This is a genomic window from Sanguibacter sp. 25GB23B1 (assembly GCF_040012415.1).
Taxonomy (GTDB): domain Bacteria; phylum Actinomycetota; class Actinomycetes; order Actinomycetales; family Cellulomonadaceae; genus Sanguibacter.
Map to the genome: position 1 here is coordinate 1 of NZ_JBDYKL010000016.1, position 57,671 is coordinate 57,671.

Below are 57,671 nucleotides of genomic sequence, written 5' to 3' on the forward strand. Positions count from 1 at the left end.
CCCCCCCCCCCCCCCCCCCCCCCCCCCCCCCCAGCGGTGTCTCCAGGGAGTGCAGGGAGACGCCCGAGCGGACCGACGGTGGTCGTGCCGGCAGGCAAGTGGTGGCAGAGTATGCGGGTGACCCTTGACGACGCGCCCGACGAGACAGTGACGCCCGCCGCGAGGCCCAAGCCACGAAAGGGCTCGCTCCTTCGCGAGGCGGTGATCATCCTCGTCAGCGCGCTCGTCCTGTCGTGGGTCATCAAGTCCTTCTTCGTGCAGGCCTTCTTCATCCCGAGCGGCTCGATGGAAGACACGCTGATCAACGACGATCGCGTGCTCGTGTCGAAGATGGTGCCCGGGATCTTCGACGTGCACCGTGGGGACATCGTGGTGTTCAAGGACCCGGGCACCTGGCTCGACGGCACGGACAAGCCCGAACGCACCGCGGTCCAGCAGAAGGTCACCGACGTGCTGACCTTCGTGGGTCTCTTGCCGCACGACTCCGGTGAGCACCTCATCAAGCGGGTCGTCGCGATCGGCGGGGACCACGTCGTGTGCTGCGACGCGCAAGGTCTCGTCACCGTCAACGGACAGGCGATCGTCGAGCCGTACCTCAAGCCCGGCACCGCGCCCTCCGCCCTGGAGTTCGACAAGGTCGTCCCTGACGACGCCCTGTGGGTCATGGGGGACAACCGCTCGAACTCGACGGACTCCCGCTACAACGGCGGTGGCCCCGGTGGTGGCTTCGTCCCGCTGGACAACGTCGTCGGGACTGCGTTCGTCACGGTATGGCCGCTCGACCGGGCCGGTTGGCTGAAGAACCCCGGTGAGACGTTCGACGACGTCCCCGAACCGTGAGCAAGCGTGTGAGCGTCCCCCCGGTGTTCGCCGACCTGTCGCACGAGCAGGAGCTGCTCGGCTCGGGCGCGCGGCTCGTCGCGGGCATGGACGAGGTCGGCCGAGGTGCGCTCGCCGGCCCGGTGAGCGTGGGTGTGTGCGTCGTCGACAGCGGCACCGGTCCGTGCCCTGTGGGGCTGACCGACTCCAAGGTGCTCACCGCGCGGGCCCGGGACGACTATGTGCCGCTCATCGCCCGGTGGTCGGTCACGTACGCCGTGGGTTCGGCCTCGTCGCAGGAGATCGACGAGCTCGGCATCATCAAGGCGCTGCGGCTCTCGGGGCAGCGAGCGCTCGTCGCGGTGGCCGCGCAGGTGGGACCGGTGGACGTCGTCCTGCTGGACGGGTCCCACGACTGGCTCACGCAGCCGCAGCCTGACCTCTTCGACCTGCTCGACGGTCCTGAGGCGCCGGTTCCCGACGGCTACGTCGAACCCGTCGTCCACACCCGGGTCAAGGCTGATCTCACGTGCGCGTCCGTCGCTGCGGCGAGCGTCGTGGCCAAGTGCTCGCGTGACGGAGAGATGACGGAGCACGCGCGAGCGCGGCCGGAGTACGGCTGGAACCGCAACAAGGGCTACGGGTCGGCACAGCACGTCGCGGCGCTCGTCGAGCACGGCCCGAGCCCGCTGCACCGGGTCAGCTGGCGGTTGCCCGGGAGCCCGCTCGCCGCGACAACCTCGGTCGATGGTCCATGATGGTTCAGTGAGCGCTGAGGATCTGGAGAACTACGAGACCGAGATGGAGCTCGCGCTCTATCGCGAGTACCGAGACGTGGTGCGTCTCTTCGCGTACGTCGTGGAGACAGAGAGGCGCTTCTACCTGGCGAACACGGTGGAGCTGCAGGTCCGTTCCGCCGCGGGCGAGGTGTACTTCGAGGTGAGCCTCAGCGACGCCTGGGTGTGGGACGTCTACCGGTCCAAGCGTTTCGTGAAGTCGGTCCGTGTGGTGACCTTCAAGGACGTCAACGTCGAGGAGCTGGCACAGGCCGAGCTCGAGCTCTGATCTGATGGCCGTGCGCTAGCCCGGCCGATCATGTCGCCCACACCCTGACGCGCGGCTCGGCCCTCCACAGCGAAGGCCCTACAGCGCCGTGTGGTGCCGACCCCTCGCGGAGAGTGTGCCGCGGAGGTGGGACATGGACAACGCACGGATCGCGGTCGGGCGCCACGGTGAGAACGTCGCAGCACGGTTCCTCACGGAGGCCGGCTATCAGGTGGTGGACCGGAACTGGCGGGGCGTCAGGGGAGAGCTCGACATCGTCGCTCTGGACGGAGACGAGCTGGTCGTCGTCGAGGTCAAGACCCGGCGAGGCACCGGTTTCGGCCACCCGGCGGAGGCCGTCACCCCGCTGAAGGTCGCCCGGTTGAGGCGACTCGCGGGCCAGTGGTTGCACGAGCACGAGACGCGCGCGGCCTCCGTCCGGATCGACGTGGTCGCGATCGTCCTCGGCCGCTCGGGCGCGGCTCAGGTCGAGCACCTCAGGGCGGTCTGCTGATGTCCCTCGGACGCACGCTGGCTGTGTGCCTCGTGGGTCTGCGCGGGCATCTCATCGAGGTCGAGGCGCACCTCGCTGCGTCGGTGCCGGGCTTCACGCTCGTCGGTCTGCCCGACGCGGCGCTGGCCGAGTCGCGCGACCGGGTGCGTGCCGCGATCTCGTCCTCGGGTCTCGTCCTGCCGCAGCGCAAGGTGACCGTCAACCTGTCACCGGCCTCGCTGCCCAAGGCCGGGTCGGGTTTCGACCTCGCGATCGCCGTCGCGATCCTCGCGGGCGCCGGTCTCATCGAGCCCGGCGCACCGGCTCGGGCCGCGCACATCGGGGAGCTCGGTCTCGACGGCCGGGTGCATGCCGTGCGTGGCGTCCTCCCGGCGATCGTCGCCGCGCGGCAGGAAGGCGTGGAGACCGTGGTGGTGCCGGCGGCCGACGAGGCGGAGGCGAGGCTCGTGCCGGGCGTCCGGGTCGTGGCGGTGCACTCGCTCGGCGAGCTGGCCGGTCTGTACGGCGCTGATGTGGCCCCTGGCGACGGACAACCGGTCACCCGGCGCCGGGAGGCTGTGCGAGACGCCCCCGGCGAGCCTGCGGAGCTGAGCGACGTCGTGGGGCAGCTGCCGGCCAGGGCTGCGCTCGAGGTCGCTGCAGCGGGAGGTCACCACCTGCTCATGGTCGGTCCGCCAGGCACGGGCAAGACGATGCTCGCGTCTCGCTTGCCCGGTCTCCTGCCCGACCTCACGGAAGAGGAGGCCGTCGAGGTGACGTCTGTCCACTCGGTCGCCGGGACGTTCGATCCCGCGGCGGGCCTGCTCGTCCGGCCGCCGTTCGAGGACCCGCACCACACGGCTACGCCGGCGGCGATCGTCGGCGGTGGTTCGGGGATGCCCAGGCCCGGTGCGGCTTCTCGGGCACACCGAGGTGTGCTGTTCATGGACGAGGCGCCCGAGTTCTCCCCGCGGGTGCTCCAGACCCTCCGCCAGCCGCTCGAGCACGGCGAGCTCGTCATCCAGCGTGCGGCGGGGAGCGCCCGGTACCCGGCACGCTTCCAGCTCGTGCTCGCGGCCAACCCGTGCCCGTGCGGGCTCGCGATCGGGAAGGGGCTCGACTGCAGCTGCAGCGCCATGGCGCGTCGGCGCTACTTCGCGAGACTCTCGGGGCCGCTCCTCGACCGCGTCGATCTCCAGGTGGAGGTGCACCAGGTGACTCGGCTCGACGTGGTCGGCGCGAGCCGGCCGGAGAGCACGGCTGTCGTCGCGCTCCGGGTCGCCGGTGCGCGGGACACGGCTCGCGAGCGTCTGGCGGGAACGCGGTGGGTGAGCAACGGAGAGGTCCCGGGGACATGGCTCAGGGACAGGTTGGGAGCGGACCGCTCGCTCCTCGCCGAGCTCGACCGTGCCCTGGACCGGGGGACGCTGAGCCTGCGGGGGGCGGACCGTGTCCTGCGCGTGGCGTGGACGCTCGCCGACCTGGCGGGTCGGGCGGCGCCTGCCCCCGACGACATCGGCAAGGCGCTGCTCCTGCGGACGAGGGGGCAGGGGCTGTGACGCTCCGTGCGGAGACGTCCGAGACGGCTCTCGCCCGGGCGGCGTGGAGCCGCGTCGTCGAGCCGGCGGACGAGGTCGCGGGGATGCTCGTCGGCGCGGTCGGTCCCGTCGCCGGTCTGAGGTGGCTGTGTGCGCTGGGCACCGACGCGGACCTCGTGACGCGGGGCGTCTCGCAGCTCATGGATCGACTCGAGGTCGACGACCCGCGGGTGCGTCAGCGCCTTGTCCGTGCGGTCGGTCGATGGTCCCCTCGGCTGCGGGGGCTGGATCCCCGTCGGGACGTCGTGGCGCTCCATGAGCTGGGGGGCAGGCTCGTGACCCCGGAGGACGAGGAGTGGCCGTCGAGCCTGGACGACCTCGGTGCGGGGGCGCCGTTGTGCCTGTGGGTCCGCGGTGAGGGGCGCGTCGACACGACGCTCGCCCGCTCGGTCTCTCTCGTCGGCGCTCGGGCGAGCACCGACTACGGCGACCGGGTGGCGGGCGAGATGGCTGCGGCTCTGGCCGACCACGGTTTCGGAGCGGTCTCCGGCGGTGCGTACGGCATCGACGCCGCGGCCCACCGGGGCTCGCTCGCCGCAGGCGGGACGACCGTCGCGTTCCTCGCCGGCGGCGTCGACCGCCTGTACCCGGCGGGGAACGCGCAGCTGTTGAGGGCGGTCGCGGAGCGGGGCGGCCTGCTCGTCAGCGAGGTCCCGCCCGGTGGTGTGCCGAGCAGGGTCCGTTTCCTCAAGCGCAACCGCCTCATCGCCGCGGCGAGCTCGGCGACCGTCGTGGTCGAGGCCGCCTGGCGGTCAGGTTCCTTGGCGACGGCGGGTCGCGCGTTCGAGCTCCTCCGTCCGGTGGGTGCCGTTCCTGGGCCAGTGACCTCCATGGCGTCAGCCGGCTGTCACCGCTTGCTGCGTGATGGGCGTGCGGTCTGCGTCACGGATGCTGACGACGTGCGGGAGCTCGCGGGTTCCGCGGGGGCCGACCGTGCAGGCGCTGCCGATCGTGACGGACGGCGGGACTCGGCGGTGCGACGGCCGCACGACGGCCTCGAGCTGTCGGACCAGCAGGTCTTCGACGCGCTGCCAGTGGGACACGGGACCGACCTGACCGTCATCGTCCGTGAAGCAGGAGTGAGCGTGGACGAGGCGATGGCGTCGCTCGGCCGGCTCGAGATGCGCGGCCTGGCTCGGCGCGATCCGTCGGGCTGGAGCAGGGCCATGTCATGAAACCGCAGATCAGGGCCGTGGAGAAGGGGTGAAGTTTGTACGGAGGCCTGATGATCCCCAGGCCGAATCAACATGAAACCCCGAGAAACGGACAGCCAGATCCGGTGCACGAAGACCTCAGCCTTGAATCCGACGCGTGCCTCCGTCACCGTATTGGCATGCATCCGCCGCAAGGGGCTGACGAGCCCCGCGAAGTGCCAGGAGTCCTGGCCGACTTCGCGATGCATCTGACCGCTCAGCGCGGACTCTCCGCCCACACCGTCCGGGCGTACTCCTCCGACCTCGAGCAGCTCTTCGCGTTCGCGCGAGGACGCGACGTCCACGCGTTCGAGGAGATCGATCTCGCGATGCTCCGCGCCTGGCTCGCGGAGATGGCAGGTCGACAGCTCTCTCGCTCGACGGTCGCGCGGCGCGGCGCCGCGATCCGCACCTTCTTCGACTGGGCCGCCCGGACAGGACGCATCGACGACGACCCGTCGGCCCGCCTCGCGAGCCCACGCCTCCACAAGTCCCTCCCGACCGTGCTCGCCGTGGACAGTGCTGCGACGCTCATGGACGCGGCCCGTGACATCGCCGCCGACGGCACACCGTCGGACCTGCGGACCTGGGCGTGCGTCGAGCTGCTCTACGCGACCGGCGCGCGTGTCGGGGAGATCGTCGAGCTCGACCTCTCCGACGTCGACGTCTCGGAACGGACCGCCCGGGTGATCGGCAAGGGCGACAAGGAACGCGTCGTCCCCTTCGGGGTGCCGGCAGCGCGTGCGATCGAGGCATGGTGCGAGTCTGGCCGGCCGAAGCTCATCGGCCAGAGCCGCACAGAGGCGCTGTTCGTCGGACAGCGCGGGCAGCGTTGGGGACAGCGCCAGGTGCGCGAGGCGGTGCACCGTCTCGCGGCGGTCGCGGGGGTCGACGACGTCGCCCCGCACGACCTGCGCCACAGCGCGGCGACCCACCTCCTGCAGGGCGGCTCCGACCTCCGGACCGTCCAGGAGGTCCTCGGTCACGCGACGCTGGCGACGACCCAGCGCTACACGCACGTCTCTGCAGAGCGCCTGCGGACCTCGTACCAGTTGGCGCACCCCCGCGCATGAGAGATTTCGAGAGCCAGATGCCTGCTCGTCCTGCCGCTGTCCCTGCCGGAGCGTCGGCGTCGTCCACCCTCCGGAGGCCCGCACGGTCAGGACTCCTGCACGCACGCCTCGACAGCGCTGCCCGGATCGAGGCGCCGACCGCGGAAGGGACGGACGGAGCGCACCGTCTCGGCGGGGCGGCCGAGGTCGAGATCCTCGTCGTCTGGGAGCAGTACAAGCTCTGTCGCACGGCCCCGCTCCGCGAGAGGCTCATCCTCCACTACGCACCGCTCGTCGCGATGGTCGCGTCCCGGGTCGGCATGCGCCTGCCGAGCTCGGTCGAGCACGCGGACCTCGTCTCGTACGGGATGTTCGGTCTCATCGATGCGATCGAGAAGTTCGAGATCGGCCGGGACGTCAAGTTCGAGACCTACGCCAACTCACGCATCCGCGGCGCCATCCTCGACGAGCTGCGTGCTGTCGACTGGATCCCACGGTCGGTCCGGAGCAAGGCGCGGGCGATCGACCGTGCGCACGCCGAGCTCGAGGGCGAGCTGCACCGCGCCCCGACCAACACCGAGATCGCCGCACGCATGGAGATCACCGAGTCCGAGCTGCGGGGGATCCAGGGTCAGGTGGCGAACGTCAACCTCGTCGCGCTCGACGAGGTCCTCGGGGCCGGCGACCGCATCGAGCAGGTGAGCGCCCTCGACGCCGTCCAGCGCGCACGGAGCCACGACCCGGCCCGGACGTTCGAGGCGAAGGAGACGAAGTTCCTGCTCTCCCAGGCGATGGAGCAGCTCGGCGAGCGGGAGAAGATCATGCTGGTGCTCTACTACTACGAGGGCATGACGCTCGCGGAGATCGGCCGAGTCCTCGGGGTGACCGAGTCACGGATCTCGCAGATGCACACGGCCGCGATGACGCGGCTCCGGACGAAGCTCACCACGAGCGAAGGTCTCTGAGGCTCGAGCCGCGCTCGGCCCCCACCCGGTCCTCACCGGGGAACGAGGGGGAGTAGGATCACCGCCTCGTTCTCGACGACGAGCGTCAGGGGGTCGATGTACTCCTCGCCGCGCCGCACGCCCCAGTGCAGGCACGTCGCCGGAGCGCAGTGCGTCGCGACGCCCGGCGCGAGGACTCCGACGACGTCACCACGAGCGACGGCGGTGCCGGTGGTGAGGTCGCTCGCCACCGGTTCCAGCGTCGACCGCAGCCCGTCGGCGTGGCTGATGACGACGAGCGGCCGGTCGACGACGACGCCGACGAACGCGACGGTCCCCGCCTGTGGCGCGAGAACCGGGGCCTCGTTCGCGGATCGCAGGTCGACCCCGCGGTGGCCCGGTCCCCAGCGCGCGGTGGGGGGATCGAACTCACGGACGAGGACCCCGGAGGATCGCAGCTCGGCGCGGGTCGCGCCGACGGTAGAACCGCCGGAGGGGACGAGGTGGTGCTCAGGCTGCACCGACACCGGACGGGCCCCGGCGGGTGGGACCGGGACGCCGGCGGCGAGGATCCCCGAGAACGCCAGCACGAGGAGGACAGATCGCGCAGGCCTGGCGGAGCGACGGAGTGAGGTCATGCCTCCATCGTGGGGCGGTCGGACGACCGACGGGGGAGCGCGCGACGGAGTGTGGACCATCACGGCAGTCCACAGGCTGGACGTCAGGTAGACTGCTAGACGCGATCGGCACGTTCGTGCTGTCCACACGACCCAGGACGAGGTCCTCGACCTCGCGCCAGGAGACTGTGCGACGACCGGACGCGATCGACTTCACGCACCAGACGGCCGGCTCAGTCCGGCTCGAGCCGACGACAGCGGTCCGGGGACACCCGGCGTCGTCGCTCGTGGTGCAGAGACCTGCTCCATCCGGAGCCTGTCAGCAACCGGAACGCGGTCCGTGAGGGCCGCCAACAAGCGTGCGATGCCCGAGGATCTCGGGGCGCACCGAAAGGAAGTGCCATGGCCGTCGTGACCATGCGCCAGCTCCTCGAGAGCGGTGTCCACTTCGGACACCAGACCCGTCGTTGGAACCCGAAGATGAAGCGATTCATCTTCACGGAGCGCAACGGCATCTACATCGTCGACCTCCAGCAGTCCCTCACGTACATCGACACGGCGTACGAGTTCGTCAAGGAGACGGTGGCCCACGGTGGGTCCATCCTCTTCGTCGGTACGAAGAAGCAGGCGCAGGAGCCCGTCGCGGAGCAGGCCGTGCGCGTCGGCATGCCGTACGTCAACCACCGCTGGCTCGGTGGCATGCTCACCAACTTCCAGACGGTGAACAAGCGCCTGCAGCGCCTCAAGGAGCTCGAGCAGATCGACTTCGACGACGTCGCCGGGAGCGCCTTCACGAAGAAGGAGCTGCTCATCATGCGTCGCGAGCGCGACAAGCTCGCCCGCACCCTCGGTGGTATCCGCGACATGGCTCGCGTGCCGTCCGCCGTGTGGATCGTCGACACGAACAAGGAGCACCTCGCTGTCGACGAGGCGCGCAAGCTGCACATCCCGATCGTCGCGATCCTCGACACCAACTGCGACCCCGACGTCGTGGACTACAAGATCCCCGGCAACGACGACGCGATCCGCGCCGTCGCGCTGCTGACGCGAGTCATCGCCGACGCGGTCGCCGAGGGCCTCATCCAGCGTCACGCCGGCAAGTCCGGTGCGGCAGCGGAGACCGGCACCGAGACGGAGCCCCTCGCTGAGTGGGAGCGCGAGCTCCTCACCTCCTCCGAGGCGGTCGCCGAGGCCCCGGCAGCGACCACCGACGCCGCCGAGCCGGCGAAGGCCGACGCTGCAGCTGCCGTCGAGGCTCCTGCTGCTGAGGCTCCTGTCACCGAGGCGCCGGCTGCGGACGCTCCGGCTGCCGAGACCGCCGCGCCCGCCGCTCCGGTTCCTGCGGCCCCCGCCGCAGAGGCTGCTGCTCCCGAGGCCGCGGCCGAGGCGCCTGTCGTCGCGGAGTCCGCTCCCGAGGCCGAGTCCAAGTAAGCAGGGTGTACCTGGTGGGGGGGGGGGGGGGGGGGGGGGGGGGGGGGACTCGTCCGCCGGCCACCCAGCTCCCGCTCAACCGCTTCTTCACTCAAAGGACACAGATATGGCGAACTACACCGCCGCAGACATCAAGGCGCTGCGCGAGCGCACGGGTGCGGGCATGCTCGACGTCAAGAAGGCTCTCGACGAGGCTGACGGCAACGCCGAGAAGGCTCTCGAGATCATCCGTATCAAGGGGCTCAAGGGCGTCAGCAAGCGTGAGGGGAACACGACCTCGGAGGGCCTCGTCGCTCTCGTCGTCACCCCGACCGACGCCGGCGAGGTCGGCACCATGATCGAGATCAACTCGGAGACGGACTTCGTCGCGAAGAGCGACAGCTTCGTCGCGCTCGCCGAGCGTGTGCTCGCTGCGGTCGTCGCCAGCGGAGCGACCGAGGTCGACGCGGCCCTGGCCGCCGAGGCTGACGGTCAGACCCTCTCGGAGCTCGTCTCGACCACCGCTGCGACGCTCGGCGAGAAGATCGTCCTGCGTCGCGTCGTGAGCGTCGCCGCTCCGAAGGTCACCAGCTACCTGCACCGCACGAGCAAGGACCTCCCCCCGTCGATCGGCGTGCTCGTCGGCACGGACGAGGCCGGCTCCGCAGTCGCGAAGGACATCGCCCAGCACATCGCGGCGATGTCCCCGACCTTCCTGTCCCGTGAGGACGTCCCCGCCGAGACGGTCGCCAGCGAGCGCCGCATCGCCGAGGAGACCTCGCGCAACGAGGGCAAGCCCGAGGCCGCGCTGCCGAAGATCATCGAGGGTCGCCTCGGTGGGTTCTTCAAGGACGTCGTGCTCCTCGACCAGCCGCTCGCGAAGGACCCGAAGAAGACCGTCACGCAGGTCCTCGCCGAGGCGAAGGGCTCCGTCACGGAGTTCGTCCGCTTCCGCGTCGGTTCCTGACCTCAGCACCATCGGCAGCCCGGTCCGCTCTTCTGCGGGCCGGGCTTCCGTACACACCGACTGATCGGTCGACGGCAGGAAGACAGGTGGCTCGAACCTTGACAGACCACAGCACGCACGAGAAGGCACATGTCGACCCGGGAGCCAGGCGCGTCCTGCTCAAGCTCTCCGGCGAGGCGTTCGGGGGCGGCCAGATCGGGCTCGCGTCGGCGGTCGTCCGCCGGGTGGCAGCAGAGATCGCCGAGGCTGTCGCTGCGGGTGTCCAGGTCGCGATCGTCGTCGGGGGAGGCAACTTCTTCCGCGGAGCCGAGCTCTCCCAGCAGGGTCTCGACCGTGCTCGGGCCGACTACATGGGGATGCTCGGGACAGTGATGAACTGCTTGGCGCTCCAGGACTTCCTCGAGCAGGCCGGCGTGAGCACACGGGTGCAGACCGCCATCGCCATGGGGCAGGTCGCGGAACCGTACATCCCGCTGCGCGCGATCCGGCACCTCGAGAAGGGACGGGTCGTCATCTTCGGTGCGGGGGCGGGCATGCCTTACTTCTCCACTGACACCGTCGCGGCCCAGCGCGCGCTCGAGACGCACTGCCACGAGGTCCTCATGGGCAAGAACGGTGTCGACGGCGTCTACACGGCCGACCCACGCAAGGATGCGTCTGCGACGAAGCTCGACCACGTCACCTACACGGACGCGCTCGTCAAGGACCTTGCTGTGATGGACGCGACCGCGCTGAGCCTGTGCCGCGACAACGACGTGCGGATGCGCGTGTTCGGCATGGACGAGGCAGGGAACGTCACCCGGGCTCTGCTGGGTGAGAAGATCGGCACGCTGGTCACTGCAGGATGACAGCGGACGGCGTGCCGCCGTCCGAGGAACGACCGTGCCATGCTGCTCGCGTGGCTGTCCCATGACGATGAAGGAGTACCGGTGATCGACGAGACGCTGCTCGAGGCAGAAGACAAGATGGACAAGGCGATCCAGGTCGCCAAGGACGACTTCGCGACCATTCGCACCGGTCGGGCGAACGCCTCGATGTTCTCGAGGATCGTCGTCGAGTACTACGGCACGCCGACGCCGCTGCAGCAGCTCGCGTCCTTCAACACCCCGGAGGCGCGGACCATCCTCCTCACGCCGTTCGACAAGACGGCGCTGCCGGCGATGGAGCGCGCGCTGCGCGACTCGGACCTCGGGGTCAACCCGAGCAACGACGGCAACGTCATCCGCATCGTCCTGCCTGTGCTCACCGAGGACCGCCGCAAGGAGTACGTCAAGCTGGCCAAGACGAAGGCGGAGGACTCGCGCGTCTCGGTGCGCAGCATCCGTCGCAAGGCCAAGGAGACCCTCGACCGGCTGGTCAAGGACGGAGAGGCCGGCGAGGACGAGGGGACTCGCGCGGAGAAGGAGCTCGAGGCGATCACGAAGCGCCACGTCGAGGCCATCGACGCGCTCCTCTCGAACAAGGAAGCCGAGCTCCTCGAAGTCTGATGGTGGACTCCGGACACTCTGAACAGGTTCCGCGCACCCTTCGCACCGGGCGGAACCTGCCGATGGCGATCCTCGTCGGTGTCGCGCTCCTCGCGGCCGTCGGCGGGTCGTTGTACTTCCGCAAGGAGTACTTCATCGGTTTCGCGATCCTGGCGATCGGCGCCGCGCTCTGGGAGCTCTCCAGAGCGCTCGGCCGTCGCGGCGTGCACATCCCTCTGCTGCCGCTCTGGGTCGGCACGACGGGGATGCTCGTGTCCACCTACACGGCGGGTTCCGAGGCTCTCATGGTCTCGTTCATCCTCACCGTCGCCGGTGTCGTCGTGTGGCGGGTGGTCGACGGCGGAGGCATCGCCGCGGTGAAGGACGCCGCAGCGGGTGTCTTCGCCGCGTCCTACCTGCCGCTCATGGGCGGTTTCGTCATGCTCATGCTCGCGGCGGACAACGGTCGCGAGCAGGTCCTCATCTTCATCCTGCTCGCGGTGGCGAACGACGTCGGCGGTTACTTCGCCGGAGTGCTCTTCGGTCGGCACCCTCTCGCGCCCTCGGTGAGTCCGAAGAAGAGCTGGGAGGGGCTCGCAGGCTCGTTCGTCCTCTGCCTCGCGATCGGGCTGGTCGGCTCGGTCCTCGTCCTCCAGATCAACCCGATCGTCGGACTCATGCTCGGCTTCCTCACGCCGCTCACCGCGACCCTCGGCGACCTCTCGGAGTCCCTCATCAAGCGGGACCTAGAATTGAAGGACATGGGCTCGTTGTTGCCCGGTCACGGGGGAGTGCTCGACCGCCTCGACTCTCTGCTGCTGACCGCGCCGTTCGTCTATCTCCTGCTCTCCGTGGCGCCCGAGCTCCCCGCCTGACGCTGCACCACCACCGCAACGACTGGATCTCACCATGGCTGCACAACCGACGCCGCTCACCTTGACGATGACGGCCCCGCGCCGCGGAAAGCCGCCACGCCACTTCGCGGACATGTCCCCCGAGGAACGCGTCGTGGCGGTCACGGAGCTCGGCGAGAAGCCGTTCCGGGCCAAGCAGCTCGCGACGCACTACTTCACGCACCTCACGCGTGACGCGGACGCGATGACCGACCTCCCCAAGGCCACACGTGAGCGCCTCGTCGCCGAGCTCTTCCCAGCGCTGCTGACGCAGTCGAGAGCGATGCAGGCCGACGGCGGCACGACCGTCAAGACCCTGTGGCACCTCTTCGACCAGGTCAAGGTCGAGTCCGTGCTCATGCGGTACACGAACCGGACCACGCTGTGCGTGTCGAGCCAGGCCGGCTGCGGGATGGCGTGCCCGTTCTGCGCCACCGGCCAGCTCGGGCTGACGCGCAACCTCTCGACGGCGGAGATCGTGGAGCAGGTCCGTTCTGCGGCGCGCTCGCTCGCCGACGGCGAGATCCCGGGTGGTCCCACCCGGCTGAACAACCTCGTGTTCATGGGCATGGGGGAGCCGCTGGCGAACTACAAGGCCGTCATGGGGACCGTTCGTCAGTGCGTCGCGCCGACCCCGGACGGTCTCGGGATGTCTGCGCGCAACATCACTGTCTCGACGGTCGGTCTCGTCCCGGCGATGAACAAGCTCTCGAAAGAGGGCATCCCCGTCACGCTCGCGCTCTCCCTCCACGCGCCGGACGACGAGCTGCGCAGCACGCTCGTCCCGGTGAACACCCGCTGGTCCGTCGACGAGGTGCTCGACGCGGCCCGCAACTACTTCGTCGTGACGGGCCGTCGCGTGAGCATCGAGTACGCGCTCATCCGGGACATGAACGACCACGCCTGGCGCGCCGACATGCTCGGCGAGAAGCTCAACGCTCGTGGCAAGGGATGGGTCCACGTCAACCCGATCCCGCTCAACCCGACGCCCGGGTCGATCTGGACCGCGAGCGATCCTGCCGTCGAGGCGGAGTTCGTGGCACGATTGCGTGCGCACGGGATCCCGACCACGATCCGTGACACGCGCGGCAGCGATATCGATGGTGCGTGCGGGCAGCTGGCTGCAGAGGAAGAGTGATGACGAAGGTCTTCTCGTCGGTGTCGAGGTTCAGGCTCGGGTACGACCAGGACGAGGTCGACGACTTCTTCGACCACGCCCGCGAGGTCTACGAGGGGGCGGCGACCGAGCCGCTCACGAGCGGCGACATCCAGGCGTGCACGTTCGAGCTGACCCGCGGCGGGTACACGACGAGCGAGGTCGACGCTGCGCTGGACCGGCTCGAGAGCGCGTTCGTCGCCCGCCAGCGGCACGAGGTCATCCTCTCGCGCGGGCAGAGCGTGTGGATGGCCGAGCTGGCTGACCGCGCCCGTTCGTTGTACGGCCGGCTCGGGCGCCCCGACGGCGAGCGCTTCGAGAGCGCCGCGCGCGGCAAGCCCGGCTACGACAAGGACGACGTCGACGACCTCTGCGAGCGGCTCGTGGCGTACTTCGACCACACCGAGGCGCTCACGGCTGCCGAGGTGCGTGGAGCGGTCTTCCGCTCTCGCAAGGGGCGCGACGGCTACGCCGAGGCGCCGGTCGACGCCTTCCTGGCACGCGCCGTGGAGGTGCTGCTCGGTGTCGAGTAGCCCTCGCACCGTCTCGATCCTCGGCTCGACGGGATCGATCGGGACACAGGCTGTCGACGTCATCACGCGACACGCCGACAGGTTCCGCGTCGAGGCGCTCTCCGCCGGCGGTCGGGATGTCGACCTCCTCGCGGAGCAGGCGGTTGCTCTGCGCGTAGGCACGGTCGCCGTCGCGGACGAGAACCGGCACGGACCGGCACTCGACGCGATCGAGGAGCGGCTCCGCCGCGCCGGCCGGCCCGCGGGCTCCATCGAGGTCGTCGCCGGCCCGGACGCGGCGACGCACGTCGCAGGCGCGGGGTCGGACGTCGTGCTCAACGGCATCACGGGATCGGTCGGGCTCGCGCCGACGCTCGCCGCCCTGCGTGCGGGCTCGACGCTGGCGCTGGCGAACAAGGAGTCGCTCGTCGTCGGTGGGTCGCTCGTCGGTGGAGCCCAGGTGCGCTCCGACCAGATCGTCCCGGTGGACTCCGAGCACTCGGCGATCGCGCAGTGCCTGCGCTCGGGGGAGCGCGCCGAGGTGCGCCGGCTCATCCTCACCGCGTCGGGCGGCCCGTTCCGTGGTCTCGCGCGTGACGAGCTCAAGCCGGTCACGCCGCCCGAGGCACTGGCCCATCCCACGTGGTCGATGGGGCCGGTCGTGACGATCAACTCCGCGACCCTCATGAACAAGGGCCTCGAGCTCATCGAGGCGCACCTGCTCTTCGACGTCCCGGTGGAGGACATCACGGTCGTCGTGCACCCGCAGTCGGTCGTGCACTCGATGGTCGAGTTCGTCGACGGCTCGACGATCGCCCAGGCGTCCCCGCCGGACATGCGTCTGCCGATCGCGCTCGGGCTCAGCTGGCCCGAGCGGCTCGACGAGGTGGCCAGCCCGTGCAGCTGGACGGACCCCACGTCGTGGACCTTCGAGCCCCTCGACGAGACGGTCTTCGGCGCTGTCCGCCTCGCCCGGTACGTCGCGGGACTCTCCGGTACGCACCCGGCCGTCTACAACGCCGCGAACGAGGAGTGCGTGGCAGCGTTCCTCGAGGGACGGATCGGTTTCCTCGACATCGTCGACACGGTGGAGAAGGTTCTCGACGAGCACGTGCGTCACGACGGAGAGCTCACTCTCGACGCCGTTCTCGAGGCCGAGAGCTGGGCCCGCGCCCGAGCACGGGAGATCCTCGCACGGCGGTAGGCTCGCTCCTCGCCCGCATTCCCTGCCAACACCCAGGGTCGCGCGGCATGATCAACGATGACCGGTCCCGTGCGTCACGGTTCCGGAGGGACGACCGGTGACCGCGTCCGCGGTGCCGTGTGCAAGGAGATGTGATGGCTTACCTCGTCGGTGTGCTGGTGATCCTCGTCGGGGTCCTCGTGTCGATCGGTCTCCACGAGATCGGGCACATGGTCCCCGCGAAGCGGTTCGGTGTGCGCGTCAGCCAGTACATGGTGGGCTTCGGGCCGACCCTCTGGTCGACGACGCGGGGCGAGACCGAGTACGGCCTCAAGGCGATCCCCCTCGGCGGCTACGTGCGCCTCGTGGGTATGTACCCTCCGGGCGACCCGCGCCGTGCCACGAAGAAGGGCAGGATCGCCGAGCTCATCCAGTCTGCCCGCGACGCGAGCGCCGAGGAGATCCACCCGGGGGAGGAGCACCGGGCGTTCTACAACCTCTCCGCCCCGAAGAAGCTCGTCGTGATGCTCGGGGGACCGGTGATGAACCTCGTCATCGCGGTCGTCCTCATGACTGTCGTGGTGGTCGGCTTCGGTCAGCTTCAGCCCACGACCACTCTCGAGCGGGTCTCCCAGTGTGTCTTGCCCCTCGACGCGCCCGCTGACGCCACCTGCTCGGAGTCCGACGTCGAGGCGCCCGCAGCAGCGGCAGGTCTGCTTCCCGGCGACACGATCGTCGAGTTCGGCGGCGACGACATCACGGGCTGGGACCAGCTCGCCGGGCTCATCGCGCAGACCGGTGGCGAGGCGACGAGCATCGTGGTCGAGCGCGACGGGGAGCGCGTCGAGAGCGAGATCACCCCGGTCGTCACCGACCGTCCCACCTACGAGGAGGACGGTTCGCTGCGGCTCGACGCGTCGGGCGAGCCGATCACGGAGCCTGCGGGGTTCCTCGGCATCGGCCCCACGGAGGAGCTCGAGGGGCAGTCGATCACGCTCGTGCCCGAGATGATCGGGGAGAGGCTCTCGCAGACTGCGAGCGTCATCGCGACGCTTCCACAGCGGCTCGTCGATGTCGCACAGGCCGCTTTCGGCGACGAGGAGCGCGACGTGAACTCCGTGATCGGAGTCGTCGGCATCGGCCGTTTCGCCGGGGAGATCACCTCGTCGGAGATCGACGGGTACGGGGCCGACCTCATGACCGCCGACCTCGTCATGATGGTCGCCGGTCTGAACATCGCCCTGTTCGCGTTCAACCTCATCCCGCTCCTGCCGCTCGACGGCGGGCACGTCGTCGGGGCGCTCTACGAGGGCGCGCGACGCCAGGTGGCGCGCGTGCGGGGTCGTGACCGGCCGCTGCCTGCGGACACCGCGCGGATGATGCCGCTCGCCTACGGCGTCTTCGTCGTCCTTGCCGCGATGGGGCTCCTGCTCGTGTACGCCGACATCGTCAAGCCCATCAGGTTGATGTGAAGACTGTGCGGCGTTGTCGCGCCGGATCCCGCCCACGTCGCGTCGGCCCTCCGTCGCAGGGGATACTGGTCCGGTGAGCGTTCCTATCAGTCTTGGTATGCCAGAAGCCCCTGCGCCCGTGCTGGCGCCCCGTCGTCGGACGCGGAAGATCAAGGTCGGGAAGGTCGAGGTCGGTGGTGACGCTCCGGTGAGCGTCCAGTCGATGACGACCACGCCGACGACCGACATCAACGGGACCCTCCAACAGATCGCGGCGCTGACCGCGGCAGGCTGCGACATCGTGCGTGTCGCCGTCCCCAGCTCGGACGACGCGCTCGCGCTGCCTGCCATCGCGAAGAAGTCGCAGATCCCGGTCATCGCCGACATCCACTTCCAGCCGAAGTACGTCTTCGCCGCGATCGATGCCGGTTGCGCCGCAGTGCGTGTCAACCCGGGGAACATCCGCAAGTTCGACGACCAGATCAAGGAGATCGCGCGGGCTGCGAGCGACGCAGGCGTGTCCATCCGCATCGGCGTCAACGCAGGCTCGCTCGACCCCCGCCTGCTCGCGAAGTACGGCAAGGCGACGCCCGAGGCACTCGTCGAGTCGGCCGTGTGGGAGGCGTCGCTCTTCGAGGAGCACGGTTTCCACGACTTCAAGATCTCCGTGAAGCACAACGACCCCGTCATCATGGTCCGCGCCTACGAGCTGCTCTCCGAGCGCGGCGACTGGCCCCTGCACCTCGGCGTGACCGAGGCGGGGCCGGCCTTCCAGGGGACGATCAAGTCGGCGACAGCGTTCGGTGCGCTCCTGTCGAAGGGGATCGGCGACACGATCCGGGTGTCGCTCTCCGCGCCGCCCGTCGAAGAGGTCAAGGTCGGCATCCAGATCCTCCAGTCGCTCAACCTGCGCCCGCGCAAGCTCGAGATCGTGTCCTGCCCGTCGTGCGGTCGTGCTCAAGTTGACGTCTACACGCTGGCCGAGAAGGTCACCGCGGGTCTGGAGGGCCTCGACGTGCCCCTGCGCGTCGCCGTCATGGGATGCGTCGTCAACGGCCCGGGAGAGGCGCGCGAGGCCGATCTCGGTGTCGCGTCCGGCAACGGCAAGGGACAGATCTTCGTCCGCGGAGAGGTTGTCAAGACCGTCCCCGAGGCGCTCATCGTCGAGACGCTCATCGAAGAGGCGATGCGGATCGCCGAGACCATGGAGCGCGCACCGGGCGAGGGCGGCGCGGCAGTCGTCACGGTGAGCTGACGCTGCCCGTGGAGGCGCCGGGCGAGCGCGCCTGAGGCACGATGTCGTCATGGCACTGATGACCGAGCGGCTGCTCCCGCGACGCCCACCGCAGGCCCGCGTCCTCACCGACGCAGACCTCGTGCAGGCGCTGGCACTCTGCGCGCTCGACCCGGTCGCCTCGGTCCTGGCAGCCACGCGGATCGAGACCGCGATCCTCCTCGGGCTCGCGCGCACGACCGGCCAGGTGTGGGGTTACCCCGCCGAGGGTCCGCTCGAGGCCGTGTGCTGGTCGGGTGCGAACCTCGTCCCGGTCGTCCCCGACGACGTCCCCGACGCGATCGACGCGTTCGCCAACCTCGCACGCAGCCGCGGACGGAGGTGCTCGTCGATCGTCGGACAGGCCGGGCACGTGCTCGCCCTGTGGGACCGGCTCCAGGACGGGTGGTCCCGTCCGCGCGACGTGCGGACCGAGCAGCCGTCGATGGTGCTCGACAGCGACCCTCTCGTCGAGCCGGACGACGCGGTGCGCTACTCGACGCTCGACGACTACCCGGCGCTGCTCCCGGCGTGCGTCGAGATGTTCATCGAAGAGGTCGGCTACTCGCCGCTCGCGTTCGCGGGCAGCGCCTACGAGGACCGGGTCCGCTCGCTCGTCATCGACCGTCACTCGCTGATACGCACGACGGACGCACTGCACGGCCGGGCGAGAGACGTCGTCTTCAAGGCGGAGCTGGGCGCCGTGACCCGGAGGGTCGCGCAGGTGCAGGGCGTGTGGGTGGCGCCGGCGTACCGTGGCCGAGGGCTGGCCGCCTCGGGGATGGCCGCCGTGGTGCGGGCGACCCGGAAGGACGTCGCCCCCGTCGTCTCCCTCTACGTCAACAGCTACAACACCCGGGCCCTCGCGACATACCGTCGGGTCGGGTTCGAGCAGGTCGGCACGTTCGCGACGGTGCTGTTCTAGCGGCGGTCCGGCCGGTCGCTCGTGAACCACTAGGCTCAGCACATGCTTCTTCGTCTCTCCACGCTGTTCGTCCGGACCCTGCGGGAGGACCCGGCTGACGCCGAGGTCGCCAGCCACCGGCTCCTCCTGCGCGCCGGGTACATCCGCCGCGCCGCGCCCGGGATCTACTCCTGGCTCCCGCTCGGGCTGCGCGTCCTCGCGAAGGTCGAGGCCGTCGTCCGCGAGGAGATGGAGCGCACCGGCGCCCAGGAGGTGCACTTCCCGGCGCTCCTGCCCCGCGAGCCCTACGAGGCGACGAACCGGTGGACCGAGTACGGGCCCAACCTCTTCCGGCTCAAGGACCGACGGGACGCCGAGTATCTCCTCGCGCCGACCCACGAGGAGATGTTCACGCTCCTCGTCAAGGACCTGTACTCCTCGTACAAGGACCTGCCGGTCACGCTCTTCCAGATCCAGACCAAGTATCGCGACGAGGCTCGCCCGCGCGCAGGCCTCATCCGCGGCCGCGAGTTCATCATGAAGGACGCCTACTCCTTCGACATCGACGACGCAGGTCTCGACCTCGCATACCAGGCGCAGCGCGACGCCTACGAGCGCATCTTCACGCGGCTCGGCCTCGACTACGTCATCGTCGCGGCCACCTCCGGCGCGATGGGCGGCTCCCGCAGCGAGGAGTTCCTCACGCCCACCGCGATCGGTGAGGACACGTTCGTCCGCTCGCCCGGCGGCTACTCGGCGAACGTCGAGGCCGTCGTGACGCTGGCGCCGCCAGCACTCGACTGGTCCGGTGCGCCCGGGGCGCACGTCGAGGACACGCCCTCCACCCCAACGATCGAGTCTCTCGTCGCTCTCGCCAACGCCGAGCACCCGCGTGCCGACGGTGGCGTCTGGACGGCCGCCGACACGCTGAAGAACGTCGTCCTCGCGCTCGTGCACCCCGACGGGACGCGCGAGCTCGTCGTCGTCGGGCTCCCCGGGGACCGCGAGGTCGACCTCAAGCGTCTCGAGGCCGCCGTCGCGCCCGCCGAGGCCGAGCCCGCGAACGATGCGGACTTCGCCAAGGCCCCCCAGCTCGTCAAGGGATACATCGGCCCGGGAGTGATCGGCCGGGCGAACACCGGTGTCGACACCGCCGTCCGCTACCTGCTCGACCCCCGAGTGGTGCACGGCACGCGCTGGATCACCGGTGCGAACGAGGCCGGGAAGCACGTCTTCGACCTCGTCGCCGGCCGTGACTTCGTCGGTGACGGGACCATCGAGGCCGCCGAGGTGCGCGCGGGCGACCCCGCCCCGGACGGGTCTGGCCCGCTGGAGCTCGCGCGCGGCATCGAGATCGGTCACATCTTCCAGCTCGGTCGCAAGTACGCCGAAGCGCTCGGTCTCAAGGTTCTCGACGTCAACGGCAAGCAGGTCACGGTGACGATGGGGTCCTACGGCATCGGGGTGACGCGAGCGCTCGCCGCCCTCGCCGAGGCGAACCATGACGACAAGGGCCTCGCGTGGCCCGCCCACGTCGCGCCCGCGCACGTCCACGTCGTCGCGACCGGAAAGGACGCTGCGGTGTTCGAGGCCGCCGAGTCGATCGCCCAGACGCTCTCGACACGCGGCGTCGAGGTGCTCTTCGACGACCGCCCGAAGGTCTCGCCCGGCGTGAAGTTCGCCGACGCAGAGCTGCTCGGCGTGCCGCTCGTCGTCGTCGTGGGCCGCGGTCTCGCGGACGGCGTCGTCGAGGTGCGCCCACGGGTGGGCGGGACGGCTGAGCAGGTGCCGGTGGATCAGGCCGTCGACCGGATCGCCGAGCTCGTCGAGTCGCTCTGAACGAGGCCGGGGGAGGTGCGGCGTTCGGCGCCTCCTCCCGTGCTCGTCAGAGCCTTTCCGGCATGCCCGGGAAGGCCAGCAGGGGGGCGCTGAAGACGCGGGCCGTCGCGTAGGTGTCGACGACGAGGTCGAGGAACACCGCCCGCTCCTCAGGAGCGACCTGTCCGGCGAGCGTCGTGTAGGTGGTGGTCAACGTCGACTCGAGCCCGGCGGCGAACGGCACGATGACCTCCACGCCGGAGAGCGGGGCTCCGCCGTCGGTCCCGTCGGGAAGGTCGTACGCGACCTGGCGCGGGTCGGTGCTCGTCTCGGCGACGGACGCCAGCTCCGCCCATTCCTGTCCCCGCTCGCGGTGCGCGGCCGCGCGAGCCAACGACAGCGTCCGCGACTCCGCCGGGAGGCGTGCTGCGGCCACCTCGTACGCGTACCCCGCCGAGTCCTCGCTGCGGACCAGCGTCGTCAGGTCGGCGGTCGAGAGGTTCGCGGGGAGCGACGTCGGGAGCGCGGTCCCGAAAGCCTCCGGCAGCACGAGCTCGATCCCGGCCGCGGCAGCCAGGGCACGGGCCGACTCGATCTGAGAGGCAGCGATCGAGACGTAGAGCCGGGCGAGCGGACCGTCCACAGGGGTGGCCAGCGACCCGCGGGCGCGTGCTGACGACTGCGCCAGGAGCGAGACGACGGACGACGATGTCGCCGGCACGACAGGAGTCGACTCCTCGGGCGGGACGGCGCCGTCGAGCGGTTCGTCGGTGAGAGTCTCGGGATCCAGGGACGTCTGCGTCGACGCGTCGGCCTCGCTCTCGCCCGACCCGCTCGTGTGACTGAGACCCGAGACGTACTCGCCGCCCAGCGCATCGACGTGCAGGACCGCGAAGTCGGCGACCTGCTGGAGCGATGCGGCGGCAGGGCTCTCGGCAGGGACGCTCAGGAGCGCCTCGGTGGCTTCGTCGCGGATCGCGATCGAGTCCGCGACCATGGCCTGGCGGGAGATCTCGTCCGCGTCGGGTGCCAGCTCGGGGATGGCCGGGCTCTCGAGGCGTATCCCGCACCCGCTGAGCACCGCGACCGCGAGAAGTGTGCCGATCATCACCCGCAGCCGTTCGGAGGGCGTCCGCCCGTGCCGGACCCGGAGGCTGGCGCGCGGGGCGCTCTGTACGGTGGAATGGCCGAGAACCGGCCGCATGGTGTTCATCGATCATGATGATGTCATGTCGGCAGGACGGTCGACGGCAGGGTACGCGGTGCGGTCGACCTGTGTCGACGTGCTGCGTGCCCCGGGGGACTCGGTAGGCTGGTGCAGTACAACAACACACCGGTCTGATCCATGCCCGGTGGGCTGTGGAGCTGAACGGGAGTGAAGTGATGGCGGCAGCAACTACCGCACAGCAGGTCGCAGATGCGGTGCGACCGGGCGTCGAGAGCACCGGTCTGTTCCTCGAGGACGTCAAGGTCGCCCCTGCGGGGTCGAAGACGGTCGTCCGGATCGTGATCGACCTGGCGGAGGACGAGACCGGATCGGTGGGCCTCGACCAGATCGCCGACGTGGCACGCGTGATCTCGGACGTGCTCGACGAGCAGCAGACGATGCGTGGTGCGTACACCCTCGAGGTGACCTCGCCCGGCACGTCGCGCCCCCTCACCGAGCCTAGGCACTTCAAGCGCGCACGCACGCGCCTCGTCGAGGTGCACAAGCACGAGGGAGCGCCGTTCACGGCGCGACTGACGGACGTCGACGGGACCGACCTCGTGTTCGAGGACGGTCAGCGTGTGCCGCTCTCGGACGTGCGCTCCGGCCGCGTCGAGGTCGAGATGCGACGCGCGGACACGGTGGACGAGAGCGCGTTCGTCGACTTCGAGGAGTCGGACGCGTCCGGCCGGACGGATGGTGAGGTCTGAGATGGATATCGACATGAGTGCACTGCGTCTGCTGGAGCGTGAGAGGGACATCAGCATCGACGTCCTCATCTCCGCGATCGAGCAGGCTCTCGCGCTGGCATACCAGCGCACGCCGGACCCGTGCCGCACGGCACGCGTCGAGGTCGACCGCCGGACCGGTCACGTGACGGTATGGGCTCGGGAGGACATCGAGGCGGAGTCTCCTGCCGACGAGGAGAGCGAGAGAGGCGAGCCTGGCGCGTTCGTCGCGCGGCCGACGACGCTCGGCCCGGAGTTCGACGACACCCCGCGCGACTTCGGTCGCATCGCGACCGCGACCGCACGCCAGGTGATCATGCAGCGCCTCCGTGACGCAGAGGACGATCAGGTTCTCGGCCAGTTCCGGGGCAAGGAGGGCGAGGTCATCGCGGGTGTCATCCAGCAGGGTCGTGACCCGCGGACCGTGCTCGTCGACGTGGGTGGCACAGAGGCGATGCTCGGCGCCCACGAGCAGGTCCCGACCGAGCGCTACGTCCACGGTGAGCGCCTGCGCGCCTACGTCCTCGACGTCTCGCGCGGGATGAAGGGGCCGTCGATCCAGCTCAGCCGAACGCACCCCAACCTCGTCCGGAAGCTCTTCGAGCTCGAGGTCCCCGAGGTGGCGGACGGTTCTGTCGAGATCGTCGCGATCGCGCGGGAGGCGGGTCACCGCAGCAAGATGGCGGTCCGCACCCGGGTTGCCGGCCTCAACGCCAAGGGCGCCTGCATCGGCCCGATGGGCCAGCGTGTCCGCGCGGTGATGGCAGAGCTGCACGGGGAGAAGATCGACATCGTCGACTACAGCGACGACCCCGCGCGGTTCGTCGGGAACGCGCTCTCGCCGGCGAACGTCAGCTCGGTCACGGTCGTGGACGCGGACGCACGTGCGGCCCGGGTCGTCGTGCCCGACTTCCAGCTCTCGTTGGCGATCGGCAAGGAGGGCCAGAATGCGCGGCTCGCGGCCAAGCTGACCGGCTGGCGCATCGACATCCGGTCCGACGGTGGTGTGCCGGAGGACGACGAGACCGGCGCCGGCACGGACCGATAGGTCACGAGACGTGACGAGGCGCGCTAGACTGACAGAGTCTGGGTCACGTACCCCGTACTCTTCAGGCGTGTCCTCCACGTCCTCCAGCGCGTCAGCAGCATCTCTGGCGAGCGGTGGGCCGGTGAGGACGTGCGTAGGCTGCAGGGAGCGTGACGAACAGACGCAGATGATCCGGTTCGTGATCCGCCCAGGAGACGCCGAACGCGACAGCCACGCTGTCGTCGTGGCCGATCCAGGGCGCACGTCACCGGGACGCGGCGCCTGGCTGCACCCCTCCGCACGATGCGGAGAGCTCGCACTGAAGCGCAAGGCGTTCCCGCGTGCACTTCGCGCGGCGGCGAACATCGATCTGCAGAGCTTGACCGAAGCGTTGGGGTCCGTGCCCCGCGCGAGCACGACACGTCGACAAGGAAGCGGGTCAGAAGCCGATGGGCACCCGATGAGTACTCAGCGATGAGTTCCCAGCACTAACGACGGTCCTCCTGCCTTGGGTGGACCAAGACAGGAGAGTTGTGGCTAAGGTCCGCGTCTACGAGCTCGCAAAAGAGCTCGGGGTGGAAAGCAAGACAATCATGACCAAGCTCACCGAGCTCGGTGAGTTCGTCAGGTCAGCATCATCGACGATCGAACCCCCGGTCGTCCGCAAGCTCCGGGACGCGTTCCCGGCGCAGCAGAGCGCTACCCCGGCTGCCAAGCCGGCAGCCCAGAAGCCGGCCGCCCCGCGGCCTGCCGAGAAGGCACCCGCTCCGACGCCCGCCCCCGCGGTGGCGTCCGAGCCCGCTCCGGCTCCCGCCGCGCCTGCCGTCGCACCCGCGCCGGCTCCGGCTGCCGAAGCACCTGCGGCGACGCCTGTCGCCGCCGCTCCAGCACCACGTCCTGCGGCACCGGCCCCGAAGCCGGCCGCCCAGGAGCCTGCTGCCGAGGCACCCACCGAGACTCCGCGGACCCCGCGTCCGCAGGGCCAGGCAGCCGGAGGCGCTCCGCGTCCCGGCAGCCCGCGCCCCGGGAACAACCCGTTCGCCCCGAGCCAGGGCATGCCGCGCTCCGGCGCCCCGCGCCCGGGGAACAACCCGTTCGCGACGAGCCAGGGCATGCCTCGTCCCGGCCAGCGCCCGGAGCGCGCCGAGCGCACGGACAACGTCAACCCGGCCGCACCTGCCTCCAACACGACGGAGCGTCCGGGCGGTCCTCGCCCCGCTGCTCCTCGCCCTGGTGGCGCTCGTCCGAACCCGGGCATGATGCCCGGGCGGACCGCTGTCCCCCGACCGGGTGAGCGCGCTCCTGGTGGCCCCGGTCGCCCGGGCGCCGCAGGTGGCGGTGCTGGTGGCCGTGGCCGTCCTGGCGGCGGCCCCGGTGGACCCGGTGGCGGCGGAGCACCGGGTGGTGGCGGCGGTTTCGCCGGTCGTCCCGGTGGTGGTGGTGGACGCGGTGGAGCAGGCCGCGGCAGCACCCAGGGGGCGTTCGGTCGCGCCGGTGGTCGTCCCGTCCGTGGACGGAAGTCGAAGCGCGCGAAGCGTCAAGAGTTCGAGCAGATGCAGGCACCGTCGCTCGGTGGTGTGCAGGTTCCCCGTGGGAACGGCAAGACCGTCGTCCGCCTGCGTCACGGCTCTTCGCTCAACGACCTCGCTGACAAGATCGACGCCAACCCCGCGAGCCTCGTCACGGTCCTCTTCCACCTCGGTGAGATGGCGACCGCGACGCAGTCCCTCGACGAGGACACGTTCGGCACGCTCGCGACCGAGCTCGGCTACGTCATCGAGATGGTCTCGGCGGAGGAAGAGGACCGCGAGCTGCTCGGCGGCTTCGACATCGACCTCGACGCAGAGCTTGCGGACGAGGGCGACGAAGAGCTCGAGGCTCGCCCGCCCGTCGTCACGGTCATGGGACACGTCGACCACGGAAAGACGAAGCTGCTCGACGCTATCCGCTCTGCGGACGTCGTCGCCGGCGAGGCCGGTGGGATCACGCAGCACATCGGTGCGTACCAGGTGCACCACATGCACGAAGGCGTCGACCGCGCACTGACCTTCATCGACACCCCGGGTCACGAGGCGTTCACCGCCATGCGTGCTCGTGGTGCGCAGGTCACCGACATCGCGATCCTCGTGGTCGCTGCGGACGACGGCGTCATGCCCCAGACGATCGAGGCGCTCAACCACGCCCAGGCCGCTGGTGTGCCGATCGTCGTCGCGGTGAACAAGACCGACAAGGAGGGCGCGAACCCGGACAAGATCCGGCAGCAGCTCACCGAGTACAACCTCGTGGCGGAGGAGTACGGCGGCGACACGATGTTCGTCAACATCTCCGCGCTCCGGCGGATGGGTATCGACGACCTCATCGAGGCGGTGCTCCTCACAGCGGACGCATCGCTCGACCTGCGTGCCAACCCCGACAAGGACGCACGTGGTGTGGCCATCGAGGCGAACCTCGACAAGGGGCGCGGTGCGGTCGCGACCGTGCTCGTCCAGTCGGGAACCCTGCACGTCGGGGACTCGATCGTCGCTGGTACCGCCTACGGCCGCGTCCGCGCCATGTTCGACGAGCACGGCGAGACGGTCGACGCCGCCACGCCTGCCCGTCCGGTCATGGTTCTCGGTCTCACGTCGGTGCCGCGCGCCGGTGACACGTTCCTCGTGGCGCCGGACGACCGCACGGCCCGCCAGATCGCCGAGAAGCGCGAGGCGGCCGAGCGTGCCGCCCTCCTGGCGAAGCGTCGCAAGCGCATCAGCCTCGAGGACTTCACGCAGGCGCTCCAGCAGGGCAAGGTCGAGACCCTCAACCTCGTCCTCAAGGGCGACGTGTCGGGTGCCGTCGAGGCGCTCGAGGACGCGCTCCTCAAGATCGACGTGGGCGACGAGGTCGAGCTGCGGGTGATCCACCGTGGGGTGGGTGCCATCACGCAGAACGACGTCAACCTCGCGACGGTCGACAACGCCGTCATCATCGGCTTCAACGTCAAGACCGGCGAGCGTGTCGCCGAGCTCGCTGACCGCGAGGGCGTCGACATCAAGTTCTACTCGGTCATCTACCAGGCGATCGACGATGTCGAGGCTGCCCTCAAGGGCATGCTCAAGCCCGAGTACGAGGAAGCGCAGCTCGGCACCGCCGAGGTCCGCGAGATCTTCCGTTCCTCGAAGTTCGGGAACATCGCGGGTTGCCTCGTGCGCTCCGGCACCATCCGGAGAAACACGAAGGCTCGCGTGCTGCGCAACGGCACGGTCATCGAGGACAACCTCTCGGTCGAGTCGCTCAAGCGGTTCAAGGACGACGCGACCGAGGTTCGCGAGGGCTACGAGTGCGGTATCGGACTCGGCTCCTTCAACAACCTCCAGGTCGACGACGTCATCGAGACGTTCGAGATGCGCGAGAAGCCTCGCTCCTAGCATGATCCAGAGGGCCCCTCGGGGCGACGCCCGGCACCACCGGACCGCGTCGCCCCGGGGGCCCTCTGGCCGTTGGGCGATCTCGCGCCCGCACCCCACACCGTGCTGTAGGAAGGAAAGCCATGGTTGACCACCCCCGCGCCCGCAAGGTCGCCGAGCGTATCCAGGTCATCGTCGCTCAGATGATCGACACCCGGATCAAAGACCCCCGCCTCGGCTTCGTGACGATCACCGACGTTCGCGTGACCGGTGATCTCCAGAACGCCTCGGTCTTCTACACCGTCCTCGGCGACGAGGAGGCGCGGACCGGCTCAGCGGCCGCGCTCGAGAGCGCCAAGGGACTCATCCGGTCCGAGGTGGGCAAGCAGACGGGGATCCGTCTCACCCCGACGCTCGAGTTCTTCCTCGACTCGATCCCCGAGAACGCCGCGACCTTCGACGCAGCACTCCACGAGGCGCACCGGCGCGACCTGGAGCTCGACGCGCTCCGCAAGACGGCGACCTACGCAGGCGACGAGGACCCGTACAAGAAGCCCGTCGCGCCCGAGCAGGCGGCGGCTGACGACGACGCATGAGCGGCTCGCTCCCAGACGGTGGGAACGCACGGCCTGCGAGGAGACCCCCGGCTGCTGACGGCGTCGTCGTCGTCGACAAGCCGCAGGGGTGGACGAGCCACGACGTCGTCGGCCGGATGCGCCGGCTCGCGTCGACCCGCAAGGTCGGTCATGCCGGGACGCTGGACCCGATGGCGACGGGTGTCCTCGTCGTGGGCGTCGGCCGCGCGACGAAGCTCCTCACCTACGTCGTCGGCGAGGACAAGGAGTACCGGGCGACCGTCCGGCTCGGTGCGAGCACCACGACGGACGACGCCGAGGGCGACCTGCTCGAGCGGGTCGACGCGTCGGAGGTGACGGACGAGGCGATCAGCGGTGCGGTCGCGAGCCTGACCGGTCCGATCCTCCAGGTCCCGAGCGCCGTCAGCGCGATCAAGGTCGACGGCAAGAGGGCCTACGCGCGGGTGCGAGCGGGGGAGACGGTCGAGCTCGCTCCTCGACCCGTGACGATCTCACGTTTCGACATCGACGCGATCCGACGCGAGACCGTGGACGGGTCAGGCCTCGTGGACGTCGACGTCACCGTCGTGTGCTCGTCCGGGACGTATGTGCGCGCTCTCGCACGCGACATGGGAGACGCGCTCGGCTGCGGAGGCCACCTCACGATGCTCCGCAGGACGCGGGTGGGAGGCTACGGGCTGGCAGGTGCCCGCACGCTCGACGAGCTCGCCGACGAGGTGGAGCAGGGCGGGACGGTGCACGTCATGCCGCTCGCTGATGCCGCTCGAGCGCTCTTCCCCGTGCGGGACCTCACACCGGACGAGGTCCGCGAGCTCGGCTACGGAAGGCGTCTGACGACGTCGTCTCCGGACGAGGTCCAGACGACCGCCGCGATCGGGCCCGACGGCACCCTCGTCGCGCTCCTCGAGGACGACGGCGAGCGCGCTCGCCCTGTGCTCGTCTTCGCACCTGCGACCTAGCGGAGCGCGGGTGGATTCTCCCGGTGGTGCCGGCGCGTGGCACCCTAGTCCCTGCGGTGAGCAACCGCCTCGATCATGGTCAGGAGCAGGTGTGGAGCGCTGGACTGGCCTCGAGCAGGTCCCGGAGGACTTCGGCCCGTCGGTCGTGACGATCGGCAACTTCGACGGTGTGCACCGCGGTCACGCGGTCGTGCTCGGCGCGATCGTCGACCGTGCGCGAGCGACCGGGGCCCGTTCCGTCGCCGTCACCTTCGATCCCCACCCCGCGATGGTCCACCGCCCCGAGCAGGCACCGCCTCTCATCTGCAGCGTCGAGGACCGTCTCGAGCTCATGGCGGACACGGGCCTCGACGCCGTGCTCCTGCTCGAGTACACGCTCGACTTCGCGCGCAACACGCCCGAGGAGTTCGTCCAGCGGTACCTCGTCGACGGGCTCGGAGCCAGCACGGTGGTCGTCGGTCATGACGTGCGGTTCGGCCTCGACAACACGGGAACCCTCGAGACGATGGTCGCCCTCGGCGCGAAGCACGGCTTCGAGGTGACCGTGATCGACGACGTCGGACGTCACGACGAAGGGTCCAGGTGGTCCTCGACCGTCGTGCGGCAGCTCCTCCTCGACGGTGACGTCGCGGCCGCGAGCACGCTGCTGGGTCGGCACCACAGCCTGCGCGGGGTCGTCGTGCACGGCGACGCACGCGGCAGGGACCTCGGCTTCCCGACCGCCAACCTCAGCCAGGACACGAGCGGGATCGTCCCGGCGGACGGCGTGTACGCCGGATGGCTGAAGCGACCACGCCTGCTCGCTCTCGGACCGGACACACCGGACGCGGTGCTCCCGGCGGCCGTGTCGATCGGGACGAACCCCACCTTCGACGGCGTCCAGCGCCGGGTCGAGTCCTACGTGCTCGACCGGACGGACCTCGAGCTGTACGGCGAGGAGGTCGTCGTCGAGCTCGTGGAGCGGCTCCGCCCGACGCTGCGGTTCGACGGCATGGACCCGCTCGTCGCTCAGATGCACGAGGACGTCGTCCAGGCACGGGCGATCCTGGACCGCTGAGCGGGTGAGACGCCGCCGGGTGAGAATCGTCGCTCGGAACTCAGGAACTGCACCCAGACGCCGATAGGCGTCGTGAGATGGTGACCAACGAACCGCGCGAGACCTCCTGCGCCACGACCAAGCTCCTGCTGACGTACGTGCGCGCCCGGGGCGGCGACGCCGCGGTGGCCGACGTGATCGAGCGGTCCGGCGTCGAGCACACGGTTGCCGAGCTCGAGGACACCTCCCGCTGGGTCAGTCACGCCTCGCGTCTCCGGCTCTTCGAGGCTGCGACAGCGGTCGTGGGTCATGACCGCGTCATGGTCGAGGTCGGCGCGGCGGCGCTGCGCAACGGCCTGCGGTCGGTCGTCGTGCCGATGCTCCGCGCAGCCGGTTCCCCGCGCGAGGCGTACCGTCGCCTGCCCACGACCATGCAGCACCTGACCACCACGTCGACGCTCCGCGTCCTCGTGAGCTCCGACAACGACGCGTCGATCGCGGTGCTGCGTGCTGAGGGGTTCGAGCACTCACGGCACGACTGCGAGTACGCGCAAGGACTCCTGTCAGCCGTTCCGGCGCTGTGGGGACTGCCCCCGGCCGTCGTCACGCACAGCCCGTCGTCGGTGGAGGACCCCGAGGAGTGCCGCTTCGACGTGAGGTGGGGCAGCCCGGCCCGCCCGTCCGGGGTGCGCCGCCGCCGGCGAGAGCTCGAGGCGGACCTCGCCGCACTGCGCGTCCAGATGCACGAGCTCCAGGTCGCGGCCTCCGACCTGGTCGCGAGCCAGGACGTGCGGACCGTGCTCGACCGGATCGTGGACCACGCAGCGACGGTCACAGACGCCCCGGCGTACCTGCTCGTCGTCGACGACGCGGCGGGCATCGGACCGCTGGTCCGCAGCAGCGGGCTCACCTCCGAGCGCGAGGCGCTGCTCGCCCGCCGTCTCGCAGTCGACGAGTCGCTCGGTGCGGACGCCCTCATCGTGGACGTGGCCTCCTCCCGACGGGTCCACGGCAGGCTCGTCGCGCTCTATGCCCCTGGCGCGGGTGAGAACAGCCAGTCGCGAGAGCTGCTCGAGGCCTACGCGCACCACGCGGCGGCCGCGCTCGACCTCCTCACCGCGCTCGAGGACAGCCGTCGTGAGGAGCGCCGGGCTGCGGACCTCCTCACACTGGCTCATGACCTCGCGACCGCGCGGGACGACGTCGCTGTCGCGCAGGTCCTGGCCGACGCACTCCCACAGATCGTCGGCTGTAGGGCGTCGACCGTCATGCAGTGGGACGCCGCCCTCGGCTCCTTCCGCGTGATCGCGGCCGCGGGACTGGGACCGGTCGAGAGCGACCTGGTGCTCTCGACGGTCTTCCGGGCCGACCAGATCCCCGAGATCGTCGGCATGCTCACCCACCACGGACCGATGCTCGTCGACGTCCGGACGGCGAGCCCGGTCCTGCAGCAGGTGCTGCGCACGACAGGGTCCCAGAGCGTCGTCGTGGTCCCGCTCCTCGCCGGCGACGAGCTCATGGGGGTGGCCACCGCAGGGTTCTCGGGCCTCATCGACGGCACTGTCGAGCACCGTGAGGCGCTCGCGCGCATCGCCGGCATGAGCGACCAGGGGGCGACCGCGCTCCAGAACGCGCGTCTCCTCGCCACCGTGCGGCACCAGTCCCAGCACGACGCCCTCACCGGGCTGCCCAACAGGCTGCTCTTCGTCCGTCTCCTGGACGAGGCGCTGCGGGCGGCGGGCACGGGCAGCGGGACGGCTGTCCTCTTCTGCGACCTGGACCGGTTCAAGCACATCAACGACGGTCTCGGGCACGCTGCGGGGGACGAGCTGCTCCGGCAGGTCAGTGCACGGTTGCGCGGCGAGGTCCGACCCGGCGACGCCGTCGGTCGTCTCGGCGGTGACGAGTTCGCCGTCCTGCTCGCGGAGATCGACGACGAGCGCCAGCCCTTCGCCGTCGCCACGCGGCTCGTCGACGCCCTCGACGAGCCGTTCCGGATCGAGGGTCGTGAGGTCCGGATCACGGCGAGCGTCGGCGTCGCCATCCACACCGGGACGAACGGACGGGGGGACAAGCTGCTCGCTGCCTCGGACTCCGCGATGTACATCGCGAAGCAGTCGGGGCGCAACCAGGTCGCCATCGCGGGGGAGTCCCTCGCCCGTCGCATCGTCCCGTCGCTCGAGGCCGAGCTGAGCAAGGCCGCAGGAGCAGGCGAGCTCCGCCTGCACTTCCAGCCCGTCGTCGACGTGTCGGGCACCGACGAGCTCACCGTCGTCGGCGCCGAGGCGCTGCTGCGCTGGCACCACCCGCGGCTCGGCCTGCTCGCGCCCGGGGCCTTCCTGCCGCTGGCCGAGGAGGCCGGCCTGGTCACCGACCTCGACCTCTGGGCGCTCGACGCCGCGTGCAAGCAGCTGGCAGTCTGGCCGCCACCATCGGCCGGACCGCTGCACGTCGCGGTCAACCTCGCGAGCGCGTCGCTCGTCGACGCCAGGCTCGTGCCGGCCGTCCGCACGGCGCTGACGACGTACGGGCTGCAGCCCAGCCAGCTCCACCTGGAGCTCGTCGAGAGCCGGTCGCTCATCGATCTGCCCGGGGTGATCGACCGGATGGACGAGCTGCGACAGCTCGGTGTGCGCATCTCTCTCGACGACTTCGGCACCGGCTACTCCACGCTCGCGTGGCTCCAGGCGCTCCCCGTCGACCAGATCAAGATCGACCGCAGCTTCATCATGCAGCTCCCGAAGCACGGAGCCTCGCTCGCGGTCGTGCGCGGGGTGCTCGCGCTCGCGCGCGAGCTGGGCATCGAGGTCATCGCCGAGGGCGTCGAGGAGCCGGACCAGCTGGCGATGCTCCGGGAGATCGGCTGCGAGCTCGTCCAGGGCTTCCTCCTCGGGAGGCCCGCTCCCGAGCTCGACCAGTCGCAGCCCGTCGTCGGCGGCGGCAGCTGAGCGACGTCGCTGCCTAGAGGAACCCTGCTAGACTCGTTACGCCGTCAGAACGGCCGCGGATACATAGAGCTCGGGTGGACTTGCCCCGGAGCGCCGCGCAACGACACACAAGGAGAGCCGTGCCCCTCGACACTGCCACCAAGCAGCGCATCATGACCGAGTACGCCACCAGCGAGGGCGACACCGGTTCCCCCGAGGTCCAGGTCGCGATGCTCACGCAGCGCATCCTCGACCTCACCGAGCACCTCAAGGAGCACAAGCACGACCACCACAGCCGTCGTGGTCTGCTCCTCCTCGTCGGCCAGCGCCGTCGCCTCCTCGGCTACCTGCAGAAGGTCGACGTCAACCGCTACCGCACCCTGATCGGTCGTCTCGGCCTCCGCCGCTGACACCCTTCTGACCAGCCCGGACCCTTCGAGGGTCCGGGCTGGTTCGGTATCGCTGCACCACCCAGATCCACCGCACGACACGATCCACCGCACGACACAGAGCACCACGACACACACCGGTCCAGCCCGACCCACCTCGTCCGGTCCTCGGTAGTGACCTCCGGAGCAGCAGTCGCCCTGCGCGCCTCTCCGTGGGTTTCGATCGAAGACCGCCAGGTGCGCAGCGGGTGGGCCACTCCGAGAAATGGAGGGCACCCATGGAGGGTCCCGAGATCGAGTTCAGCGAAGCGATCATCGACAACGGGCGCTTCGGCACCCGCACCGTCCGCTTCGAGACCGGCCGCCTCGCACGCCAGGCCGCCGGCTCCGCCGTCGCCTACCTGGACGGCGACACGATGCTGCTGTCCGCCACCACGGTCGGCAAGCACCCCAAGGACCAGTTCGACTTCTTCCCCCTCACGGTGGACGTCGAGGAGCGGATGTACGCCGCCGGTCGCATCCCCGGGTCGTTCTTCCGTCGCGAAGGACGCCCGAGCACCGAGGCGATCCTCGCGTGCCGTCTCATCGACCGCCCGCTGCGCCCGACGTTCGTCAAGGGCCTGCGCAACGAGGTCCAGGTCGTCGTGACCGTCCTCGCCATCCACCCGGACGACGCGTACGACACGCTCGCGATCAACGCCGCGTCGCTGTCGACCCAGCTCTCCGGCCTGCCGTTCTCCGGCCCCATCGCCGGAGTGCGCATCGCGCTCATCGACGGCCAGTGGGTCGCGTTCCCCAAGTACTCCGACAAGGAGCGCGCGGTCTTCGACATGGTCGTCTCCGGTCGTGTGGTCGGCGACGACGTCGCGATCATGATGGTCGAGGCCGAGGCCACGGACAACTCGTGGAAGCTCATCAAGGACGAGGGCGTCGCAGCCCCGACCGAAGAGGTCGTCGCCGAGGGCCTCGAGGCCGCCAAGCCGTTCCTCAAGGCGCTCTGCGAGGCGCAGGCCGAGCTCGCCGCGAAGGCCGCGAAGCCCGTCCGTGAGTTCCCGGTCTTCCTCGACTACCAGGACGACGCGTTCACCGCGGTCGAGGGTGCGGTCTCGACCGACCTCGCCACGGCGCTGACCGTCGCCGACAAGCAGGCGCGCGAGTCGCGCCTCGACGAGATCAAGGACGCAGCGGTCGCGAAGCTCGCAGGCGCCTTCGAAGGCCGCGAGAAGGAGCTCTCCGCAGCCTTCCGTGCCGTGACGAAGAAGCTCGTCCGGCAGCGCGTCCTCACCGACGGCGTGCGCATGGACGGCCGCGGTCTCGCGGACATCCGCACGCTCTCCGCCGAGGTCGAGGTCGTCCCCCGCGTGCACGGCTCCGCGATCTTCGAGCGCGGCGAGACCCAGATCATGGGCATCACCACGCTGAACATGCTCCGCATGGAGCAGCAGATCGACTCGCTCGGTCCGGAGACGCGCAAGCGCTACATGCACAACTACAACTTCCCGCCCTACTCGACCGGTGAGACCGGCCGTGTGGGCAGCCCCAAGCGTCGCGAGATCGGTCACGGAGCGCTCGCCGAGCGCGCGCTCATGCCGGTCCTCCCGAGCCGCGAGGAGTTCCCGTACGCGATCCGCCAGGTCTCCGAGGCGCTCGGGTCCAACGGCTCGACGTCCATGGGCTCCGTCTGCGCCTCGACGCTGTCGATGCTCAACGCCGGCGTCCCCCTGCGGGCACCCGTCGCCGGCATCGCGATGGGTCTCATCTCCGACCTCACCGGCGGTGAGGCCCGCTACGCAGCCCTCACCGACATCCTCGGAGCCGAGGACGCACTCGGCGACATGGACTTCAAGGTCGCCGGGACGCGTGAGTTCATCACGGCCATCCAGCTCGACACGAAGCTCGACGGCATCCCCGCCTCGGTCCTCGGTGCCGCGCTGACCCAGGCACGCGACGCTCGCTTCGCCATCCTCGACGTCCTCGACGAGGCCATCGACGTACCGGACGAGATGAGCCCGTACGCGCCCCGCGTCATCGCGGTCCAGGTCCCCATCGACAAGATCGGCGAGGTCATCGGCCCGAAGGGCAAGATGATCAACCAGATCCAGGAGGAGACCGGCGCGGACATCTCCATCGAGGACGACGGCACCGTGTACATCGGTGCGGTCGACGGCCCGTCGGCCGAGGCCGCCCGTGCGGCGATCAACGCGATCGCCAACCCGCACGTCCCCGAGATCGGCGAGCGTTTCGTCGGGACCGTCGTCAAGACGACCTCCTTCGGCGCGTTCGTCTCCCTGTCCCCGGGCAAGGACGGGCTGCTGCACATCAGCCAGATCCGCAAGCTCGTCGGCGGAAAGCGTGTCGAGAACGTCGAGGACGTCCTCTCGATCGGCCAGAAGGTCCAGGTCGAGATCGGAGAGGTCGACCCCCGCGGGAAGCTCTCGCTGCACGCAGTCATCGAGGAGTCCGAGACGGCAGCGGACGATGCTGCCGGCGCAGAGCAGGTCGACGCCTGACGTGACGTGGAACCTTCCGCTCCTTCCCGCCGGCTCGCCGGAGAATGAGCTGACCGCCGGGCAGGACGGGGCGACGATCCGTCGCTCCGTCCTGCCCGGCGGGGTTCGTGTGCTCAGCGAGCACATGCCCGGCCTGCGCTCCGCCACCGTCGGAGCGTGGGTCGGCGTCGGGTCCCGCGACGAGACGAGCGGGCACCACGGCTCGACCCACTTCCTCGAGCACCTCCTCTTCAAGGGCACCGCTCGCCGCAGCGCGATGGACATCGCCGAGGCGTTCGACGCCGTCGGCGGCGAGGCGAACGCCGCCACCGGCAAGGAGCACACCTGCTACTACGCGCGGGTCCTCGACTCCGACCTGCCCATGGCGGTCGACGTCATCACCGACATGGTGACCTCCGCGCGCATCGACGCGGACGAGCTCGAGACCGAGCGTGGAGTGATCCTCGAAGAGCTCGCGATGAACGACGACGACCCCTCGGACGTCGTCCACGAGGAGTTCGCCTCGGCAGTCCTCGCAGGGCACGCCCTCGGGCGCCCGATCGGCGGAACGCCCGACGCGATCCGGGCCGTGCCGCGGGATGCCGTGTGGGAGCACTACCAGTGGCACTACCGACCTGAGACGCTCGTCATCTCGGCGGCCGGCGGCGTGGACCATGACGCGCTCGTCGCGCAGGTCGAGGCTGCGCTGACGACCGGCGGCTGGGACCTTGCCCACGGTGCCGTGCCCCGTGCGCGGCGCGACACGAGCGACGTGGAGGGTGTGGGTGCCGTCGGCACCGAGCTGACCGTGCGCCGCAGCGTCGAGCAGGCCAACGTCATCATCGGATCGACGGGACTGTCCGCGACCGACGAGCGCCGCTTCGTCCTGTCCGTCCTCAGCGCGGTCCTCGGAGGCGGGATGTCCTCCCGGCTCTTCCAGGAGATCCGCGAGCAGCGCGGGCTGGCCTACTCCACCTACTCCTTCGCGTCCGGGCACGGCGGCACAGGAACGTTCGGGCTCTACGCAGGCTGCGCGCCCGCAAAGATCGACGAGGTGACCGCTCTGCTCGTCACCGAGCTCGAACGTCTTGCTGACACCGGCATCACCGACGCCGAGCTCGTGCGCAGCGTCGGTCAGCTCTGCGGCGGGCTCGTCCTCGGTCTCGAGGACACGGGGTCGCGGATGAGCCGGCTCGGGAAGGCCGACCTCGTGAACGGCGAGCTGCTGAGCATCGAGGAGTCCCTCGACCGCGTGCGCTCGGTGACCGCCGAGGACGTCCAGTCCTTGGCCAAGGACCTCGCGGCGCGGCCCCGGTCCGTCGTGCGGGTCGGGCCCTTCGGGGACTGATCCCGCGTGCTGAGCTTCGCCACCGGCGTCGGTCTCGCGGGCGCAGCCGGGCTCAACGCGTACATCCCGCTCATCGTCATGGGGCTGCTCGCACGCTTCACGTCCATCGTCACCATCCCGGACCAATGGTCGTGGCTGACGAACGAGTGGCTCCTCGGCGGTCTCGCCGTGCTCCTCGTCGTCGAGATGATCGCGGACAAGATTCCCGCCGTCGACTCCGTCAACGACATCGTGCAGACGGTCGTGCGGCCCGGCTCCGGGGGCATCGTCTTCGGGGCCGGTTCCGCCTCGCAGACGCTCGCGGTCGACGATCCGTCGGACGTCCTCGCGGTCGAGCGGTGGGTTCCCGTCCTCATCGGTGTCGCTATCGCGCTGTGCCTCCACCTCGTGAAGTCGGCAGCGCGGCCGGTGATCAACATCATGACGCTCGGTACCGGTGGGATCGTCGCGAGCACCGTCGAGGACGGCGCATCGCTCGGACTCGTCCTGCTCGCGCTCGTCGTCCCCGTCCTCGCCGCGGTCCTCCTCGTCGTCCTCACGGTGCTCCTCGTCCGGTGGGTCCTGCGGCGTCGACGGCGTCCTGCGCCTGTCGCTCAGAGCGCTAGGCTCGCCCCGTGACGACTCCTGTGACCTCTTCAGCCCCGACCCCTCGCCCGGACAGTCTCAAGGTGGCGGTGCTCGGCGCTGCCGGGCGCATGGGACGGACCGTGTGCGCGGCGGTCGAGGCGGCACCGGGCCTCGAGCTGGTCGCCCGCTACGACGCCGGCGACGACTTCTCCGTGGTGAGCGCGTCCGGCGCGCACGTCGCCGTCGACTTCACCGTCCCGGGCGTCACGGAGGCGAACGTCCATGCGCTCCTCGACGCGGGCATCCACGCGGTCGTCGGCACGACCGGTTGGACCGACGAGAGCCGTCAGAGGGTGCGCGAGCACCTCGCGCAGCCTGCTGTCGCTGCCGCCGGGACCGGGGTCCTCATCGCCCCCAACTTCGGGCTCTCAGCAGTCCTCGCGATGACCTTCGCCGCCAAGGCCGCCCGCTACTTCGAGTCCGTCGAGGTCATCGAGCTCCACCACCCGGACAAGGTCGACGCCCCGAGCGGGACAGCTCGCCACACTGCGGCGGCCATCGCGGCCGCTCGTGCCGACGCGGGGATCGCTCCGAGCCCCGATGCCACCGAGACGGGCCACGACGCCCGTGGCGCTGACGTCGACGGTGTCCGGGTCCACGCTGTCCGGCTGCGGGGGCTGGTCGCCCACGAGGAGATCCTCTTCGGGAACGTCGGCGAGCAGCTCTCGATCAGGCAGGACTCCTTCGATCGTGTGTCCTTCATGCCGGGCGTCCTGCTCGCCGTCCGCGAGGTGGTCGGTCGCCCCGGCCTCACGGTGGGGCTCGAGAACGTCCTGGACCTGTCATGAGGTCGGGGATGAGCACGAAGGGGCTGCTCGGGGCGGTCGCGGTGACCGTCCTGCTCGCGCTCTACATCTGGCAGATCGCGGGGCGTGCGTCAGCGCTCGTGGCGACGGGCGAGCCCGTCGCGATCGGCATCGGCCTGGGCGTGCTCGTCATCCCTGTGCTGGCCGTCGGGCTCATCGCTCGCGAGTGGCACCTCGGGATGACCGTGCAGCGGATGGCCGACGATCTCGCCGCTCGCGGGGCGCTCCCGCTCGACGACCTGCCGCGGTCGCCCGGTGGACGGATCGACCGTGCGGCAGCCGACGCGGCGTTCGGGGCGGCCCGGAGCACGGTCGAGTCGAACCCCGAGAGCTGGTCGGCGTGGTACCACCTCGCCTTCGCGTACGACGCCGCCCGGGACCGTAAGCGGGCTCGTTCCTCCTTGCGGACGGCTGCTCAGCTGTTCCGGGCGCAACGCCACGGTGCGTCGAAGGCCTAGAGCACGCGTTCAGATGGTCGCGGACCAGCGGTTCTCCCTGACTTCTCGGAGCCCGGTCGCGAGGGTGCGCGTCTTCCCGTCGGGTCCGAGGCCCGCGCCCGCGAGGAACTGCTCGCGTGCCGGGTCGTCGTCGAGCACCCAGGTGCTCACCTCGTGCGCGCCGTCGGACCGCAGCCTGTCCACCGCGGCGGAGAGGAGCCGGGACCCGTGGCCGGAACGCTGCGCCGCGGGCGCCACCTCGAGCGCGACGAGGACGCCGGGCGCCACGGCCGCGAAGCCGACGACGTCGGCACGCTCGCACGCGACGAGGACGGCGTAGCCCGGACCGGGCGGTGCGGTGATCGCGGCTTCCCACTGGTGACGGATCCGCTCGCGGTCGAGCGACGCGAGGACGTCCTCGCCGAGCAGGTCGGCGTGGGACGCGTGCCACGCCGACACCTGCACGTCGGCGACCACGGCGTCGTCGCCCGGGATTGCCGGACGGACGGAGACGTCTGCGGACTCGGTGAACAGTGCCATGCGCCCGACCCTACCTCGGCCGCCTGCGTGCCCTGTCAGAGGGCGACGTAGACGGTCTCGAGATACTCGTCGAGGCCGGCCTCGCCGCCCTCGCGACCGAGGCCGGACTGCTTGAGCCCGCCGAACGGCGCGCTCGCGTCGGAGACGAGGCCGCGGTTGATGCCGATCATGCCCGCCTCGATCTCCTCCGAGAGCATGAGCGCACGTCCCAGGTCCTGGGTGTAGGCGTAGGCGACGAGGCCGTGCTCGGTCCCGTTGGCGAGGCTGAGAGCGTCCTCGTCCGAGTCGAACGTCACGATCGGGGCGACCGGGCCGAAGGTCTCGTCGGTGACGACGCGTGCGTCGCGCGAGACCTCGGTGAGCACGGTGGGGGAGTAGAAGGATCCTTGCCCGGTGGGTGCGTCCCCGCCGATGAGCACGCGGGCCCCTCCGTCGACCGCCGATCGGACGGCGTCCTGCACCGACTCCACGGCGCCGCGGTCGATGAGGGGGCCGACGGTCACACCCGCTTGAGCGCCGTCGCCGACGACGAGGTCGCCGAACGCGGAGGCGAGGCGCTCCGCGAACTCGTCGGCCACGGCGGCGTGGACGAGGAAGCGGTTGGCGGCCACGCAGGTCTGGCCGGCGTTCCGCATCTTGGCGACCATCGCGCCCTCGACCGCCGCGTCGAGGTCCGCGTCGGCGAACACGAGGAACGGTGCGTTGCCGCCGAGCTCCATGGACGTGCGCAGGACTCCCTGCGCTGCACTGCGGAGGAGCTCTTGACCAACTTCGGTGGATCCCGTGAAGGAGAGCTTGCGCAACCGCGGGTCGGCGAGGATCGGCTCCGTCATCGGGCCGGATCTCGTCGTCGGCACCACGTTGACGACCCCGGTCGGCAGGCCGCGCGCAGCGAGCTCCTCTCGGAACAGCTCGGCGACGAACAGTGTGGTGAGCGGTGTGAGTCTCGCCGGCTTGATGACCACCGTGCAGCCGGCGGCGAGCGCGGGCGCGATCTTGCGCGTGGCCATGGCGAGCGGGAAGTTCCACGGGGTGATGAGGAGGGCCGGTCCGACGGGCCGACGCCGGAGGAGCTGCGTCCCGCCCGCGGGGGCGGAGCGCACCGTCCCGGGGATGCGCACCGCCTGCTCGGAGTACCAGCGGACGAACTCGGCGCCGTAGGCGACTTCCGCGCGCGACTCTGCGAGGGGTTTGCCTCCCTCCGCGGTGATGATCGCCGCGATGTCCTCTGTGCGGGCGAGCATCCGCTCGAACACGGCTCTCAAGAGGTCGGAGCGCACCCGTGGGGGTGTCCGGCGCCAGGTCGCGGAGGCCTCGTGGGCGGCGGTCAACGCTCGGAGCCCGTCGGACGGGCGGCCGTCGGCGACCTCGCAGAGGACGTCGTCCGTCGCGGGGTTGCGGACCTCGAACACACCGTCACCGTCGGCGGTGGTCCAGGTGCCGTCGACGAGCAGCCCTGTGGGCAGGCGTGCGGGAAGGCCGGGGGACGTGGAGGAGGCACTGTTCATCGTCACAGTATCCATGATCGCGACCCGACCGGTCGGTTTGTTCTGATCGCGGGCTCGGAGCCTCCTCCCGAACGTTGGCGCACCGTCCGAGGAGACCGCGACCTAGGATGAACCCATGACCTCAGGAGACCAGCCGGCTCTCGGCGCGCCCACCCCGCAGACCCAGTTCGAGGACCTCCTGCGACACGTCCTCGAGCACGGCGCGGCCAAGTCCGACCGCACGGGCACGGGCACCCGGAGCGTCTTCGGTCATCAGATGCGGTTCGACCTGCGCGCGGGCTTCCCGCTCGTGACGACCAAGCGCGTGCACCTGCGCTCCGTGGTCGGTGAGCTCCTGTGGTTCTTGCGCGGCGACTCGAACGTCCGGTGGCTCCAGGAGCACGGTGTCCGGATATGGAACGAGTGGGCCGACGAGGACGGTGAGCTCGGACCCGTCTACGGCGTCCAGTGGCGGTCCTGGCCGACGCCCGACGGCCGGCACATCGACCAGATGACCCAGGCGCTGGAGACGTTGCAGTCGAACCCCGACTCCCGTCGCATCGTCGTCTCCGCATGGAACGTCGCCGATCTCGATGCGATGGCGCTCATGCCGTGCCACGCGTTCTTCCAGTTCTACGTCGCCGACGGCCGGCTCTCGTGCCAGCTCTACCAGCGTTCGGCCGACCTGTTCCTCGGCGTCCCGTTCAACATCGCGAGCTACGCGCTGCTCACGCACATGATGGCGCAGCAGGCCGGTCTCGAGGTGGGTGACTTCGTCTGGACCGGAGGCGACTGCCACATCTACGACAACCACGAGGACCAGGTCCGGGAGCAGCTGTCCCGTGAGCCCTACGCGTTCCCGCAGCTCGAGCTGCGCAAGGCCGCGTCGCTGTTCGACTACGACTTCGACGACGTCGTCGTCCACGGGTACGTCCACCACCCGACCATCGCGGCACCGATCGCCGTATGAGCCCCACGCCGCTCCGGCCGGAGCTCGGGCTCGTCTGGGCGCAGTCGACGGCGGGTGTGATCGGAGCAGACGGAGCGCTGCCCTGGCACCTGCCCGAGGACCTCGCGCACTTCCGCCGGACGACGGCAGGGTCGCCCGTGATCATGGGTCGGGCCACCTGGGAGTCGCTCCCGGCCCGCTTCCGCCCGTTGCCGGGCCGGGCGAACATCGTCCTCTCCCGTCAGCCGGGCTACGAGGCGCCGGGGGCGCGCGTCGTCGCGGGTCTCGATGCGGCGCTCGAAGCGGCGGCCGAGACGCCCGGCGTCGAGACGGCCTGGGTCATCGGTGGGGCACAGGTCTACGCGGCCGCGATGGACCGCGCCGACCTCCTCGTCGTGACGTACGTCGACACGGAGGTCGACGGGGACGCCTGGGCGCCCCCCGTCGACGCCGGCTGGACCGCGGTGGCGGGCCGACCGGAGACGGCGGAGGGCGCAGGGCACGGACCGGACGCGCTCGCGGCGGTCGACGCGGTGTCGACCACCGGACTGCGCTACCGGTTCGTCACGTACCGCCGGGCGGACTCTGCACCGACGACGGCTCAGGCGAGCAGCGGCTCGACGTCCGTCGTGTAGATCTCCTCCAGCTGCGTGCGCACCTCGGTGAGCACGGCCTGCGGGTCCTCGTCCTGCGTGAGCACGCGCCCGACGCCGTCGGCGACGGCCTTGTCCCCGCCGGGGAGGAACGCCCGGGCGTAGTCCTGGGTCCGGACGACCTCGATCTGGTCGATCGCCGTCTGGATCTGCGGCGCAGTGGCGACGAGGGCGCTCACGTCGGCGGACGTCCGGGTAGGGATGTACCCGGTCGCACCCGAGAACGCGACGGCGTTCTCGGGTGAGGTGAGGAACTTGAGGAACGTCGCGGCGGCCAGCTGCTCCTCCGGCGTGATGTCCTTGGGGATCCCGAGACCGGCGCCGCCGGACGGGCAGACGGGCTCGGTCGCCGAGGGGCCGCCGGGCATGAAGCCGACGCCGACGTCGAACGTCGAGGACTCGAGGATGCCCACGAGGGAGCCGGTCGAGCTGACCGTCGCGCTCACGGCGCCGGAGGCGAGGTCGGTCGCCTGGTCGTTGCTCGTGATGCCAGCCCACTTGTCGACGTTCACGCCCTGGCGCATCCACTCGAGTGCGTCGACCACGGGCTGCTGGTCGATCGTCACGTCCCAGCCGTCCGAGTACGAGCCGCCCCAGCCCCAGGCGTTGTTCTGGAAGGTCCAGCCCGCGTACCCGGCCATGGCCGGGTACTGGAACGCGTTGATGACGCCCGTGCCGGCAGCCTTGAGGCGCGGTGCCCACTCGCCGAACTCGTCCCACGTGGCCGGAGCACGGTCGGGGAGCCCGGCCGTCGCCCAGTGCGCCTTGTTGTAGTAGAAGACCGGCGTCGAGCGTGCATAGGGGACGGCCCACTGGGCGCCGTCGTACTGGTAGTCGGCGAAGAAGCTCGGGCGGAAGTCGTCCGTCTCCATCTCGACGGCCTCGAGCACCGCGTCGAGCGGGATGATCGAGTCGTTGATGAAGTACCGGAACCACCACACGTCGGAGAGGATGACGAGGCCAGGCAGGCCGCCGCCCGCGAGGGCGGTCTGGAAGCGCTGGGCGACCTCTTCGTAGTTGGCGCCGGCGGTGACGAGCGAGACGGTGATGGCCGACTGGCTCGCGTTGAAGCGTTCGACGATCTCGGTCTCGACGTCCTGCGACCCGCCTGGGTGGTTGGACCACATGGTGATCTTTGAGGCGGGCTTGACGCCCGAGTAGTCGAGCGCGGGGGAGGCGCTCGCGCTCGACGAGCCGCCGGCCGTGGACGGTCCGGCGCACGCGGAGAGGGCGAGTGCGGCGGCGCCAGCGGCGGAGAGGCCGAGGAAGGAGCGCCGGTCGAGGCCCGGGCGCGGGAGCGCGAGCTCGGACGACGCGCCGGCGCGAGCTGAGCGGGAGGAGGGCAGGCGGAGCAGGGGCATGAGGTGTCCTGTCGTGGTGGGTGTGCGGGGATGGTCTGTGGGACGGGGAGCAGAGGGGCGGGGCCGTCAGCCGGTGACGGCGCCCTGTGTGAGTCCCGCGACGATGTAGCGCTGGAGCGCCGCGAAGACGAGGAGCACGGGGACCAGCACGAAGGCGGTCCCGGCCATGAGGACGCCCCAGGCGGTGGCACCCGGCTCGATGTTCTGGAGCAGCGTGAGACCGACCGGGAGCGTCATGAGCTCGGGGGTGTCGACGATGATGAGCGGCCAGAGGTACTCGTTCCACTCGCCGACGATGGAGATGAGGGCGACGGTGGCGATCGTCGGCGCGCTGACCGGCCCGACGATGCTCACGAGCCTGCGCCAGTGCCCGGCGCCGTCGATCTCCGCAGCCTCGACGATGGATCGCGGCAGCGACAGGAAGTGCTGTCGGAGCAGGAACGTGCCGAAGGCCGTCCCGAGACCGGGGAGGACGATGCCCCAGAGCGTGTTGCGCCCGCCCCAGCCGGCGATGAGCGTGTAGTTGGGCACGAGGGACATGTGCGCAGGGACCATGAGCGCCACGAGGATCCCCGCGAAGATGATCTTCTTCCCCGGGAAGCGGATGAAGACCAGACCGTAGGCCGTGAGCAGTGCGAGCAGGACCTTGAGGCTCGCCCCGACGGCGGTGACGATGACGCTGTTGAGGAAGAAGCGCCCGAAGGGCGCGGTGCGCCCGGCCTCGACGTAGTTGTCCGGGGCGAGGCTGGTGGGCAACCACTGGATGGGCAGGGACACGATCTCGCCCGAGCTCTTGAACGACGACAGGACCATCCACACGAGGGGGAGGACGACGATGAGCGTCGCTCCCGCGAGCGTGAGGTGCCCGCCGAGGGCCGGGGCGGGGCTCCGACGTGCGGTGCGGGTGGGAGTGCTCACGAGTAGTGCACCTTCGTCTCGAGGAAGCGCATCTGACCGAGCGTCATGACGAGCAGGACGGTGAAGAGGATCATCGAGATCGCGGACGAGTACCCGGCGCGACCCGTGACGAACGCCTCGACGTAGACCTGGTACATGAGCGTCGTCGTCCCGTCGAGGGGGCCGCCCTTGGTCATGACGTGGATGAGGTCGAAGGACTGCAGAGAGGACAGGACGGTCGTGATGACGAGGAAGAACGTGGTGGGCGACAGGAGCGGCACGGTGATCTGCCAGAACGTGCGCGACCGCCCGGCTCCGTCGAGCGCGGCGGCGTCGAGGACGTCCTTCGGGACGGACTGGAGCGCGGCGAGGTAGATGACAGCGGCGTAGCCGAGGTTCTTCCACACATAGACGACGATGACCATGACCAGCGCCCAGTCCCGGTCGAGGTACCACTGCGGGCTCGTCGCGCCCCACACGCGCAGGACGGCCGACAGAGCCCCGTAGGTGGGGTCGAAGATGAAGAGCCAGACCATGCCTACACCGACGCCGGACAGCACGTACGGGGCGAAGACGACCGACCGTGCGAAGGTCCGCCCGCGCAGCGGACGGTTCAGGACCGTCGCGAGCGCCAGACCGAGCAGGAGCGTCGCTCCGACCGTGGCGAGGGTGAAGATCGTCGTGACGCGCACGACCTCGAGGCTCTGCGGATCGGTGAACCACCGCACGTAGTTGTCGATCCCGATCACCGTGGCGGTGTCGGACCCGAGATTCCAGCGCAGCGTCGAGTACTGGGCGTTGAGCACCAGGGGCCGGTACGTGAACAGGGCGATGAGAGCCATGTTCGGCGTGACGAAGAGGAGGAACGTCAGGTACTCCTTGCGGTGCCGCACCCAGTGGCTGCGCTGGCGCACGGGCTCCCGTGGGGCATCCGGTGCGTCCGGTGACTTCGACGACCCGCGGACGCTCGGCTCGGTCAGGACCGACGCGCTCATGCCGCGCGCTTGTCGACGTGCAGCTGCAGCCGGTCGATCCGGTCCGTCATGACGCCGTCGACCCCCATGTCCAGGACGAGGGCGAGCTCTGCGTCCTCGTTCGGTGTCCAGCAGCTGACGAGGATGTCGAACGCGTGCATCGCCTCGACGGTCGCTGGGGCGAGGAACCGCCAGTACGGGTTGTAGTACCGGGGGCGCAGCGCTGCGAGGAGCCGCACGTCCGGGAGCCCGAGCGACGTGTCGTTGAGGTAGATCACCGCTCCGGGGTCCATGGACCGGATGCCGAGGAGACCCTCGGTCGAGCCGCAGTACTGCGTGAGGTCTGCGCCCGTGCGCTCCACCAGCCGCGCGGCTGCGAGCCCTGCTGCCGGGTGCTTCTGGTCGAGGACCAGCGGGACACCGCTCTCGACCGACAGCTCGAGTGCTTCCTCGAGACGCGGGACGCGGTCGGTGCCGCTCCCGAGCGTCGCGATCTCGGACCAGGTCATCGACGCGACCGGCCTCGGGTCGCCCCAGACGCGTTCGAAGGTCTCGTCGTGGGCGAGGACGGCGATCCCGTCGGCTGAGAGCTGGACGTCCACCTCGACGGCGTGCGCTCCGTGGTCCATCGCCGACCGGATCGCGGCCAGCGTGTTCTCGCGGTGGTCGACCGTGTCGCCTCGGTGGGAGATGACGGCGGTGCCGGTGGGCGGGCCGCTGGGTGCAGTCACGTGTGTTGCTCCTCGATGGGCGTGCAGGGCAGGGAGAGGCAGGCCGGGCGGGGCCGGTTCCTGCGGCGATCCTCACACGCGTCCGCGCAGGTCAGCGTCGAGTTCGGCAGAAGTTCGCCGTCGTTCACGCACTGTTCTCGCGGCAGTCCCCGACTGGAAACCACGGTGTCGGAACGCGGCTGCGCGCACGACGGGCTCGTCCGGACCGGTGCGCCCCACGGACGAAGGAGAGGGAGCGCGTGCGAGCGAGGTACTTTTGGTCCATGGCGCCTCCCACACCTCGGTCACAGTCGTTCGGCACGCTGCTCACGGCGATGGTGACCCCTTTCGCCCCGGACGGCTCGGTCGATCTCGAGGCGGCCGTCGCGCTCGCCGAGCACCTCGTCGCGAACGGTCACGACGGTCTGGTGCTCAACGGCACGACCGGAGAGTCGCCGACGACGCACGCGCCCGAGAAGGCCGACCTCGTGCGCGCGGTCGTCGACGCGGTCGGGGACCGCGCGGTGATCGTCGCCGGCGCGGGCTCCAACGACACCGACCACTCCGTCCGCATGGCTCGACAGGCTGAAGAGGCAGGTGCCCACGGTCTGCTCGTCGTCAACCCGTACTACTCGCGGCCGTCCCAGGACGGGATCGTGCAGCACACCGTGGCCATCGCCGACGCCACGGACCTGCCCGTCATGCTCTACGACATCCCTGGACGCTCCGGTGTGCGGCTGGCGCCCGCGACCTACGACCGCCTCGCTGGCCACGACAAGATCGTCGCCGTGAAGGACGCGACCGGGGACGTCTACTCCGCGGTGCAGGCCATGGGGCGGACCGGCCTCGACTGGTACAGCGGTGACGACGCCCTCTATCTCGCGTTCCTCGCTCATGGTGCCGTGGGGCTCGTCAGCGTCATCGGTCACGTGGCCGGCGCGGAGCTGCGGGAGGTCGGGGACGCGTTCCGTCGCGGAGACGTGGTCGCCGCTGCCGAGGGCTTCGCGCGACTCGTGCCGGTGATCGACGCGATCATGTCCGCCGGGCTCGGCGTCGTGATGGTCAAGGCTGCGCTCCGGGAGCTCGACCTCATCCCGCACGGCGGGCTGCGTCTGCCGCAGGTGCCGGCGACCGGTCCCGAGGTCGCCGACGTCCGGAGCGCCCTCGTCGAGGCGGGGCTCCTCGATCCCTCGGGCACGGTCGGCTGACCGGCCTGCCAGCCGCAGATGGCTGGCGATGATGGGTCGAGGCGATCCGTGGTGCACAACGGATGTTCGTCGCATACCGACGCTCTCGCTGGTCACGCTGCCGACCGACGGTCGGTGAACGGCATGCGCCATGGGTACTTGTGCCCATGAGCGTTCGTGAACATTCGGTGTGCGCACGTGATCACGGCGTGTAGCCTGAGCCAGAAATCTTCCGCAGGTTCCCGCCCCCGGTGCCCATCACGGTCACCTCACTGAGCGATGCCTGCGGGTCGAACGCGACCGCTGCACAGCAATCGGAAGGGGCCGTCATGGCTGCACGTTTCAACCCACCGCCCGGATGGCCGCCCGCTCCGGAGGGCTGGACGCCGCCGCCCGGGTGGAACCCGGACCCCTCCTGGCCTGCCGCTCCTCCCGGATGGCAGCTCTGGCTCGACGACTCGGCCCCCGCAGGTGACGTGCCCGGCGCTCCGCAGGCTGGAGCTCCGGGGGACGTCTCCCGCTTCTCCGGGACCGACCAGGGCGCTCCGACCCAGGCCTTCGCGGCCACGGGCAGCGCCAGCCCGAGCGACCCGAACCAGACGGCTGTGTTCCCCGGCGGTGCGTTCGGTGGACCGCCGCCGCAGGGCGGCCCGCAGGCTCCCGGTTTCGGTGGCCCCGGCGCTCCCGGTGGCTGGCAGCCCAACGCCGCGGGCGGCGCTCCCGGCGGACCCGGGTCCAAGCCCAAGGCATGGCTCATCCCCGTGATCATCGGTGTCGTGGCTCTCCTTGCCATCTTCGGTGTCCTCTTCGCGACCGGCGTCATCGGCGGCGACGACGAGAAGAAGGACGACCCGACCGCCGAGCCGACCGAGAAGGAGTCGGAGGACCCGACCGACGAGCCCACGGAGGAGGAGTCGGACGAGCCGACCGACGAGCCCACGGAGGAGGAGTCGGACGAGCCGACCGAGGAGCCCACCGGCTCGACGTCGGACAACGGCACGCGTGCCGCACCGCTGGCGCCGAACGAGACGGCCGAGATCTTCAACTGGACCGTCTCGATGGCTGCTTCCAACCTTGACGCCTGGGCCGAGATCTCGCCCGGCCTCAGCTCGTACTCCATCGACAACTACGCCCCGCCGGCCGACTCGGTGTACGTCATGGCACCGGTGACGCTCACCTACAACGGCCCCGACCGTGAGGACCTCTACGACCTCGACTGGGTCTTCGTCGGCGCGAACGGCACCACGTACGACGACAACTGCAACTACGTCGAGCTTCCGAACGAGCTCGACAACGGCCAGGAGCTCTACACCGACGGCACGGCTGCCGGGAACGTCTGTGTGACGGTCCCGACGGCGCAGGTCGCCGGCGGAGTGTGGCGCGTGTCCGCCTGGGGCGACTTCAAGGACGACTACGAGGGCTACTTCGCGACCCAGTGATGGTCGTGTGAGGCACGCTTCACCGATGGACCGGCAGCGACGCTGCCGGTCCATCGGTCGTCCGGACGGCGGACACGCTCCGACGCAATCCGCGGATCGCTGCTCGTGCCGGGCTAGATTGTGATCATGGCTACCCGTGCGACCTCCACCAAGCGCCCCGGTCCGCCGGCGCGCGGTCGCGCGGCCAGCACGACCAAGGCGAGCACGACGAAGAAGCCCGTCCCGACGACGAAGCCATGGCCGATCAGGCTGGTCAAGAGCATGTGGATGGGAGTGGCGCACCTCGTGGGTGGGACAGCACGGAGGATCGGTCGAGACGCGCGAGAGCTCGACCCTGCCCACCGACGGGACGGCATCGCCTTCCTTCTCCTCGCCCTCGCGCTCGTCGTGGCGGCCCGAGAGTGGTGGGGGGTGGACGGAGCGACGGCCGAGGCGATCCACGTCGTCGCGGCAGGGACGTTCGGCGAGGTCGCCGTCGCCGTCCCGCTCATCCTTCTCGCTCTCGCCGTGCGGCTCATGCGCCACCCCGACCGCGAGCAGGCGAACTCGCGGGTGACGATCGGCCTCAGTGCCATGACGGTCGCCGTCTGCAGCATCGTCCACATCGCCTCAGGTCGCCCGCAGCCGTCGGACGGGTACGAAGGGCTCCGTGACGCCGGGGGGATCGTCGGATACCTCGTCGGCCACCCGCTCGCGGCCGGCCTGAGCACCTGGGTCGCCATCCCGCTCCTCGTGCTCCTGGCCTTCTTCGGACTGCTCGTGGTCACCAAGACGCCCGTCCACGCCATCCCCGAGCGGCTCGGCGGTGTCTACAACCGGTTGACCGGTCACGAACCAGGAGAGAAGGCCGCGCTCGAGGCCGACCCTGAAGACCTCGACCTCGCTGAGGGCGTGCTCCGCCACGACGGCACGGACGAGGCGACGCCGACGCCACGACGGCGCGTGAGGTCGCCGCGCAAGTCCCGCGCCGAACGCGCGGCGGACGACGCGGCGACAGAGCGCCTCGAGGGCGGATACGTCGGCGACGAGGCCTTCGAGCGCGCTGCCGCCCTCGAGCGCGAGATGCTCGAGACCGGACAGGACGCCGCGATCGCTCCACCGACCGACCCGCTCACGGAGATCCTCGGCGTCGCCGACCCGACCGCCGAGCCACCTGTCGTCGCCCCGACCGCCCCCATGCGTCCGTTGCCGGCCCCGCCGACGACCCGCGTCCCCCGAGGCGAGCAGCCCATGCTCGACGGCGACACCGTCTACGTCCTGCCCGGCGAGGACCTGCTCGTCAAGGGCGCGCCCCACAAGGTGCGCTCGGCAGCCAACGACCGTGTCGTCGAAGCCCTCACCGGAGTCTTCGACCAGTTCGACATCGCCGCCAAGGTCACCGGCTTCAGCCGCGGGCCCACGGTCACTCGCTACGAGGTCGAGGTCGGCTCGGGGATCAAGGTCGAGCGCGTCACGGCACTGAGCAAGAACATCGCCTACGCCGTAGCGAGCGCAGACGTCCGCATCCTCTCGCCGATCCCGGGCAAGTCCGCGATCGGCATCGAGATCCCGAACACCGATCGCGAGACCGTCGTCCTCGGTGACGTCCTGCGCTCCGCCGTCGCGCTGCGCAGCGAGCACCCGATGATCATCGGTGTCGGCAAGGACGTCGAGGGCGGCTACGTCGTGGCCAACCTGGCGAAGATGCCGCACATCCTCGTCGCGGGCGCCACCGGCGCGGGCAAGTCGAGCTTCGTCAACTCGATGATCACGTCGATCCTCATGCGCTCCACGCCCGACGAGGTGCGCATGGTGCTCGTCGACCCCAAGCGGGTCGAGCTGACCATCTACGAGGGCATCCCTCACCTCATCACCCCGATCATCACCAACCCGAAGAAGGCCGCCGAGGCCCTCGAGTGGGTGGTCCGCGAGATGGACGCGCGCTACGACGACCTCGCGCTCTTCGGGTACAAGCACATCGACGACTTCAACACCGCCGTTCGTGCAGGCAAGGTCAAGCCCTTGCCCGGGTCCGAACGCAAGATCGCCACGTACCCGTACCTGCTCGTCGTGGTCGACGAGCTCGCCGACCTCATGATGGTCGCCCCTCGAGACGTCGAGGCGTCGATCCAGCGGATCACGCAGCTCGCCAGGGCTGCGGGAATCCACCTGGTCCTCGCGACGCAACGGCCCAGCGTCGACGTCGTCACCGGCCTCATCAAGGCCAACGTGCCATCGCGCCTCGCGTTCGCCACCTCGTCCCTCGCCGACTCACGCGTCGTTCTCGACCAGGCAGGTGCGGAGAAGCTCATCGGTCAGGGCGACGCCCTCTTCCTGCCGATGGGTGCGTCGAAGCCGATCCGCGTCCAGGGGGCCTGGGTCGGAGAGAGCGAGGTGCACGCGGTCGTCGAGCACGTCAAGGCCCAGCTCAAGCCGGTCTACCGGCAGGACGTCGCGCAGACCGCGGCAAAGAAGCAGGTCGACGACGACATCGGTGACGACCTCGACCTGCTGCTGCAGGCGGCAGAGCTCGTCGTCACGACGCAGTTCGGCTCCACGTCGATGTTGCAGCGCAAGCTCCGAGTCGGGTTCGCCAAGGCGGGGCGGCTCATGGACCTCCTCGAGTCACGTGAGATCGTCGGCCCGTCCGAGGGGTCCAAGGCGCGAGAGGTCATGGTCCAGCCCGACGACCTTCCGGGAACGCTCGCGATGCTCCGCGGGACGCCCGCGCCCTCCTCCGCCGCACCCGAGAGCCCGTACGAGGACCTCTCTGCGAACATGCCGCCAGAGGCCGTGGACTACCACGACAGCGCGGACACCGAGGACGACGGCTGGAGCGGACCTGTCCGCTGACCCGAGCGCATAGGCTTGAGGTGTGACCTCATCTCCTGCGTCTCCGTGGAACTCTGCCAACATCGTGACGATGCTCCGGATCGCGCTGGTCCCCTTCTTCGCGTGGGCGCTGCTCGCTGACGGTGGGCACACCGTCACCTGGCGGCTCGTCGCAGCAGGGATCTTCGTCCTCGCCGCGGCGACGGACCGCCTCGACGGCTACCTCGCACGCAAGAACGACATGGTCACCAACCTCGGCAAGATCCTCGACCCCATCGCCGACAAGGTGCTCATCGGCACCGCGCTCGTCCTCCTGTCGGTGCTGGGCGACGTCTGGTGGTGGGTGACGGTGCTCATCCTCGTGCGCGAGGCGGCCATCACGATCATGCGCTTCTTCATCCTTCGCTACGCCGTCATGCCCGCCTCACGCGGCGGAAAGCTCAAGACCGTCCTGCAGTCGGTCGCCATCGCCATCTATCTCCTCCCGCTCGACGAGCTCCCCGCCGTGCTGGGATGGCTCGGCGCGGCGGCCATGGCAGCGGCGCTCGCGGTCACGCTCGTGACCGGCGTCGACTATGCGGTCAAGGGCTGGCAGGTGCGTCGCGACGCGCGCGCCGCCGGCGGGACACCGGGGCGCCCCGCGCCGCGTGCCGACGCCGTCACGGACGACGGGGTCTGATGCACGGCAGCGCCGCCCGGGTCCTCGGGCTGCTCGAGCGCTCGGGCCTCTCGCTCGGCGTCGCGGAGTCGTTGACCGGGGGGCTGCTCGTCGCCGAGCTCGTCGCGGTCCCGGGTGCGTCGCGAGTCGTGCGCGGTGGTGTCGTCGCGTACGCGACTGATCTCAAGCACAGTCTGCTCGGTGTGGACGTCGAGCTGCTGGCAGAGCGGGGAGCTGTCGACCCGGACGTCGCCCGTCAGATGGCCCGGGGCGTGAGTGCTCGGCTGGGTGCTGACGTCGGTGTCGCGACGACCGGGGTCGCCGGACCGGACGCGCAGGACGGCCAACCCCCGGGCACCGTCTACGTCGCGGTGTGCCGCGGAGGTGCTGAGACGGTGGCGGAGCGACACGAGATCCCCGGTGACCGTGCAGCGGTTCGCGACGGGAGCGTGGTCGCGGCGCTGGCACTCCTCGAGAGGGTGCTCCGATGAACGGCCGTGGGAACAACGCCGCACCGGTCGTCGTTGAAGACGGTGTGATGATGAAGCAGGCGCCAGGACGGCCCGTGGATGTGACGACCAGGTCAAGATCTGGTGCATCGAGCGGATCGAGCAAGCGATCCGTAGGTCAAGCAAGGTACGGTAGGACGGACCTCACTGCATCGAGGGCCTTGCGTGGCCCTCGAGGTGATGCGGTCACCACGACACATGAAGTTCAGGACACGGGAGGAGGTCGCCACATGGTTGTACTACGCCGAGAGATCGGGGACGTACTGCGAGATGCTCGTCAACGGCAGGGGCGGACGCTCCGTGAGGTGTCCTCGGCCGCGCGGGTCTCGCTCGGGTATCTGAGCGAGGTCGAGCGTGGACAGAAGGAAGCCTCGTCAGAGCTTCTGGGATCGATCTGCGAGGCTCTCGACGTGCCGCTGTCTCTGATCCTTCGCGAGGTCAGCGACCGCATCGCGGTCGCTGAGGGCCTCCTCATCCCGGACACTCTGCCGGCGGACTTCGCCGTCATGGGTCGTGCCCGCCCCGAGCGTGGCATGCGCCACCCGGCGGGTTCGCTCCAGCCGGTCGGATGATGCGTCCGTAGGTGTTCAGCTCGAAGGCCCGGCGTCACGACGTGACGCCGGGCCTTCGAGCGTCCGGCTCGGGTCCCGTGCCGGCCTCCGCTCGTGTCCTCAGCCGAGGTCTGGCGTCTGACAGCTGGGGCAGTAGAACATCGGTCGATCGGTCGGCGCGCTCCCGACGGTGCCGCGGGCGAGGGGCGTCCGGCAGCGCGCGCACGGGCGACCGGCACGTGCGTGGACCTTGACCTGGCGCCCGTCGACCGGTGCGGTGACGCCACGGAGCATGTGCCGGCGGATCACCAGCAGCAGCGTGCTGACGTCTACGTCGCGTGCTGCAGCCCAGGGCCACATCTCCAGCCGGAAGAGCCCTTCACAGGCGAAGAGCGTCCCGATGCCTGCGACGAACGTCTGGTCGAGGAGGAGCTCGCCGACCAGGCGACCGGCGAACGGCTCCGCCACGGTGCCGTCGGGCACGAGCCGCTCGAGATGCTCGGTGAAGTCGTCCGCGAGGATGTCGGGACCGAGGTGCCCGACGAGCTGGTGCTCGTCCCGGGTACGGACGAGGTCGAGCATGCCGAGCCGGTGCCCGATGCACGTCCACGTGTCGTTCGCGAGCACCGCCCGGACGAACGCGCCGCGTGCGGAGGCCCCGGGCGTTCCGGTACGGGCCACCCTCCAGCTCCCGTCCATGCGCAGGTGGGTGTGGAGCGTCCGACCGTCGTCGAACCGGGTGAGCAGGTGCTTGCCGTAGGCGCGCGTCTCGACCACGACGAGCCCGGCGAGGTCACCGACCGGGACGCGCGGCCAGCGGAGCTCCGCGCGGTCGAGCGTCCGACCGCTGAGCGCGGCGTCGAGCCTGCGGGCCGTGAGCAGCACGGTGTCTCCCTCAGGCACCGGTCCCGCCCGTCGCTCGTGAGGACCGTGTCACCGGCGGCGTACCGGTGCGGGTGGGCGACCAACGCACGCCTGACGGCGTCGCCGAGAACCCGGCCTCGAGCAGCGCGGACAGCGTCGCCGGTCGGTCGATGCCCGACGCCCCGAGCAGAGCGTCCTGCCCGTCGATCCGACGGATGTGGGACCGGCCGAGCGTCCCGGCGGCGAACGCCTCTGCGAGGGACCGCGCTGCGTGCCCGAGCCGTTGTGGATCGTTCGTGAAGCTCACGAGGCTCCGGCCGGAGCGTTCGAGGAAGAGGACGAGCTCACCGTCGACGAGCACCACCTGTGCGCCGACCTTCCGGCCCGGTCGGTGCGTCGCCCCGACGGTGCCGCTGGTCGACCTCGGTGCAGCCGCGTCCCGCGCTGGGTCGTCGGGACCTGCCATCGCGCTCGGCAACGGCCAGGCGACCGCGGCACCGTACGGGTTGGCCGGGTCGGTGGCGGCCAGGCACGTCGCGACCGGTGTGGCTGCGCGGGGCGCGTTCCGGCTGCTCTCGCCGTCGACAGCACGGAGCAGGTCGACGGCTCCGGGGAGAGCGAACTGTGATCCACCGAGGTGCTCGACGAAGTAGCCTCGGCGTACCTGACCCGCGTTCTCGAGGGTTGCGAGCACCCGGTAGATGTCTCCGTAGCGCGACGAGACGTTCTCCGCCGAGGCGACCGCCCTGGACAGGACACCGTGCCGGTCGAGGAGGACGGAGGCGAGGGCGTGCGTCCGGCGGACGGGGTCCGTGTCCCGCTCGGGCAGCGCCGACCACCTGCCGCCACCGCCGGCGTCGGCGGCCCGGATCGACGAGCCGGTGCCCGGTGACGGCAGCGCCGTCAGGCGGGGTCGACGGCCCATGCGGCCCGGCCGCGCCACGGACCGGGCGCGCGGTGTGACCGTCCGCTGACCGAGCCGCGCCCGGAGGGGGCCGACGCCGTCGTTCGTGATCCTGCCCTCCCACACGAGGTCCCACAGCGCGTCGAGGACGTCGTTGACCGCCCCACCCACGACGGCCGCCAGCTGGGGGAGGAAGTACCCGCCGCCCCCGGTGAGGGCCGTGAGGACGAGGGCATGGAGCGAGCCCGGACCGTGCCCGAGGGCGTCGTCGGGGAGCGGGAGGGTGAGAGGAGCGGTCTCTGCGAGGTGGAGGCTGATGATCCCGTCCTGGCTGCCGCGTGATCCGGGGACCGCGTGGTGCCCGCACCAGATCACCTCGCCCGCGGTGGTCAGCTCGTCGAGCATGGCGGGGGAGTAGTCGGTGACCCGTGAGGGGAGGATCTGCGTCTCGAGGATCGACGCGGGGAGCCCCGCACCAGCGAGCTGCTCGACCACGCGGTAGAGGCCGTCGACACCTCGCAGCCCGCCGACCGACTGCCAGCGGGGGAGGAAGACGCCGAGCGCCTCCTGAGGGACAGGTTCGACCTCTGAGCGCAGCGCTGCGAGGGAGCGCCGACGGAGCGTGCGCAGCACCTCGGCATCGCAGAAGTCCACCCCTGCTCCGCCGAGCGCGTCGGGCCTCAGCCGACCGGTGACGACGGACCCGCGGGCGACGTGGCGCGCGAGCACGTCCGCGACGACGGCGGTGCCCAGGCCATAGTGCTCGGCGAGGTCGCGAACGGTGAACGGTCCGTGCGTGCGCGCGTACCGCCGGACGAGGTCGCCGAGGGGGTCGGGCAGGAGCTCGGTGAACGTCTCGGGCACGCCGACGGGGAGCGCCACGCCGAGCGCGTCCCGCAGTCGTCCGGCGTCCTCGATCGCGGCCCATCGGCCTGAGGGCTCGACACCGGCGAGGCGGACCTGGATGACGCGCCGGGACCGCTCGAGCTCCGCGAGCCACCCGGGCACGGCGTCGCGCGAGTCCTCGAGGGTCCGCACGGCGATGTCCTCGAGCGTCAGGGGGCCGAGCCGGCGGAGCAGCTCCCACACGTCCTCACCGTGGCGCGCGCGGCGGTCGTCGGTGAGCCACGCGAGCTCGTGCTCCGTCCGCACGACGGCGTCCGGGTCCAGCAGGTCCGCGATCTGGGAGCTGCCCTCGTGGCCCAGGAGCTCGGCGAGCAGCTCGGGGTCGAGGGTCAGGGCTGCCGCGCGCCGCTCGGCGAGCGGGGCGTCGCCGTCGTAGATGAACTGGGCGGTGTAGCCGAAGAGGAGCGACTGGGCGAAAGGTGAGGGGGTCGGGGTCGTCACCTCGAGGATCCGGATGGTGCCCGACTCCAGGTCCCGCATGAGCGAGACGAGGGACTGGACGTCGAACTCGTCCTGGAGGCACTCCCGCACCGCCTCGAGGACGATGGGGAAGTCGGGATAGTCGGCGGCGACGCTGAGGAGCTGCGCGGACCGCTGGCGCTGCTGCCAGAGCGGCTGACGGCGGTCGGGGCTCCGTCGGGGCAGGAGGAGGGCTCGTGACGCCGCCTCACGGAACCGCGCCCCGAAGAGTGCAGACTGACCGAGCTCGGCCTGGACGGCGGCGGTGACGTCCTCCGGGTCGATGAGGAGGTCGCCCAGGTCCACGGAGTCGCTGCCCTCGTCGTCCGACGTCGAGCCGGGAGCGAAGGAGGACCGACGCAGGTCGGTGTAGTCGCCGACGTCCGGCAGGCGCAGGACGATCCCGTCGTCCGAGTGCATCGTCGCGGCATCGATGCCGAAACGCTCCCGGATGCGACCGGCGAGCACGAGCGCCCACGGTGCGTGCACCTTGGCGCCGAAAGGCGAGTGGATGACGATGCGCCAGTCGCCCAGCTCGTCCCGGAAGCGTTCGACGAGCACGGTGCGGTCGTCCGGAAGCACACCCGTGGCTGCGACCTGCTCGGTGAGGTACGCGCGGAGATTGTCGGCTGCCCACGGGTCCAGGCCGGCCCACGGGCTCGTCCCGACCTGTGGGTCGGTGCTGCGGCCCGCGCCCGCGGGTGCCGCGGCAGGAGCGGCGACGAGCTCGCCCGCGGCCCGCAACCACGCACCGATGGCGCGCCCCAGCTCGACCGGTCGGCCGGGGGAGTCGCCCTTCCAGAAGGGCAGGCGGCCCGGGACTCCTGGCGCCGGCGAGACGAGCACGCGGTCGTGCGTGATGTCCTCGATCCGCCACGTGCTCGACCCGAGGGTGAACGTGTCGCCGACCCGCGACTCGTACACCATCTCCTCGTCGAGCTCTCCCACCCGTTTGCCGCCGCGGTGAGCGCCGCGGCCCGGAGCGTCGGCGTCTGCCTCGCTCCCCGACGCGAGGAACACGCCGTAGAGACCTCGGTCCGGGATGGTGCCGCCGCTCGTG

51 protein-coding genes (1 of these 51 running past the window's edge) are annotated in these 57,671 nt (G+C 70.4%); 41 read left to right on the top strand and 10 right to left on the bottom strand.

The features are described from left to right. The first annotated feature begins 117 nt into the window (after positions 1-117). The 8 genes from lepB to ABKW26_RS10505 all read left to right on the top strand — a co-directional run bounded on the left by lepB (position 118) and on the right by ABKW26_RS10505 (position 7,164). On the top strand, positions 118-840 hold the full coding sequence (gene lepB / locus ABKW26_RS10470) for a signal peptidase I (protein WP_348593436.1): 723 nt from the start codon (positions 118-120) through the stop codon (positions 838-840). Between the two features lie 8 nt (positions 841-848). Beyond that, positions 849-1,577, top strand: coding sequence for a ribonuclease HII (locus ABKW26_RS10475; RefSeq protein ID WP_348593438.1), 729 nt, complete (start codon positions 849-851; stop codon positions 1,575-1,577). A 7-nt stretch (positions 1,578-1,584) separates the two neighbouring features. Beyond that, the gene (locus tag ABKW26_RS10480) at positions 1,585-1,884 is read left to right on the top strand and encodes a DUF2469 domain-containing protein (protein ID WP_098454748.1); all 300 of its coding nucleotides are present in this window, start codon (positions 1,585-1,587) and stop codon (positions 1,882-1,884) included. 133 nt (positions 1,885-2,017) lie between these two features. After that, the gene (locus ABKW26_RS10485) at positions 2,018-2,377 is read left to right on the top strand and encodes a YraN family protein (RefSeq protein WP_348593440.1); all 360 of its coding nucleotides are present in this window, start codon (positions 2,018-2,020) and stop codon (positions 2,375-2,377) included. After that, a complete protein-coding gene (locus ABKW26_RS10490) occupies positions 2,377-3,915 on the top strand; it encodes a YifB family Mg chelatase-like AAA ATPase (protein WP_348593442.1) in 1,539 nt (512 codons plus the stop codon). The genes ABKW26_RS10485 and ABKW26_RS10490 overlap by 1 nt, the downstream gene beginning before the upstream one ends. Then, on the top strand, positions 3,912-5,129 hold the full coding sequence (dprA, locus tag ABKW26_RS10495) for a DNA-processing protein DprA (RefSeq protein WP_348593444.1): 1,218 nt from the start codon (positions 3,912-3,914) through the stop codon (positions 5,127-5,129). Before ABKW26_RS10490 ends, dprA begins: the two co-directional genes overlap by 4 nt. A gap of 158 nt (positions 5,130-5,287) precedes the next feature. Then, positions 5,288-6,220 (top strand): tyrosine recombinase XerC, encoded by a 933-nt coding sequence (locus tag ABKW26_RS10500; protein ID WP_348593445.1) that lies wholly within the window; start codon positions 5,288-5,290, stop codon positions 6,218-6,220. A gap of 17 nt (positions 6,221-6,237) precedes the next feature. Beyond that, entirely contained in the window at positions 6,238-7,164 is a 927-nt protein-coding gene (locus ABKW26_RS10505) for a FliA/WhiG family RNA polymerase sigma factor (RefSeq protein WP_348593447.1), read from the top strand. Between the two features lie 32 nt (positions 7,165-7,196). On the opposite strand, the gene ABKW26_RS10510 is transcribed toward ABKW26_RS10505, so the two are convergent. Beyond that, a complete protein-coding gene (locus tag ABKW26_RS10510; protein WP_348593448.1) occupies positions 7,197-7,781 on the bottom strand; it encodes a M23 family metallopeptidase in 585 nt (194 codons plus the stop codon). Positions 7,782-8,162: 381 nt separating this feature from the next. On the opposite strand from ABKW26_RS10510, the gene rpsB reads away from it, so the two are divergent. The 12 genes from rpsB to ABKW26_RS10570 all read left to right on the top strand — a co-directional run bounded on the left by rpsB (position 8,163) and on the right by ABKW26_RS10570 (position 20,814). After that, complete coding sequence (gene rpsB / locus ABKW26_RS10515; RefSeq protein ID WP_348593450.1) at positions 8,163-9,191, top strand: 30S ribosomal protein S2; 1,029 nt, start codon at positions 8,163-8,165, stop codon at positions 9,189-9,191. Between the two features lie 106 nt (positions 9,192-9,297). Further along, positions 9,298-10,137, top strand: a complete 840-nt coding sequence (gene tsf, locus ABKW26_RS10520; RefSeq protein WP_348593452.1) for a translation elongation factor Ts — start codon at positions 9,298-9,300, stop codon at positions 10,135-10,137. A 98-nt stretch (positions 10,138-10,235) separates the two neighbouring features. Then, a complete protein-coding gene (gene pyrH / locus ABKW26_RS10525; protein WP_348593454.1) occupies positions 10,236-10,985 on the top strand; it encodes a UMP kinase in 750 nt (249 codons plus the stop codon). An 81-nt stretch (positions 10,986-11,066) separates the two neighbouring features. Continuing rightward, the gene (frr, locus tag ABKW26_RS10530) at positions 11,067-11,624 is read left to right on the top strand and encodes a ribosome recycling factor (protein ID WP_348593456.1); all 558 of its coding nucleotides are present in this window, start codon (positions 11,067-11,069) and stop codon (positions 11,622-11,624) included. Continuing rightward, a complete protein-coding gene (locus ABKW26_RS10535; protein WP_348593457.1) occupies positions 11,624-12,478 on the top strand; it encodes a phosphatidate cytidylyltransferase in 855 nt (284 codons plus the stop codon). Before frr ends, ABKW26_RS10535 begins: the two co-directional genes overlap by 1 nt. A gap of 34 nt (positions 12,479-12,512) precedes the next feature. Then, positions 12,513-13,634, top strand: a complete 1,122-nt coding sequence (gene rlmN / locus ABKW26_RS10540) for a 23S rRNA (adenine(2503)-C(2))-methyltransferase RlmN (protein WP_348593459.1) — start codon at positions 12,513-12,515, stop codon at positions 13,632-13,634. Next, complete coding sequence (locus ABKW26_RS10545) at positions 13,634-14,185, top strand: DivIVA domain-containing protein (RefSeq protein ID WP_348593461.1); 552 nt, start codon at positions 13,634-13,636, stop codon at positions 14,183-14,185. Before rlmN ends, ABKW26_RS10545 begins: the two co-directional genes overlap by 1 nt. Then, complete coding sequence (gene dxr, locus ABKW26_RS10550; protein WP_348593463.1) at positions 14,175-15,368, top strand: 1-deoxy-D-xylulose-5-phosphate reductoisomerase; 1,194 nt, start codon at positions 14,175-14,177, stop codon at positions 15,366-15,368. The genes ABKW26_RS10545 and dxr overlap by 11 nt, the downstream gene beginning before the upstream one ends. A 134-nt stretch (positions 15,369-15,502) precedes the next feature. Beyond that, positions 15,503-16,819: a site-2 protease family protein gene (locus ABKW26_RS10555; protein ID WP_348593465.1), complete on the top strand. Its 1,317-nt coding sequence runs from the start codon at positions 15,503-15,505 to the stop codon at positions 16,817-16,819. 97 nt (positions 16,820-16,916) lie between these two features. Next, positions 16,917-18,053 carry a flavodoxin-dependent (E)-4-hydroxy-3-methylbut-2-enyl-diphosphate synthase gene (ispG, locus tag ABKW26_RS10560; RefSeq protein WP_348593467.1) on the top strand — a complete coding sequence of 379 codons (1,137 nt, stop codon included), beginning with the start codon at positions 16,917-16,919 and terminating at the stop codon, positions 18,051-18,053. A gap of 49 nt (positions 18,054-18,102) precedes the next feature. Then, complete coding sequence (locus ABKW26_RS10565) at positions 18,103-18,996, top strand: GNAT family N-acetyltransferase (protein WP_348593469.1); 894 nt, start codon at positions 18,103-18,105, stop codon at positions 18,994-18,996. Positions 18,997-19,038: 42 nt separating this feature from the next. After that, the gene (locus tag ABKW26_RS10570) at positions 19,039-20,814 is read left to right on the top strand and encodes a proline--tRNA ligase (protein ID WP_348593471.1); all 1,776 of its coding nucleotides are present in this window, start codon (positions 19,039-19,041) and stop codon (positions 20,812-20,814) included. Positions 20,815-20,860: 46 nt separating this feature from the next. On the opposite strand, the gene ABKW26_RS10575 is transcribed toward ABKW26_RS10570, so the two are convergent. Further along, the gene (locus ABKW26_RS10575) at positions 20,861-21,901 is read right to left on the bottom strand and encodes a DUF4439 domain-containing protein (protein ID WP_348593473.1); all 1,041 of its coding nucleotides are present in this window, start codon (positions 21,899-21,901) and stop codon (positions 20,861-20,863) included. Positions 21,902-22,176: 275 nt separating this feature from the next. Between ABKW26_RS10575 and ABKW26_RS10580 the strand changes: the two genes are divergently transcribed. From ABKW26_RS10580 to ABKW26_RS10640, 13 genes are all read left to right on the top strand, one after another. Further along, positions 22,177-22,710, top strand: coding sequence for a ribosome maturation factor RimP (locus ABKW26_RS10580; RefSeq protein WP_348593475.1), 534 nt, complete (start codon positions 22,177-22,179; stop codon positions 22,708-22,710). Position 22,711: 1 nt separating this feature from the next. After that, positions 22,712-23,776 (top strand): transcription termination factor NusA, encoded by a 1,065-nt coding sequence (nusA, locus tag ABKW26_RS10585; RefSeq protein ID WP_348593477.1) that lies wholly within the window; start codon positions 22,712-22,714, stop codon positions 23,774-23,776. A 512-nt stretch (positions 23,777-24,288) separates the two neighbouring features. Continuing rightward, positions 24,289-27,159, top strand: coding sequence for a translation initiation factor IF-2 (gene infB / locus ABKW26_RS10590; protein ID WP_348593479.1), 2,871 nt, complete (start codon positions 24,289-24,291; stop codon positions 27,157-27,159). Between the two features lie 122 nt (positions 27,160-27,281). Then, positions 27,282-27,734 (top strand): 30S ribosome-binding factor RbfA, encoded by a 453-nt coding sequence (rbfA, locus tag ABKW26_RS10595; protein WP_348593481.1) that lies wholly within the window; start codon positions 27,282-27,284, stop codon positions 27,732-27,734. Beyond that, positions 27,731-28,693: a tRNA pseudouridine(55) synthase TruB gene (gene truB / locus ABKW26_RS10600; protein WP_348593483.1), complete on the top strand. Its 963-nt coding sequence runs from the start codon at positions 27,731-27,733 to the stop codon at positions 28,691-28,693. The genes rbfA and truB overlap by 4 nt, the downstream gene beginning before the upstream one ends. A gap of 91 nt (positions 28,694-28,784) precedes the next feature. Continuing rightward, entirely contained in the window at positions 28,785-29,750 is a 966-nt protein-coding gene (locus ABKW26_RS10605; RefSeq protein WP_348593485.1) for a bifunctional riboflavin kinase/FAD synthetase, read from the top strand. A 77-nt stretch (positions 29,751-29,827) separates the two neighbouring features. Further along, a complete protein-coding gene (locus ABKW26_RS10610; RefSeq protein ID WP_348593486.1) occupies positions 29,828-32,677 on the top strand; it encodes an EAL domain-containing protein in 2,850 nt (949 codons plus the stop codon). A 119-nt stretch (positions 32,678-32,796) separates the two neighbouring features. Next, a complete protein-coding gene (gene rpsO, locus ABKW26_RS10615; RefSeq protein WP_348593488.1) occupies positions 32,797-33,066 on the top strand; it encodes a 30S ribosomal protein S15 in 270 nt (89 codons plus the stop codon). A 257-nt stretch (positions 33,067-33,323) separates the two neighbouring features. Then, positions 33,324-35,555 carry a polyribonucleotide nucleotidyltransferase gene (locus ABKW26_RS10620; RefSeq protein WP_348593490.1) on the top strand — a complete coding sequence of 744 codons (2,232 nt, stop codon included), beginning with the start codon at positions 33,324-33,326 and terminating at the stop codon, positions 35,553-35,555. A 1-nt stretch (position 35,556) separates the two neighbouring features. Continuing rightward, a complete protein-coding gene (locus tag ABKW26_RS10625) occupies positions 35,557-36,882 on the top strand; it encodes a pitrilysin family protein (protein WP_348593492.1) in 1,326 nt (441 codons plus the stop codon). A 6-nt stretch (positions 36,883-36,888) separates the two neighbouring features. Continuing rightward, complete coding sequence (locus tag ABKW26_RS10630; RefSeq protein WP_348593494.1) at positions 36,889-37,500, top strand: DUF4126 domain-containing protein; 612 nt, start codon at positions 36,889-36,891, stop codon at positions 37,498-37,500. Continuing rightward, positions 37,497-38,297 (top strand): 4-hydroxy-tetrahydrodipicolinate reductase, encoded by an 801-nt coding sequence (gene dapB / locus ABKW26_RS10635; protein ID WP_348593496.1) that lies wholly within the window; start codon positions 37,497-37,499, stop codon positions 38,295-38,297. The genes ABKW26_RS10630 and dapB overlap by 4 nt, the downstream gene beginning before the upstream one ends. An 8-nt stretch (positions 38,298-38,305) precedes the next feature. After that, the gene (locus ABKW26_RS10640; protein WP_348593498.1) at positions 38,306-38,773 is read left to right on the top strand and encodes a hypothetical protein; all 468 of its coding nucleotides are present in this window, start codon (positions 38,306-38,308) and stop codon (positions 38,771-38,773) included. Positions 38,774-38,782: 9 nt separating this feature from the next. Here the strand turns inward: ABKW26_RS10640 and ABKW26_RS10645 are convergent, their stop codons facing one another. Then, a complete protein-coding gene (locus ABKW26_RS10645; protein ID WP_348593500.1) occupies positions 38,783-39,292 on the bottom strand; it encodes a GNAT family N-acetyltransferase in 510 nt (169 codons plus the stop codon). Between the two features lie 35 nt (positions 39,293-39,327). Then, positions 39,328-40,800 (bottom strand): NAD-dependent succinate-semialdehyde dehydrogenase, encoded by a 1,473-nt coding sequence (locus tag ABKW26_RS10650; protein WP_348593502.1) that lies wholly within the window; start codon positions 40,798-40,800, stop codon positions 39,328-39,330. A 115-nt stretch (positions 40,801-40,915) separates the two neighbouring features. Here ABKW26_RS10650 and ABKW26_RS10655 point away from each other — a divergent pair, with 115 nt between their 5' ends. Both ABKW26_RS10655 and ABKW26_RS10660 read left to right on the top strand, forming a co-directional pair. Next, positions 40,916-41,749 (top strand): thymidylate synthase, encoded by an 834-nt coding sequence (locus ABKW26_RS10655; RefSeq protein WP_348593504.1) that lies wholly within the window; start codon positions 40,916-40,918, stop codon positions 41,747-41,749. Further along, a complete protein-coding gene (locus tag ABKW26_RS10660) occupies positions 41,746-42,363 on the top strand; it encodes a dihydrofolate reductase (protein WP_348593506.1) in 618 nt (205 codons plus the stop codon). Before ABKW26_RS10655 ends, ABKW26_RS10660 begins: the two co-directional genes overlap by 4 nt. On the opposite strand, the gene ABKW26_RS10665 is transcribed toward ABKW26_RS10660, so the two are convergent. The 4 genes from ABKW26_RS10665 to ABKW26_RS10680 all read right to left on the bottom strand — a co-directional run bounded on the left by ABKW26_RS10665 (position 42,330) and on the right by ABKW26_RS10680 (position 46,344). Further along, on the bottom strand, positions 42,330-43,742 hold the full coding sequence (locus tag ABKW26_RS10665) for an ABC transporter substrate-binding protein (RefSeq protein ID WP_348593508.1): 1,413 nt from the start codon (positions 43,740-43,742) through the stop codon (positions 42,330-42,332). The genes ABKW26_RS10660 and ABKW26_RS10665 overlap by 34 nt on opposite strands. A 66-nt stretch (positions 43,743-43,808) precedes the next feature. Further along, positions 43,809-44,660: a carbohydrate ABC transporter permease gene (locus ABKW26_RS10670; RefSeq protein WP_348593510.1), complete on the bottom strand. Its 852-nt coding sequence runs from the start codon at positions 44,658-44,660 to the stop codon at positions 43,809-43,811. After that, positions 44,657-45,634: a sugar ABC transporter permease gene (locus ABKW26_RS10675; protein WP_348593512.1), complete on the bottom strand. Its 978-nt coding sequence runs from the start codon at positions 45,632-45,634 to the stop codon at positions 44,657-44,659. The genes ABKW26_RS10670 and ABKW26_RS10675 overlap by 4 nt, the downstream gene beginning before the upstream one ends. Continuing rightward, the gene (locus ABKW26_RS10680) at positions 45,631-46,344 is read right to left on the bottom strand and encodes a glycerophosphodiester phosphodiesterase (RefSeq protein ID WP_348593514.1); all 714 of its coding nucleotides are present in this window, start codon (positions 46,342-46,344) and stop codon (positions 45,631-45,633) included. Before ABKW26_RS10680 ends, ABKW26_RS10675 begins: the two co-directional genes overlap by 4 nt. A 263-nt stretch (positions 46,345-46,607) precedes the next feature. Between ABKW26_RS10680 and dapA the strand changes: the two genes are divergently transcribed. From dapA to ABKW26_RS10710, 6 genes are all read left to right on the top strand, one after another. Continuing rightward, a complete protein-coding gene (gene dapA / locus ABKW26_RS10685; RefSeq protein WP_348593516.1) occupies positions 46,608-47,531 on the top strand; it encodes a 4-hydroxy-tetrahydrodipicolinate synthase in 924 nt (307 codons plus the stop codon). A gap of 308 nt (positions 47,532-47,839) precedes the next feature. Continuing rightward, positions 47,840-48,949 carry a hypothetical protein gene (locus ABKW26_RS10690; RefSeq protein WP_348593518.1) on the top strand — a complete coding sequence of 370 codons (1,110 nt, stop codon included), beginning with the start codon at positions 47,840-47,842 and terminating at the stop codon, positions 48,947-48,949. Positions 48,950-49,216: 267 nt separating this feature from the next. Next, a complete protein-coding gene (locus tag ABKW26_RS10695; RefSeq protein WP_348593565.1) occupies positions 49,217-51,781 on the top strand; it encodes a DNA translocase FtsK in 2,565 nt (854 codons plus the stop codon). A 22-nt stretch (positions 51,782-51,803) separates the two neighbouring features. After that, complete coding sequence (gene pgsA / locus ABKW26_RS10700) at positions 51,804-52,439, top strand: CDP-diacylglycerol--glycerol-3-phosphate 3-phosphatidyltransferase (RefSeq protein ID WP_348593519.1); 636 nt, start codon at positions 51,804-51,806, stop codon at positions 52,437-52,439. Then, on the top strand, positions 52,439-52,909 hold the full coding sequence (locus tag ABKW26_RS10705; protein WP_348593521.1) for a nicotinamide-nucleotide amidohydrolase family protein: 471 nt from the start codon (positions 52,439-52,441) through the stop codon (positions 52,907-52,909). The genes pgsA and ABKW26_RS10705 overlap by 1 nt, the downstream gene beginning before the upstream one ends. A 248-nt stretch (positions 52,910-53,157) precedes the next feature. Further along, a complete protein-coding gene (locus ABKW26_RS10710; protein WP_348593523.1) occupies positions 53,158-53,499 on the top strand; it encodes a helix-turn-helix transcriptional regulator in 342 nt (113 codons plus the stop codon). Positions 53,500-53,598: 99 nt separating this feature from the next. Here the strand turns inward: ABKW26_RS10710 and ABKW26_RS10715 are convergent, their stop codons facing one another. After that, a complete protein-coding gene (locus tag ABKW26_RS10715) occupies positions 53,599-54,381 on the bottom strand; it encodes a DNA-formamidopyrimidine glycosylase family protein (protein WP_348593524.1) in 783 nt (260 codons plus the stop codon). Continuing rightward, positions 54,374-57,671: the 3' portion of an ATP-dependent helicase gene (locus ABKW26_RS10720; RefSeq protein ID WP_348593525.1), read on the bottom strand. Its footprint extends 1,697 nt past the window's final position; 3,298 of the gene's 4,995 nt are visible here — the last part of the coding sequence; its start codon lies off the right edge, out of view — the gene reads right to left on this strand; its stop codon occupies positions 54,374-54,376. The genes ABKW26_RS10715 and ABKW26_RS10720 overlap by 8 nt, the downstream gene beginning before the upstream one ends.

Coding starts and splice junctions, on each gene's coding strand:
- ABKW26_RS10570 (WP_348593471.1), top strand. CDS start 19,039: ATGCTTCTTCGTCTCTCCACGCTGTTCGTCCGGACCCTGCGGGAGGAC.
- ABKW26_RS10610 (WP_348593486.1), top strand. CDS start 29,828: ATGGTGACCAACGAACCGCGCGAGACCTCCTGCGCCACGACCAAGCTC.
- ABKW26_RS10580 (WP_348593475.1), top strand. CDS start 22,177: ATGGCGGCAGCAACTACCGCACAGCAGGTCGCAGATGCGGTGCGACCG.
- ABKW26_RS10665 (WP_348593508.1), bottom strand. CDS start 43,742: ATGCCCCTGCTCCGCCTGCCCTCCTCCCGCTCAGCTCGCGCCGGCGCG.
- ABKW26_RS10655 (WP_348593504.1), top strand. CDS start 40,916: ATGACCTCAGGAGACCAGCCGGCTCTCGGCGCGCCCACCCCGCAGACC.
- ABKW26_RS10510 (WP_348593448.1), bottom strand. CDS start 7,781: ATGACCTCACTCCGTCGCTCCGCCAGGCCTGCGCGATCTGTCCTCCTC.
- ABKW26_RS10505 (WP_348593447.1), top strand. CDS start 6,238: ATGCCTGCTCGTCCTGCCGCTGTCCCTGCCGGAGCGTCGGCGTCGTCC.
- ABKW26_RS10660 (WP_348593506.1), top strand. CDS start 41,746: ATGAGCCCCACGCCGCTCCGGCCGGAGCTCGGGCTCGTCTGGGCGCAG.
- ispG (WP_348593467.1), top strand. CDS start 16,917: ATGCCAGAAGCCCCTGCGCCCGTGCTGGCGCCCCGTCGTCGGACGCGG.
- ABKW26_RS10575 (WP_348593473.1), bottom strand. CDS start 21,901: ATGATCGGCACACTTCTCGCGGTCGCGGTGCTCAGCGGGTGCGGGATA.
- ABKW26_RS10640 (WP_348593498.1), top strand. CDS start 38,306: ATGAGCACGAAGGGGCTGCTCGGGGCGGTCGCGGTGACCGTCCTGCTC.
- ABKW26_RS10705 (WP_348593521.1), top strand. CDS start 52,439: ATGCACGGCAGCGCCGCCCGGGTCCTCGGGCTGCTCGAGCGCTCGGGC.
- ABKW26_RS10695 (WP_348593565.1), top strand. CDS start 49,217: ATGGGAGTGGCGCACCTCGTGGGTGGGACAGCACGGAGGATCGGTCGA.
- tsf (WP_348593452.1), top strand. CDS start 9,298: ATGGCGAACTACACCGCCGCAGACATCAAGGCGCTGCGCGAGCGCACG.
- rpsB (WP_348593450.1), top strand. CDS start 8,163: ATGGCCGTCGTGACCATGCGCCAGCTCCTCGAGAGCGGTGTCCACTTC.
- ABKW26_RS10545 (WP_348593461.1), top strand. CDS start 13,634: ATGACGAAGGTCTTCTCGTCGGTGTCGAGGTTCAGGCTCGGGTACGAC.
- ABKW26_RS10555 (WP_348593465.1), top strand. CDS start 15,503: ATGGCTTACCTCGTCGGTGTGCTGGTGATCCTCGTCGGGGTCCTCGTG.
- ABKW26_RS10650 (WP_348593502.1), bottom strand. CDS start 40,800: ATGAACAGTGCCTCCTCCACGTCCCCCGGCCTTCCCGCACGCCTGCCC.
- ABKW26_RS10565 (WP_348593469.1), top strand. CDS start 18,103: ATGGCACTGATGACCGAGCGGCTGCTCCCGCGACGCCCACCGCAGGCC.
- truB (WP_348593483.1), top strand. CDS start 27,731: ATGAGCGGCTCGCTCCCAGACGGTGGGAACGCACGGCCTGCGAGGAGA.
- ABKW26_RS10675 (WP_348593512.1), bottom strand. CDS start 45,634: ATGAGCGCGTCGGTCCTGACCGAGCCGAGCGTCCGCGGGTCGTCGAAG.
- ABKW26_RS10535 (WP_348593457.1), top strand. CDS start 11,624: ATGGTGGACTCCGGACACTCTGAACAGGTTCCGCGCACCCTTCGCACC.
- rbfA (WP_348593481.1), top strand. CDS start 27,282: ATGGTTGACCACCCCCGCGCCCGCAAGGTCGCCGAGCGTATCCAGGTC.
- ABKW26_RS10485 (WP_348593440.1), top strand. CDS start 2,018: ATGGACAACGCACGGATCGCGGTCGGGCGCCACGGTGAGAACGTCGCA.
- ABKW26_RS10710 (WP_348593523.1), top strand. CDS start 53,158: ATGGTTGTACTACGCCGAGAGATCGGGGACGTACTGCGAGATGCTCGT.
- nusA (WP_348593477.1), top strand. CDS start 22,712: ATGGATATCGACATGAGTGCACTGCGTCTGCTGGAGCGTGAGAGGGAC.
- ABKW26_RS10500 (WP_348593445.1), top strand. CDS start 5,288: ATGCATCCGCCGCAAGGGGCTGACGAGCCCCGCGAAGTGCCAGGAGTC.
- rlmN (WP_348593459.1), top strand. CDS start 12,513: ATGGCTGCACAACCGACGCCGCTCACCTTGACGATGACGGCCCCGCGC.
- ABKW26_RS10490 (WP_348593442.1), top strand. CDS start 2,377: ATGTCCCTCGGACGCACGCTGGCTGTGTGCCTCGTGGGTCTGCGCGGG.
- ABKW26_RS10645 (WP_348593500.1), bottom strand. CDS start 39,292: ATGGCACTGTTCACCGAGTCCGCAGACGTCTCCGTCCGTCCGGCAATC.
- ABKW26_RS10690 (WP_348593518.1), top strand. CDS start 47,840: ATGGCTGCACGTTTCAACCCACCGCCCGGATGGCCGCCCGCTCCGGAG.
- ABKW26_RS10620 (WP_348593490.1), top strand. CDS start 33,324: ATGGAGGGTCCCGAGATCGAGTTCAGCGAAGCGATCATCGACAACGGG.
- dapA (WP_348593516.1), top strand. CDS start 46,608: ATGGCGCCTCCCACACCTCGGTCACAGTCGTTCGGCACGCTGCTCACG.